This window comes from Comamonas sp. MYb396, from assembly GCF_037479555.1.
In the GTDB taxonomy this organism is placed as follows: domain Bacteria; phylum Pseudomonadota; class Gammaproteobacteria; order Burkholderiales; family Burkholderiaceae_C; genus Comamonas.
Window position 1 is genome coordinate 80,121 of sequence record NZ_JBBGYU010000005.1, and the last position, 55,000, is coordinate 135,120.

The 55,000-nt window shown below is 63.3% G+C and carries 55 protein-coding genes (2 of these 55 only partly in view); 26 read left to right on the forward strand and 29 right to left on the reverse strand.

The features are described from left to right. The 3 genes from WH265_RS12925 to WH265_RS12935 form a co-directional block, all read left to right on the forward strand. Positions 1-143, forward strand: partial view of a DUF3422 family protein gene (locus WH265_RS12925; protein WP_339558537.1) — the 3' portion only. It extends 1,165 nt beyond the left edge of the window; 143 of the gene's 1,308 nt are visible here — the last part of the coding sequence; its start codon lies beyond the left edge, outside the window; its stop codon occupies positions 141-143. Positions 144-220: 77 nt separating this feature from the next. After that, positions 221-1,093, forward strand: coding sequence for a DMT family transporter (locus WH265_RS12930; protein WP_312989649.1), 873 nt, complete (start codon positions 221-223; stop codon positions 1,091-1,093). Between the two features lie 72 nt (positions 1,094-1,165). Beyond that, the gene (locus WH265_RS12935; RefSeq protein ID WP_312989645.1) at positions 1,166-1,993 is read left to right on the forward strand and encodes an SDR family oxidoreductase; all 828 of its coding nucleotides are present in this window, start codon (positions 1,166-1,168) and stop codon (positions 1,991-1,993) included. A gap of 78 nt (positions 1,994-2,071) precedes the next feature. On the opposite strand, the gene WH265_RS12940 is transcribed toward WH265_RS12935, so the two are convergent. Further along, entirely contained in the window at positions 2,072-2,932 is an 861-nt protein-coding gene (locus tag WH265_RS12940) for a DUF2076 family protein (protein WP_339558538.1), read from the reverse strand. A 123-nt stretch (positions 2,933-3,055) separates the two neighbouring features. Then, positions 3,056-3,958 carry a DMT family transporter gene (locus tag WH265_RS12945; RefSeq protein WP_339558539.1) on the reverse strand — a complete coding sequence of 301 codons (903 nt, stop codon included), beginning with the start codon at positions 3,956-3,958 and terminating at the stop codon, positions 3,056-3,058. Between the two features lie 114 nt (positions 3,959-4,072). On the opposite strand from WH265_RS12945, the gene WH265_RS12950 reads away from it, so the two are divergent. The 3 genes from WH265_RS12950 (at position 4,073) to WH265_RS12960 (ending at position 7,280) form a co-directional block, all read left to right on the forward strand. Then, positions 4,073-5,053: a quinone oxidoreductase family protein gene (locus WH265_RS12950; protein ID WP_339558540.1), complete on the forward strand. Its 981-nt coding sequence runs from the start codon at positions 4,073-4,075 to the stop codon at positions 5,051-5,053. Between the two features lie 101 nt (positions 5,054-5,154). Then, a complete protein-coding gene (locus tag WH265_RS12955) occupies positions 5,155-6,006 on the forward strand; it encodes an NUDIX hydrolase (RefSeq protein ID WP_339558541.1) in 852 nt (283 codons plus the stop codon). Next, complete coding sequence (locus WH265_RS12960) at positions 6,003-7,280, forward strand: NAD(P)/FAD-dependent oxidoreductase (RefSeq protein ID WP_339558542.1); 1,278 nt, start codon at positions 6,003-6,005, stop codon at positions 7,278-7,280. Before WH265_RS12955 ends, WH265_RS12960 begins: the two co-directional genes overlap by 4 nt. A gap of 155 nt (positions 7,281-7,435) precedes the next feature. Here WH265_RS12960 and WH265_RS12965 read toward each other — a convergent pair whose 3' ends face one another. From WH265_RS12965 to WH265_RS13015, 11 genes are all read right to left on the reverse strand, one after another. After that, positions 7,436-8,083, reverse strand: a complete 648-nt coding sequence (locus tag WH265_RS12965) for an aspartate/glutamate racemase family protein (RefSeq protein WP_339558543.1) — start codon at positions 8,081-8,083, stop codon at positions 7,436-7,438. 9 nt (positions 8,084-8,092) lie between these two features. Next, entirely contained in the window at positions 8,093-9,520 is a 1,428-nt protein-coding gene (locus tag WH265_RS12970; protein WP_339558544.1) for an MFS transporter, read from the reverse strand. Between the two features lie 448 nt (positions 9,521-9,968). Then, the gene (locus WH265_RS12975; RefSeq protein WP_339558545.1) at positions 9,969-10,418 is read right to left on the reverse strand and encodes a hypothetical protein; all 450 of its coding nucleotides are present in this window, start codon (positions 10,416-10,418) and stop codon (positions 9,969-9,971) included. A 21-nt stretch (positions 10,419-10,439) separates the two neighbouring features. Further along, positions 10,440-10,751 carry a hypothetical protein gene (locus WH265_RS12980; protein ID WP_339558546.1) on the reverse strand — a complete coding sequence of 104 codons (312 nt, stop codon included), beginning with the start codon at positions 10,749-10,751 and terminating at the stop codon, positions 10,440-10,442. Between the two features lie 204 nt (positions 10,752-10,955). Continuing rightward, complete coding sequence (locus WH265_RS12985; RefSeq protein ID WP_339558547.1) at positions 10,956-11,171, reverse strand: hypothetical protein; 216 nt, start codon at positions 11,169-11,171, stop codon at positions 10,956-10,958. Between the two features lie 140 nt (positions 11,172-11,311). Further along, entirely contained in the window at positions 11,312-12,157 is an 846-nt protein-coding gene (locus tag WH265_RS12990) for a MurR/RpiR family transcriptional regulator (protein ID WP_339558548.1), read from the reverse strand. A gap of 89 nt (positions 12,158-12,246) precedes the next feature. Continuing rightward, positions 12,247-13,056: a 2-oxo-tetronate isomerase gene (gene otnI / locus WH265_RS12995; protein WP_339558549.1), complete on the reverse strand. Its 810-nt coding sequence runs from the start codon at positions 13,054-13,056 to the stop codon at positions 12,247-12,249. A 68-nt stretch (positions 13,057-13,124) separates the two neighbouring features. Beyond that, positions 13,125-13,811, reverse strand: coding sequence for a class II aldolase/adducin family protein (locus WH265_RS13000; RefSeq protein ID WP_339558738.1), 687 nt, complete (start codon positions 13,809-13,811; stop codon positions 13,125-13,127). Between the two features lie 14 nt (positions 13,812-13,825). After that, a complete protein-coding gene (gene otnK / locus WH265_RS13005; RefSeq protein ID WP_339558550.1) occupies positions 13,826-15,103 on the reverse strand; it encodes a 3-oxo-tetronate kinase in 1,278 nt (425 codons plus the stop codon). Beyond that, entirely contained in the window at positions 15,100-16,023 is a 924-nt protein-coding gene (gene ltnD / locus WH265_RS13010) for an L-threonate dehydrogenase (protein WP_339558551.1), read from the reverse strand. Before ltnD ends, otnK begins: the two co-directional genes overlap by 4 nt. 100 nt (positions 16,024-16,123) lie before the next feature. Then, complete coding sequence (locus WH265_RS13015; protein ID WP_339558552.1) at positions 16,124-17,488, reverse strand: GntP family transporter; 1,365 nt, start codon at positions 17,486-17,488, stop codon at positions 16,124-16,126. A gap of 66 nt (positions 17,489-17,554) precedes the next feature. Between WH265_RS13015 and WH265_RS13020 the strand changes: the two genes are divergently transcribed. Continuing rightward, positions 17,555-17,806 carry a hypothetical protein gene (locus tag WH265_RS13020; RefSeq protein ID WP_339558553.1) on the forward strand — a complete coding sequence of 84 codons (252 nt, stop codon included), beginning with the start codon at positions 17,555-17,557 and terminating at the stop codon, positions 17,804-17,806. Here WH265_RS13020 and WH265_RS13025 read toward each other — a convergent pair. The 8 genes from WH265_RS13025 to WH265_RS13060 form a co-directional block, all read right to left on the reverse strand. Further along, positions 17,784-19,862: a catalase gene (locus WH265_RS13025; RefSeq protein WP_339558554.1), complete on the reverse strand. Its 2,079-nt coding sequence runs from the start codon at positions 19,860-19,862 to the stop codon at positions 17,784-17,786. The genes WH265_RS13020 and WH265_RS13025 overlap by 23 nt on opposite strands. A gap of 341 nt (positions 19,863-20,203) precedes the next feature. Next, positions 20,204-21,241: a hypothetical protein gene (locus tag WH265_RS13030; RefSeq protein ID WP_339558555.1), complete on the reverse strand. Its 1,038-nt coding sequence runs from the start codon at positions 21,239-21,241 to the stop codon at positions 20,204-20,206. A gap of 213 nt (positions 21,242-21,454) precedes the next feature. Continuing rightward, positions 21,455-22,159: a ligase-associated DNA damage response endonuclease PdeM gene (gene pdeM, locus WH265_RS13035; RefSeq protein ID WP_339558556.1), complete on the reverse strand. Its 705-nt coding sequence runs from the start codon at positions 22,157-22,159 to the stop codon at positions 21,455-21,457. Further along, positions 22,159-24,900, reverse strand: a complete 2,742-nt coding sequence (locus WH265_RS13040; RefSeq protein ID WP_339558557.1) for a ligase-associated DNA damage response DEXH box helicase — start codon at positions 24,898-24,900, stop codon at positions 22,159-22,161. The genes pdeM and WH265_RS13040 overlap by 1 nt, the downstream gene beginning before the upstream one ends. Continuing rightward, positions 24,893-26,608 (reverse strand): ATP-dependent DNA ligase, encoded by a 1,716-nt coding sequence (locus tag WH265_RS13045; protein WP_339558558.1) that lies wholly within the window; start codon positions 26,606-26,608, stop codon positions 24,893-24,895. Before WH265_RS13045 ends, WH265_RS13040 begins: the two co-directional genes overlap by 8 nt. After that, positions 26,605-27,639 carry a ligase-associated DNA damage response exonuclease gene (locus WH265_RS13050; protein WP_339558559.1) on the reverse strand — a complete coding sequence of 345 codons (1,035 nt, stop codon included), beginning with the start codon at positions 27,637-27,639 and terminating at the stop codon, positions 26,605-26,607. The genes WH265_RS13045 and WH265_RS13050 overlap by 4 nt, the downstream gene beginning before the upstream one ends. Before the next feature lie 77 nt (positions 27,640-27,716). Continuing rightward, complete coding sequence (locus tag WH265_RS13055) at positions 27,717-28,418, reverse strand: DarT1-associated NADAR antitoxin family protein (RefSeq protein ID WP_339558560.1); 702 nt, start codon at positions 28,416-28,418, stop codon at positions 27,717-27,719. Positions 28,419-28,424: 6 nt separating this feature from the next. Then, positions 28,425-29,036 carry a DarT ssDNA thymidine ADP-ribosyltransferase family protein gene (locus WH265_RS13060; protein WP_339558561.1) on the reverse strand — a complete coding sequence of 204 codons (612 nt, stop codon included), beginning with the start codon at positions 29,034-29,036 and terminating at the stop codon, positions 28,425-28,427. 323 nt (positions 29,037-29,359) lie between these two features. Here WH265_RS13060 and WH265_RS13065 point away from each other — a divergent pair, with 323 nt between their 5' ends. Then, positions 29,360-30,064, forward strand: a complete 705-nt coding sequence (locus tag WH265_RS13065; RefSeq protein ID WP_339558562.1) for an HNH endonuclease — start codon at positions 29,360-29,362, stop codon at positions 30,062-30,064. Positions 30,065-30,092: 28 nt separating this feature from the next. On the opposite strand, the gene WH265_RS13070 is transcribed toward WH265_RS13065, so the two are convergent. Next, positions 30,093-30,860, reverse strand: a complete 768-nt coding sequence (locus tag WH265_RS13070; RefSeq protein WP_339558563.1) for a FadR/GntR family transcriptional regulator — start codon at positions 30,858-30,860, stop codon at positions 30,093-30,095. 325 nt (positions 30,861-31,185) lie between these two features. Then, the gene (locus tag WH265_RS13075) at positions 31,186-31,752 is read right to left on the reverse strand and encodes a fasciclin domain-containing protein (protein WP_339558564.1); all 567 of its coding nucleotides are present in this window, start codon (positions 31,750-31,752) and stop codon (positions 31,186-31,188) included. Positions 31,753-32,006: 254 nt separating this feature from the next. Here WH265_RS13075 and WH265_RS13080 point away from each other — a divergent pair, with 254 nt between their 5' ends. The 3 genes from WH265_RS13080 to WH265_RS13090 all read left to right on the forward strand — a co-directional run bounded on the left by WH265_RS13080 (position 32,007) and on the right by WH265_RS13090 (position 33,973). Then, complete coding sequence (locus WH265_RS13080) at positions 32,007-32,579, forward strand: DUF3455 domain-containing protein (protein WP_339520324.1); 573 nt, start codon at positions 32,007-32,009, stop codon at positions 32,577-32,579. A gap of 69 nt (positions 32,580-32,648) precedes the next feature. Beyond that, positions 32,649-33,227 (forward strand): sigma-70 family RNA polymerase sigma factor, encoded by a 579-nt coding sequence (locus tag WH265_RS13085; RefSeq protein WP_339558565.1) that lies wholly within the window; start codon positions 32,649-32,651, stop codon positions 33,225-33,227. Beyond that, positions 33,224-33,973: an anti-sigma factor gene (locus tag WH265_RS13090; RefSeq protein ID WP_339558566.1), complete on the forward strand. Its 750-nt coding sequence runs from the start codon at positions 33,224-33,226 to the stop codon at positions 33,971-33,973. Before WH265_RS13085 ends, WH265_RS13090 begins: the two co-directional genes overlap by 4 nt. A 113-nt stretch (positions 33,974-34,086) precedes the next feature. Here the strand turns inward: WH265_RS13090 and WH265_RS13095 are convergent, their stop codons facing one another. The 4 genes from WH265_RS13095 to WH265_RS13110 are packed head-to-tail and all read right to left on the reverse strand — an operon-like array spanning position 34,087 to position 37,884. After that, complete coding sequence (locus WH265_RS13095; protein ID WP_339558567.1) at positions 34,087-34,863, reverse strand: ABC transporter permease; 777 nt, start codon at positions 34,861-34,863, stop codon at positions 34,087-34,089. Positions 34,864-34,883: 20 nt separating this feature from the next. Continuing rightward, positions 34,884-35,714 (reverse strand): ABC transporter ATP-binding protein, encoded by an 831-nt coding sequence (locus WH265_RS13100; RefSeq protein WP_021027056.1) that lies wholly within the window; start codon positions 35,712-35,714, stop codon positions 34,884-34,886. A gap of 57 nt (positions 35,715-35,771) precedes the next feature. Further along, a complete protein-coding gene (locus tag WH265_RS13105) occupies positions 35,772-36,800 on the reverse strand; it encodes an ABC transporter substrate-binding protein (RefSeq protein WP_230771914.1) in 1,029 nt (342 codons plus the stop codon). 58 nt (positions 36,801-36,858) lie between these two features. Next, a complete protein-coding gene (locus WH265_RS13110) occupies positions 36,859-37,884 on the reverse strand; it encodes an ABC transporter substrate-binding protein (RefSeq protein ID WP_339558568.1) in 1,026 nt (341 codons plus the stop codon). 255 nt (positions 37,885-38,139) lie between these two features. Between WH265_RS13110 and WH265_RS13115 the strand changes: the two genes are divergently transcribed. Beyond that, positions 38,140-38,793, forward strand: coding sequence for a flavin reductase family protein (locus tag WH265_RS13115; RefSeq protein WP_339558569.1), 654 nt, complete (start codon positions 38,140-38,142; stop codon positions 38,791-38,793). Positions 38,794-38,844: 51 nt separating this feature from the next. Here the strand turns inward: WH265_RS13115 and WH265_RS13120 are convergent, their stop codons facing one another. Continuing rightward, positions 38,845-39,159 carry a hypothetical protein gene (locus WH265_RS13120; protein WP_339558570.1) on the reverse strand — a complete coding sequence of 105 codons (315 nt, stop codon included), beginning with the start codon at positions 39,157-39,159 and terminating at the stop codon, positions 38,845-38,847. A gap of 598 nt (positions 39,160-39,757) precedes the next feature. Between WH265_RS13120 and WH265_RS13125 the strand changes: the two genes are divergently transcribed. The 9 genes from WH265_RS13125 to WH265_RS13165 are packed head-to-tail and all read left to right on the forward strand — an operon-like array spanning position 39,758 to position 48,157. Continuing rightward, entirely contained in the window at positions 39,758-40,741 is a 984-nt protein-coding gene (locus WH265_RS13125; protein WP_339558571.1) for an NAD(P)H-dependent flavin oxidoreductase, read from the forward strand. Between the two features lie 6 nt (positions 40,742-40,747). Continuing rightward, positions 40,748-41,482: an enoyl-CoA hydratase/isomerase family protein gene (locus WH265_RS13130; RefSeq protein ID WP_339558572.1), complete on the forward strand. Its 735-nt coding sequence runs from the start codon at positions 40,748-40,750 to the stop codon at positions 41,480-41,482. 2 nt (positions 41,483-41,484) lie between these two features. After that, entirely contained in the window at positions 41,485-42,681 is a 1,197-nt protein-coding gene (locus WH265_RS13135) for a CaiB/BaiF CoA transferase family protein (protein ID WP_339558573.1), read from the forward strand. A gap of 47 nt (positions 42,682-42,728) precedes the next feature. After that, positions 42,729-43,712, forward strand: coding sequence for a Bug family tripartite tricarboxylate transporter substrate binding protein (locus WH265_RS13140; RefSeq protein WP_133854793.1), 984 nt, complete (start codon positions 42,729-42,731; stop codon positions 43,710-43,712). 17 nt (positions 43,713-43,729) lie between these two features. Further along, on the forward strand, positions 43,730-44,512 hold the full coding sequence (locus tag WH265_RS13145; protein ID WP_339558574.1) for an enoyl-CoA hydratase/isomerase family protein: 783 nt from the start codon (positions 43,730-43,732) through the stop codon (positions 44,510-44,512). Then, positions 44,496-46,151: an AMP-binding protein gene (locus WH265_RS13150; protein WP_339558575.1), complete on the forward strand. Its 1,656-nt coding sequence runs from the start codon at positions 44,496-44,498 to the stop codon at positions 46,149-46,151. Before WH265_RS13145 ends, WH265_RS13150 begins: the two co-directional genes overlap by 17 nt. Then, complete coding sequence (locus WH265_RS13155; protein ID WP_339558576.1) at positions 46,151-47,116, forward strand: hydroxymethylglutaryl-CoA lyase; 966 nt, start codon at positions 46,151-46,153, stop codon at positions 47,114-47,116. The genes WH265_RS13150 and WH265_RS13155 overlap by 1 nt, the downstream gene beginning before the upstream one ends. 46 nt (positions 47,117-47,162) lie before the next feature. Further along, complete coding sequence (locus WH265_RS13160) at positions 47,163-47,591, forward strand: PaaI family thioesterase (protein WP_339558577.1); 429 nt, start codon at positions 47,163-47,165, stop codon at positions 47,589-47,591. 35 nt (positions 47,592-47,626) lie between these two features. Further along, positions 47,627-48,157 (forward strand): MarR family winged helix-turn-helix transcriptional regulator, encoded by a 531-nt coding sequence (locus WH265_RS13165; RefSeq protein WP_133854790.1) that lies wholly within the window; start codon positions 47,627-47,629, stop codon positions 48,155-48,157. 18 nt (positions 48,158-48,175) lie between these two features. Here WH265_RS13165 and WH265_RS13170 read toward each other — a convergent pair whose 3' ends face one another. Then, positions 48,176-49,231, reverse strand: a complete 1,056-nt coding sequence (locus tag WH265_RS13170; protein WP_339558578.1) for a LacI family DNA-binding transcriptional regulator — start codon at positions 49,229-49,231, stop codon at positions 48,176-48,178. Positions 49,232-49,347: 116 nt separating this feature from the next. Here WH265_RS13170 and WH265_RS13175 point away from each other — a divergent pair, with 116 nt between their 5' ends. The 5 genes from WH265_RS13175 to WH265_RS13195 all read left to right on the forward strand — a co-directional run. Continuing rightward, positions 49,348-50,367: a TRAP transporter substrate-binding protein gene (locus tag WH265_RS13175; RefSeq protein WP_339558579.1), complete on the forward strand. Its 1,020-nt coding sequence runs from the start codon at positions 49,348-49,350 to the stop codon at positions 50,365-50,367. Between the two features lie 36 nt (positions 50,368-50,403). After that, on the forward strand, positions 50,404-52,290 hold the full coding sequence (locus WH265_RS13180; protein WP_339558580.1) for a TRAP transporter large permease: 1,887 nt from the start codon (positions 50,404-50,406) through the stop codon (positions 52,288-52,290). Between the two features lie 128 nt (positions 52,291-52,418). Next, on the forward strand, positions 52,419-52,958 hold the full coding sequence (locus tag WH265_RS13185) for a VOC family protein (protein WP_021027048.1): 540 nt from the start codon (positions 52,419-52,421) through the stop codon (positions 52,956-52,958). 30 nt (positions 52,959-52,988) lie between these two features. Next, positions 52,989-54,266: a ribulose-bisphosphate carboxylase large subunit family protein gene (locus tag WH265_RS13190; RefSeq protein ID WP_116925804.1), complete on the forward strand. Its 1,278-nt coding sequence runs from the start codon at positions 52,989-52,991 to the stop codon at positions 54,264-54,266. Between the two features lie 5 nt (positions 54,267-54,271). Further along, positions 54,272-55,000 carry the 5' portion of a four-carbon acid sugar kinase family protein gene (locus tag WH265_RS13195; protein ID WP_339558581.1) on the forward strand. The gene runs 627 nt beyond the window's last position, so 729 of the gene's 1,356 nt are visible here — the first part of the coding sequence; the start codon lies at positions 54,272-54,274; its stop codon lies off the right edge, out of view.

The window sequence follows — 55,000 nt, forward strand, 5'->3', positions numbered from 1 at the left end:
CCAAGGGCCTGCAGAAATGGGGTTGGCCTCTGTCGCCAGAAACGACGGCTGCGCTGGCCATCCCGGTGATAGGCTTGGGCGTCTGGTGGTCGATTCGCCGCATGCACCACCGTTTGTTCCATGGGTCGGCGCACCAGCACTGACTGGTTCTTGGAGAGTTATCTTGTCTGTTTCTGTTGCACCGGCTGCGGTGCTCACGCCCAGTGTGCGCCGCGCCGGCATGGTCTGCGCCGTGGTGGGCGCCATCGCGTTCAGCGGCAAGGCCATCATCGTCAAGCTGGCCTACCGCCATGGGGTCGATGCCATCACCTTGATCATGTACCGCATGCTGTTTGCGCTGCCGCTGTTTGTCATCATGGCCTGGTGGGCCGGGCGGGGCAAACCGGCGCTGTCGCTGCGCGACTGGCTGGCCGTCATCGCGCTGGGCTTTTGCGGCTACTACCTCTCCAGCTACTTGGATTTTGCCGGGCTGAGCTATATCAGCGCGGGCCTGGAGCGGCTCATCCTCTACCTCAACCCCACCTTGGTGCTGGCGCTGGGCTGGCTGCTCTACCGCAAGGTGGCCAGCGGCCGCCAGCTGCTGGGCCTGGCCATCAGCTATGCCGGCGTGATGCTGGTGTTTGGCATGGAGCTGTACACCCACGGCGCCGGCCAGCAGGTGGGCTGGGGCGCCAGCCTGGTGTTCCTGAGCGCCGTGAGCTATGCCATCTACTTGGTCTACAGCGCACAGTATGTGAAACGCCTGGGCGCCCTGCGCCTGGTGGGCCTGGCCACCAGCTTTGCCTGCCTGTTCTGCATTGCCCAGTTCTTGCTGACCCGGCCGCTGCAGGCCGCGCAGGTGGATGCGGCTGTCATCTGGCTGTCCGTCCTCAATGCCACCTTGTGCACCGCCGTGCCGGTTTTGCTGGTGATGCTGGCCGTTGAGCGCCTGGGCGCCGCCACCGTCGCGCAGACCGGCATGATCGGCCCGCTGTCGACCATCCTGATGGGCGTGTGGCTGCTGGGCGAGCCGCTGACGCCGGTGATGGTGGGCGGCACGGCCTTGGTGCTGACCGGCATCTATGTGTTCACCCACCAGGCCAAAAGACAATAAAGGGCATGTCCAGGCGCCCGAGCGCAACTGCCATTTGTGACATAGCATCGATACCCACAAGGAGATTTGAATATGGATTTTGGAATTGCCAACAAATGGGCTCTGGTCTGCGCGGCCAGCAAGGGCCTGGGCCGTGGTTGCGCGCAGGCGCTGGTCAATGAGGGCGTCAACGTGGTGATCAACGCCCGTGGCGAAGAAGCGCTGAAGGACACCGCGCGCCAGCTCAAGGTGATGGCCGCGATGTGGGCGGCAGCCGCACCCGGCCGCGTGGCACCCCAGGTGATCGCCGTGGCCGCAGACATCACCACCGAAGCCGGTCGTGCTGCGGTGCTGAATGCCCAAGGCGGCCCGGGCCAGCGCTTTGACATTCTGGTGAACAATGCCGGCGGCCCGCCACCTGGCGATTTCCGCGACTGGGACCGTGAGGCCTGGATCAAGGCACTGGACGCCAACATGCTCACCCCCATTGTGCTGATCCAGACCTTGATCGATGGCATGGCCGAGCGCGGTTTTGGCCGCATCGTCAACATCACCTCCAGCTCCGTCAAGGCCCCCATCGATATCCTGGGCCTGTCCAACGGCGCGCGCAGCGGCCTGACCGGCTTTGTCGCCGGCGTCGCACGCAGCCCCATTGCCGGCAAGGGGGTAACCATCAACAACATCCTGCCAGGCAAGTTCGACACCGACCGCATTGCCGCCACGATCTCGGCCACTGCCAGCAAGACCGGCAAGAGCGAAGCCGATATCCGCGAGGCACAGCAAAAGCAGATTCCTGCCGGCCGCTACGGCACCGCCGATGAGTTTGGTGCGATCTGCGCGTTCCTGTGCAGCCAGCAGGCGGCCTATATCACCGGCCAGAACATCCTGCCGGACGGCGGCTCCTACGCGGGCACGTTCTAAGCCGCCGCAAGCCCAAAGCAAAACCGCCCGAGCAATTGCCCGGGCGGTTTTTTTACCTCTGGTGTTTAGCGGCAGCTATCAGGCCTGGTCGTCGTCAAAGAAATCAAAGCCATCGTCGCCGCTGTCATAGCCGGCCACGTCCTGGCTGTCGCCGCTACTGCTGGTGTTGCTGCTGTCCGAATCGGGCATCCAGCGGTTGGCGGCCGAGTCCACATGGTCACGCCCGGCTTGCTGGGCGAGCTGGTCCAGGCCTGCGTTGTCGCCGCTGCTGCTACTGGTGTTGGCCGTGCTGGCGCTGTCTGCAGCCGGGCTGCTGCTGGCCGCATGGCTGGGGTTGGTTGCCGCCTGCACGGGGTTGCTCCAGAGGTGGCTCAGGCCATTGAACAGCAGCATGCCACCGGCCACACCGGCGGCAGAGGCAGCGGCCTGGCCCAAAAAGCCACCCGCTGCCGACCCCGCCGAGGGTTGTGCAGGCATGGGCGCTGGAGCCGGGCTGGCTGCTGCCGGGGCCGCGCCAAACCAGCGCCCCGTGCTGGCCGGGGCTGGCGTATCGCCATAGCCTGCGGGCGCAGCGCTGTTGGGCGGATAGCTGGGGGTATAGCCAGCGGGGCTGCGGCTGGCCAGGTTGGCATCCGGGCTGCGGCCAAAATGCGTGTCCAGCCCGGCACCCAAAAAGCTGGTGCCGCTGCCGCCAGCCGGTTTAGCGGCAGCAGCCCGGGCCTCGACCAGTTGCGCCTGCAACTGCGCCTCTTGCTGCTGGGCCTGTTGCAGCGCCTGCTCCAGCAGCAGGCCGCGCTGGGTCAGCCAATAGAGCGCATCCGGGGTTTGCTGGGCCTGCTGGCGTACCCAGGCTTCTGCCTGGCCGTCCTTGGGCTGGCCATCCAACTGGCGCAGTTGCTGGAAGAGGTTCTCAATCAGGGTCTGTTCTTGCGCGTTCATCTCGGCATCCTCGCAGGTGGTGGTGTCACCGCATATGGGATGCACTGTGCGCTTGCGCAAGGGCGCCAGTGTGAAGCGCGCGTTCTATCCGTAGCAGGTTGTAAACGCCTGGGCCGGCCCGCATCAGGCCCGGCGCGACGAAATCACAATCCCGGCCACCACCAGCACAAAGGCCGCCGCATGGTAGAGCCGGGGCGGCTCGCCCAAAAAGGCGGCCGACAGCACGGCAGCAAACAGCGGCGTGAGGTTGGTAAAAAAGCCCGCCACCGTGGGGCCCACGCGCTGCACGCCCACGCCCCAGCAGCGGTAGGCGACCAGGGCCGGGCCAATGACGATATAGGCAATGGCCCAGAGCAGGGTGCTGTTCATCTGCAGCTGGCTGGCGCCCACGGCCCATTCGCCAGCGGCGAACAGCCCGGACCAGAGCAGGCCAAAGGCCAGCTGGGCCATCAGCAGCAGCGCCCACTGGCTTTTGATGCCGGCCGGATCGGGGGTACGCACCAGCAGCCAGCTGTAGAGCGACCAGCAGGCGGTGGACAGCAGCATGAACAGATCGCCGGGCACCAGGCGCAGCTGGGTCAGCTGCTGCCAGCTGCCGTGGCTTAACACCAGCAGCACGCCGCTGACCGAGAACAGCGCGCCCAGCATCTGCGGGCGCGTGATGCGGGTCTGGAAGAACAGCGCGCCAAAGGCCATCATCCACAGCGGCATGCTGGACGCCACCAGGGTCACATTGATGGGCCCCGAGGTCTTGAGCGCCATGTACTGGAAGGCGTTGTAGCAGCCAATGCCCAGCAGGCCGATGATGGACCAGCGCTTCCACTGCGGCCACAGCGGGCTGCCCCGGCGCAGCAGCGGGTAGGCCAGCGGCAGCATGATCGCAAAGGCCAGCAGCCAGCGCACAAAGTTCAGCAGCATGGGGGAGACCAGCTCGTGCACCAGCCGGCCCACGACGGCATTGCCCGCCCACATCAGCGGGGCGGCGGTCAGCAGCGCCATGGTCGATGGTGTCAGTTTTTGTTGCATCGCGAGACTGTACATCCCCGTGACAGCAGCTGGTGTGAAAGCGTGGCAGCATGGTGACTGACGGCACCAAGCACCTACCCCCGAACCTATCTCAGTTCACACAGGAGAATTCCCATGTCTTTGGCAGTACAGATTGCGCGCAATGGCGGACCCGAGGAGATGAAGCTGGTCGACGTGGATGTCGGCGCGCCCGGCCCCGGCGAGGTGCGCATACGCCACCATGCGATCGGGCTCAATTTCATCGATGTCTACCAGCGCACGGGCCTCTATACCTTGCCGATGCCTTTGAACCTGGGCATGGAGGGCGCCGGCGTCGTCGAGGCCGTGGGGGACGGCGTGCAGCACCTGCAGGTGGGCGACCGCGTGGCCTATGCCAGCAACCCACCGGGCAGCTACAGCGAGGTGCGGGTGATGCCCGCCATCTATGTCTGCCAGCTGCCCGACAGCATTGATTTTGAAACCGGCGCGGCGATGATGCTCAAGGGCCTGACGGCCCAGTACCTGCTGCGCCAGGCCAAGCCGGCAGAAGGCCTGCATGCGGGCGACTTTGTGCTCTTCCACGCCGCAGCCGGTGGGGTAGGGCTGATCGCCTGCCAATGGGCCAAGGCGCTGGGCCTGCGCCTGATTGCGACGGCCGGCTCCGCAGAGAAATGCCAGCTGGCGCTGGCCAACGGCGCCGAGGTGGCCATCAACTACCGCACGGAAAACTTTGCCGAACGCGTCAAGGACATCACCGGCGGCAAGGGCGTCAAAGTGGTCTATGACTCGGTCGGCAAGGACACCTGGGATGGCTCGCTGCAATGCCTGCGCGCCTTTGGCCTGATGGTCTCGTTTGGCAATGCCTCCGGCCCGGTGCCGCCTTTTGCGCCGGCCATCCTGGCGGCCAAGAGCCTCTATGTCACGCGCCAGGGCCTGTTTACCCATCTGCGCTCGCGCGAGGCCTGCCAAGCCATGGCCAATGATTTGTTCGCCGTTGTCGGCTCGGGCCAGGTCAAGATCCATATCGCGCAGCGCTTTGCGCTGTCCGAGGTGCAGGCCGCGCACCGCGCGCTGGAGGCACGCCAAACCACGGGCAGCAGCATCCTGCTGCCCTGATGTTCCCGTAGCCGATGTCCGCATCGGGTTTTGGGCGGGGGCTCGCGGCCCCCAGGCGCAGATGGACTAACATCCATCTGCTTTTATTTTGATAGTGCCCCATGTCCCCTGTTTCTCCCCCGCTGTTCGCGCCCGAGCCGCCCACCTGGCTGGCTGCTGCGCGCAGGGCCATGCAGTCGCCGCCGCGCAAGCCCCGGCTGCCGCTCTGGGTCAACGGCCAGGCAGTTGGCTCCCTGGTCGAGCATTTTCTGATCGACACCGGCATCGCCGGGCGCCTGGGCGGGGATGCACTGCTGTCCAAGCGCGAGCGCTCGGGCACGGCGGTGTGGCTGCTCGAATCACCCACGCAAGACGCGACCGCGCTGATGGGCCGCCTGGCCGATGCGCTGCGCGATGCCGGCCGCAGCGGCCCCTGGCGCAATGAGCAGCTGGCCGTGCAGGCAGTGGATGGCAGCCGCATCGGCACCGTGGAGCGCGGCGCCGTGCGCGTGCTGGGCATCGCCACCTTGGCGGTGCACCTGGTGGGCATCGCACCCGATGGGCGCCTGTGGGTACAGCAGCGCGCGGCCAACAAGGCCAACTACCCGCTGCATTGGGACACCTTGATGGGCGGCATGGTCTCGGCCCAGGACAGTTTGGACCAAGCGCTGGCGCGCGAAACCTGGGAAGAGGCCGGCCTGCACGTCGCTGACTTGCAGGGCTTGCGCCATGGCGGCGTGCTGCGCTTTCGCCAGCCCGACAGCGATGGCGGCGACGACCTGGGCTATATGTACGAAGACATCCACTGGTATGCCGCCACCGTGCCCGAAGGCCAGGTGCCCCGCAACCAGGATGGCGAGGTGGCGCAGTTTGCGCTGTGGCAGGCTGCAGAGGTCCAGCAGCAGCTGGCGCAGGCACGATTCACGCCCGAGGCCGCCTTGGTCTGGGCCGGTTTTGCAGATTGGATGACATGACAGAGACAGTGAACAAGCAGGGCGCCCCGGTGCAGGCACCCAAGCAGGTGGTGGTCGTCGGCGCCGGTGTGGTCGGCGTGGCCACCGCCCTGGCGCTGCAAAGCTATGGCGTGGCCGTCACCTTGATCGACCGGGGCGAGCCCGGCATGGAATGCAGCTACGGCAACTCCGGCGCGATCAGCCCCGGCTCGGTCGCGCCGCTGGCCCTGCCTGGCATCTTGAAGACCGTGCCCGGCATGCTGATGGACCAGGACGGCCCGCTGTCGATTGGCTGGAAACACCTGCCCAAGGCGGCGTCGTGGCTGGTGGCCTTTGCGCAATCGGCCGAGCCCAAGCGCGTGGCCGCTGCGGCCGAGCGCCTCAACGACCTGTACCAGGGCGCCGTCGATGCACATGCCGCGCTGGCGCAAAACCTGGGCGTGTCCGAGCTGTTCATGCGGCGCGGCCATTTGCATCTCTACCCCGATGCCGACTATGCGCAAAAGGATGCCACCGGCTGGCAGCTGCGCGCCAAGTACGGCTACCAGGTCGAGGAGCTGGACCGCGCCGGCATCGAGGCGCTCGAACCCCATGCACCCCAGGGCTATGCCCATGGCCGCTACCTGGCGGACCACGGCACCATCCTGAACCCGCTGCGCTATGTGCAAAGCATGCTGCATGCCTTTGTGCAGCGCGGCGGCAAGCTGGTGCAGGCGGAGGTCAAGGCCATCCGCCCCGATGACAAGGGCTGGGCCGTGCGCACGGGCGATGCCGCGCTCGATGCGCAGCGCTGGCCGCATATTGTGGTGGCCGCTGGCGCCTGGGCGCCGGCACTGCTCAAGCCGCTGGGCATGCTGCTGCCGATCGAATCGCAACGCGGCTACCACGCCCAGTTTGCCGGTGCCCAGCACCTGGTGGAACGCACCGTGGTGCTGGCCGACAAAAAGGTGTTTATCGCACCGATGGAAGGCGGGCTGCGCGTGGGCGGCACGGTCGAGATCGGTGGCCTGACGGCGCCCCCCAACCCGCGCCGCGCAGCGGGCATAGAGCGCATTGCGCGCGAGGCCTTCCCGGCCCTGGCCGGCCTGGACGCCCAGCACTGGATGGGCCACCGCCCCTGCCTGCCGGGCTCCGTGCCGATCGTGGGCCATATCGATGGGATCCAGGGCCTGTGGCTGGCGGTGGGCCATGGCCACTTGGGCCTGACCGGCTCACTGCCGACCGCCCAGCGCATTGCGACTGGCATGTGCGGGCCGCAAGCGCTGCCTTTCTGGCAGCTGCGCACCGCTGGCTAAACCGAGTCGCTAACATAACCCTTGATACTTCGTTCTCAAGCCTTGCCGTACGTCTGTACTGTCTGCGGCTTGATGCCTCGTCTCAACCGCAAACCTTCGGTTTGCTGGATTATGTTAGCGCCTCTTAGCAGCCGCTTGGCTGATCGCAGGCGCGCTCAGCCCATCAGCTGCGCCAGCCTGCGCACCGCCGCCGGTATTGGCGCAATCACCGGCAGATGCAGGCGCTCGGCCAGCGCGATGGCGGCCTGGCCCAGCGGGCCGCCGCCAATGATCACGGCCTGCGCGCCATCCTCGTCCACACAGCGTTGCACGGCCCGCGCCAGTGCTTCCTCCAAGGCCTGGGCATCACCAGCCAGCGCACGTGGGTCGCCTTCTGTCAGGCGGATGCCGGTGTAGAGATGGGTCAAACCCACGGCAGCCACGCGCCCGGCAATCGGCTCCACCAAATCGGGGGTGACGGTGGCCACGCCAAAGCGCCGCCCGCCGCTGGCTGCCTCCAGCATCGAGGCCTCGGCAATGCCGACGACGGGCACGGCGCTCAAGGCCCGCAGCCGCTCCAGCCCCGGGTCACCAAAGGCGCTGATGATGGTGCCGGCGCAATCGCTGGGCGCCTCGCGCCAGCAGTCTTCCACCTCCAGCGCAGCTTGCGCCAGCTCGGTCGCGTTGACGATCATCGACGGGCCCTTGCCGGCGGTGCGGGGCAGAATCTGCCACTGCGCGGGTGCCGAGCGCTGGGCAATAGCGGCCATCATCGTGGTGGTGGCCTCGGAAGCATTGGGGTTGATCAGCAGGATTTTGGGCATGCAGCAAAACTAGGATTGGGCCGTGGCAGGCGTGCCAGCCAGCGGCTCGGCATCGGGGGAGCGGCCATAGGTCTCGGGCACACATTGCACACTGATGATGAAAATCAGGTACATCGCAGCGGCCAGGCCAAACACGCCGCCCAGGCCAAAACCATCAAACAGGCGGCCTGCTACCAGCGGCATCAGCGCACCGGCGGCCGTGCCGGTGGCCAGGATGAAGGCGGTGCCAAAGGCGCGCACACGGGTGGGATACAGCTCGGGCGCATAGATCCAGATGGTGGTGTTGAGCAGCAGCACAAAGAACTGGAAGGTGGCGCCGGCAATCAGCAGCACCACAATGCTCTTGGCGGCAAAGCCAATCGTCAGCGCCGCCAGGCAGGCGCAAATGGCACCGGCCGTCAGCACCCGTTTGCGCGGAAAGTGAAAGCCCAGCGCCGAGGCCGCAATCGCGCCCAACAGGCTGCCGCTTTGCATCACCATCGTGAACAGCAGGCTCTTGGACATGCTGTAACCCAGGCCCACCAGAATCGTCGGCATCAAGGTGAGTACAGAAATCTGCGCGCCATAGGTCATCCAGATGGTGATGCACAGCGGCACGGTGCGGCGGCCCAGCGCACCCCGGAAAATCTCGGTGATGCGCACCTTGATCTTGGTCGCCGTGGTGCTGGCGCCGTCATCGCTGATATAGGGATGGCTGGCTTGCGCGGCGCCCGCCAGCTTGCCTGAGGCCAGGCGCGTCAGCACCGCGTTGGTCTCGGCAATGCGGCCTTGCGACAGCAGAAAGCGCGGTGTCTCGGGGATATAGCGGCGGTAGAACGCGGCCAGCAGCGCCGGCACCATCAGGCAGACAAAGAGCCAGCGCCAGCCGTTGTCGCCGGGGAAGATCCAGAACACCAGCAAACCAAAGGCCGGCGCCAGAAAATTGCCCAGCCCGCCCGCGCCCACATTCACCAGGCCCACTGCTGTGCCCCGGAACTTGGACGAGCAGAACTCCGACAGCATGGTGACCGCAATCGCGATTTCGCCCCCCAGGCCAAAGCCCACCACCGCGCGGCCCAGCGCCATCACCGCCAGATTGGGTGCCATCGCGCAGATGCCCGCACCAATCGTGAACAGCAAGAGGTCCACCGTCAGCATCACGCGGCGGCCATAGCGGTCTGCGATATAGCCCGACACGATCCGGCCAATCGCCGCGCAGGCAAAGGTCACCGAGTTGAGCATGCCGATGTCCGATGCCGTCAGCCCCCATTGCTCCTTGAGCATGGGCCCGATGATGCCGACCGCGTTCTGCTCGAAGCTGTCAAACAGGCAGCCAATCAGGATCAAAAAGATGATCGTGTGGTGCGAGCGGGTCACCCCTATCTTGTCCAGGGCTTGGTCGAGTTCGGCCACCTTGGGAGAGTCGGGTGCAGAGGAAAGTGCAGGTCCACCAGCCATTGAAAGCTCCTTGAGAAGAGTCGTACTTGCTCGAATCGGATCGCTGCGCCAGTGTTGGGCAGTTCATCGAAGTTTGGTATAGGTATTTCACTAATATGGTGCATATGAAATTGAAATTTCATGCGCTGGGCAGGGTTAAGCAAGCAACGTGCCATTCAGGGTGGCATTGGGGGGCAGGGTGGTGGGGGACGTTGAAGCTAGGCCACGGCAGCTGATGCGGCTGCGTAGGTAGCTGTGGCGATAGGGGCTGAGACCAATAGGGAGAGGGCTGAGGGCGCCAGGGCACAAATACTCCATGCGCCAGCGTTGCAGCGGCCGATCTACAAAGTGGAAGTGTTGATGGGACTGGGACGATGTCGCTTGTGGCTGGGCCTAAACGCTCCAAAGCCGAAGTTCAGTTCGTTCAAAAGCAGACATCTGGCCTCGGGCGGGATCGTCTCAATCACTCCTAACCTATAAGGAGGTGTAGGTATGGCACCTTGCGCTGCCAAAATTGAAAATAGTGGATGGCCGCCATTGAAGCAGCGCCGGCTTCATACTGCAGCCTCATCTCCTCTGAGTCACCCGTGCTCAGGGTCATTACTCCGACCGAGTCTTCCTTAAAGGCGCCGAAATCGACAGACTGTATATCCCTTGTTGCGACCTTAATGGTCTGGGTTAAATACTTCCCGGCCACCATGCGTGACGTCAAAATGGACCAGCTCGTTGACGAAATATAGGACGACACGATCGGCAATTCGCCGGGTTCGAGTTGATATTGGTGGGGAATACGAGGGTCAACTCTGGATAGTATTGTGTGGGCCCAAATATCCTGCTTCATGGAGGCCCGCTCGATATAAGCGAGGCAGAGGCGGGCGATCTTGGCATCATCGAAAGTTTGTTTATTGTTGTCTATCATGACCAGTTGAATCCACAGCCGTCAGGCATCTGCAGTCAGTTTCACATCGCTCTCGTTCCTCCCCAGCAGCCAAATTTCACTGCCAATCGGGACACTCTGCTTGGTAGCTGCAGGTAGCGTGCAAAAGAAACTGAGCACTTTCGCTGGTGGCGTCTGGAATGGAATTTGGAAGACAGCGCTGCATTCAAGGTTCTCGCTGTCCGGTCGGACAACGCGAACCTGCTGGTTGGCATCGAATCGATAGGCGGAGGCGGGAAAGCTGGGAGCAATGATGAGGCCGCGCCCAGACACAAGAAACGTATCTTCAACACGGCAGAGCAAGAACTCGGGCATGGATATTCCGGTTTGAAGTGGCAGTCCGATTTGAATCAGATTGTGATCCAAATCCGGTTAGCGATTCCTGGCCCATCTATCATGGTCGCCGACCGACCATTGCAGGCGTTGCCCAACTTTAATCAAGACCCTTGGTTAGTCCTCTGCGTCTCGAACGGGGCGACCCAGGGCAGTCGAGAGTTGAGCACAAAGCTGAGCGACCCATTACTCCCATTCGCGGCTCTCCATTTCTCCCTCAAAAACGATCCCACTGGGCTCGACGGACGCCGTCACATACTTCGCATCACTTTCAGATCCGAAACAATGCGGAAAATCGTCTGATTCAATCCATCCCGGCATGGCTCTGTAGGCGGCCAATACAGCGGCCCACATCTCTTGCGGCTGGTCATATCGGACGTCGAGTGTGATCTGTTGATGCATACGTTTCTTTGGCTTGCGGCCTGCCAGTCGAATGTCGAGTAGGCGGTCGCGAGGGTCCGATAGTGGCTGTCGTCGCCCGACCTTCATCGATCACTGGTTGGGCAGTGGGCCTGCACCGCGCCAGTGCAGCCCAGCCAGCATCAAAACTCCTGGTGCTGCTCATGCTGCTGCTCAATCGCAGCCAGGCGCTTGCGCCCCGGCGCTCCCGCAGCCTCCAGCACCATGGTGGCCAGCAGGTCGCAAACGGCCATCACGGCCACATGGTTGTCCAAGAGGCCTGGGCCATGGCAGTCGCACTGGATGGACCAGGTGGCAGCGGCATAGTCGGGGGAGGCCTGGTCGCTGACCAGCAGCACAGCGGCACCCGCCTTGCTGGCGCTGGCCAGCAGTGCGGCCATCTGGCGGGTCTGGCGGCGCATGCCAAAGACGATGACGCAGTCGTTTTGGCTGAGGCTGGCGGTGTACTCGGCAAGTGTTTCGCCCGGGCCGGGCAGGCTGATGACCTGGGGCACCACCTGGATGATCTGCCAGCGCAGGTACTGCGCAAAGGCATGGCTGCTGCGGCTGCCAAAGATGAGCACCTGGCGCGCGGCGATGATGGCCTGCACGATCTCGCTCAGCTGTGGCTCGCTCAGCTGGTCCAGGGTGTTGATCAGGTTGGCGAGCGACCGCTCGCGGTGCGTGGCCAGCATCTGCCCGCGCTGAAAAGCCTCGGCCGCCGACTGGAACAGCGGTGAGCCGCTTTGCTTGTCCTCGCGCACCTGGCGGCGCGCTTCTTCGTAGTTCTCATAGCCCAGGCGGCGGATAAAGCGGCTTACCGTCGAGGGCGACACCTTCGCCAGCTGGGCCAGCTCATTGCCGGCGTAGCTGGCCAGCTCGCCGGGGAACTCCAGCACAAAGTCGGCCAGTTGCCGCTCGGTGGCGGGCAGTGCCTGCAGGTGCTGGCGCACCCGCTGCAAAAAGGATTCGGTCGCTGGTGGTCGCATCGCAGGGCGGCGGGCCGGGGGGCCTGCGGCTAAAGGGGGATGAGGGGATTCTAGGCCACCCCATCCACCACGGGGGTGCGTCGAGCCGCTTACTCAGCCTTTGCCAGATAGGGCTTGAGCCAGCCCAGGCCATCGCTGGTGGCATGGGGCGCTGCGCCGCGTGCGGGCTTGTACTCGCAGCCAATCCAGCCGTCCCAGCCCAGGCGGTCAAGCAGCGCAAACAGATAGGGGTAGTGCAGCTCACCCACATCGGGCTCGTGGCGCTCGGGCACGCCGGCAATCTGGATATGGCCGACCTGGCCCGTGGGCAGGTACTGGCGGATCTTCATCGCCAGGTCGCCCTCAACGATCTGGCAGTGGTAGAGGTCCATCTGCACCTGCACATTGGCCGCGCCCATCTCTGCGACCAAGGCATGGGCCTGGTCCTGGCGGCTCAGGAAGAAGCCAGGCATATCGCGGCCATTGATGGGTTCCAGCAGAATGCGCACACCCTGCGCCGCTGCCTGCTCGGCCGCATGGCGGATATTGGCAATATAGGTGGCACGCACGGTAGCGGTATCCACGCCCGCAGGCACCAGGCCGGCCATCACATGCAGGCGTGGGCATTGCAGCGCTTGGGCGTAGCGCAGCGCCTGTGCAATGCCGTCGCGGAACTCGGCCTCACGCCCGGGGATGCAGGCGATGCCGCGCTCGCCACGGTCCCAATCGCCCGGCGGCGCATTGAACAACACCTGCTGCAGGCCATGCTGGTGCAGCAAGGCGGCCAGCTGCTCGGGCGCATAGGCGTAGGGGAAGAGGTACTCGACGGCAGTAAAACCATCGCGGGCGGCGGCGGCAAAGCGGTCCAGAAAGTCCAGGTCGTTGTAGAGCATGGACAGGTTGGCGGCAAAACGGGGCATGGGTGATTTCCAAAAAAGGGGGCGGCCGGCAGGCAGAGGGCCAGTGCACAGCAGGCCGTGAGGTGGTTTTACCAGTGGGCGCCAAAGCTCTGGCGCAGCTCGTCAATCTGGGCCTCGCTCAGCGGCGCGGGTGCTTGCTGGCGGCACTGGTTCCAGAGCAGGGCCGTTTCTTCCAGCTCTTCCAGCGCGGCCATGGCGGCAGCCGGGCTCTCATGCCAGACATTGGGGCCCAGGCGCGCCAGCATCACTGCGCGGATCGGCTTGCCGGCGGCTGCGTACTGCGCAATCGCCTCGGCCACGGCCTGCGCCGCATCGGGCGAGCCGGGGCGGTGGTAGGGGATATGCGGCACACGGCCCACCTTCATCACAAAGTAGGGCGTCAACGCCGGCAGCAGCTCGGCGGCGGGCGCCACCCCGGGCACCGCAGTGGCTTGCAGCGAGCAGGCGACCAGCTGGCGGCTGTGGGTGTGGATCACGCAGCCGGCGGGTGTGGGCGTGTTGGCGCTGGCCTCGTAAATGCGCCGGTGCAGCACGATGGTCTTGCTGGCGCGGTCACCGCTCAGTTGCTGGCCTTGCAGATCGAGCTTGGCCAGGCGCTCGGGCTGCAACTGGCCCAGGCTGGCATCGGTGGGCGTGATTAGGTAGCCATCGGCCAGGCGCACGCTGATATTGCCTGCGCTGGCATGCACATAGCCGCGCTGGTACAGCGATGCGCCTACCCGGCAGATCTCGGCGCGGGCGCTGGATTCATCCATAAAGACCATGGTTGTCAGCCTTGCAAGGAGGTGAATGCTTTGGTGAAGAAATCGGTGCTGCCAAAGTTGCCCGATTTGAGCGCGATGTGCAAGCCCTCCGGTGCTGCCGGGCTGGCCGCATGGCACCAGGGCACACCCGGGTCAATCTGGCCACCAATGCGCATCTGTGCAATGCCCAGCGCCTGCACGCAGGCGCCTGATGTTTCGCCACCGGCCACCACCAGCTGGCGCACGCCCAGCTCCACCAGGCCGCGCGCAATCGCGGCCAGGGTTTGCTCGACCAAGGCCCCCGCCTGCTCCACGCCCAGCTGGGCCTGGATGCTGCGCACCGCATCGGGCTCGGCGGTGGAGTAGACCAGCACCGGGCCGCTCGCCAGATGCGGCCGGGCCCAGTCCAGCGCCTCGCGCACGACCGCATCACCAGCGGCCATGCGCAGCGGCGCAATCGCAAGCGCCGGGCGGCCGCTGGCGATAAAGTGCGCCACCTGGGCATTGGTCGCCACCGAGCAGCTGCCCGACACCACTGCTTGCAGCCCACTGGCCGCAGGCAAGGCGGCAGCCTGGTTGCTGGGCTGCAGGCCAAAGTTGGCGGGCAGCGCAATGGCGACGCCCGAGCCGGCGGTCACCAGCGGCAGATCCGCCAGCGCCGGGCCCATGCGCAGCAGGTCATCGTTCGATACCGCATCGACAATCGCAATGCCCACGCCGTCGGCTTTGAGCGCCGCAATGCGGCTGCGGATGGCGTCTGCGCCCTGGGCCACCACGCTGTGGTCGATCAAGCCCACCTTGCGCCGGGTCTGCGACTGCAGCACGCGCACCAGGTTGGGGTCGGTCATGGGGGTCAGCGGGTGGTTCTGCATGCCGCATTCGTTCAGCAGCACATCGCCGGCAAACAGATAGCCCTTGAAGACGGTGCGCTTGTTGTCGGGGAACGCAGGGGTGGCGATGCTGAAGTCGCTGCCCAGCGCATCCATCAAGGCCTCGGTCACCGGGCCGATATTGCCGGTGGGCGTGCTGTCAAAGGTGGAGCAGTACTTGAAATAGATCTGCTGCGCGCCCTGGCCCTGCAGCCAGCGCAGGGCATCGAGCGACTGGGCAATGGCCTGGTCAGCGGGGATGGTGCGCGACTTGAGGGCCACCACCACGGCATCCACCTCGGTATCGAGCGGGCCCGTAGGCACGCCAATGGTCTGCACCACGCGCATGCCGGCGCGCACCAGGTTGTTGGCCAGGTCAGTGGCGCCGGTAAAGTCATCGGCAATGCAGCCCAGCTTCAACGCGGCGCCGCTCATCGCTGGCCTCCGTCATTGGCAGCCTGGGGCAGGGTGATGCCGGGGAAGATCTTGATCACCGCGCTGTCGTCTTCCTTGGCATAGCCGGCTGTGGATGCCTGCATGAACATCTGGTGCGCGGTGGCTGCCAGCGGCAGCGGAAACTTGCTGGCGCGTGCCGTATCCAGCACCAGACCCAGGTCCTTCACAAAGATATCGACGGCCGACAGTGGTGTGTAGTCGCCCGCCAGCACATGGGCCATGCGGTTTTCAAACATCCAGCTGTTGCCGGCGCTGTGGGTGATGACCTCGTAGATAGCAGCAGCGTCCACGCCTTCACGCAGGCCCAAGGCCATGGCCTCGGCCGCTGCGGCAATGTGGACCCCTGCCAGCAGCTGGTTGATGATCTTGACCTTGCTGCCCGCGCCGGCCTTGTCGCCCAGGCGGTAGACCTTGCCGGCCATCGCATCGAGCACATCGCCCGCGGCCGCATACGCCGCTGGCGTGGCCGAGGTCATCATCGTCATCTGGCCGGCCGCTGCCTTGGCCGCGCCACCGGAGATCGGGCCATCGACATACAGCACACCGCTCTGGGCCAGGCGCGCCTCCAGCGCGATAGACCAGTTCGGGTCCACGGTGGAGCACATCACAAAGGTGCTGCCGGGGCGCATCGCTGCAGCGGCGCCATGCTCGCCAAACAGCACGGCCTCGGTCTGCGCAGCGTTGACGACGACCGACACCACCACCTCTACCTGGGCCGCGAGCTCGGCCGGGTGGGCACAGGCCACACCGCCAGCGCTGGCAAAGTCGGCCGCCGCCCCCGGGCGCACATCACAGACATGGACCTGGTAGCCCCGGTTGCGCAAGGTTTGGGCAATGCCCAGGCCCATGGCGCCCAGGCCGATGACGCCTACCTTGGCGCCTTGCTGTTGTGTAGTCATTGGAGATGCTCCCGTGAATCAGAGATAGAGAATGCCCGGCCGGGGGCCGGCGCACAAGAATGCAAGTGACAAATTGGTTCGCGACAAATCAGGCAGCGGATCAGGCCACCAGCGCCCAGACCAGGCAGGTCAGCGCAAAGCCAGCGACGCCCAGCACGGTGGTCAGCACCGTCCAGCTGCGCAGGCCATCGGCCACGCTCAGGCCCAGGTAGCGGGTCACAATCCAGAAGCCCGAGTCATTGACATGCGACAGCCCCAGGCCGCCAAAGCCGATGGCGACGGTCAGCACGGCGACCTGCACGGCGCTGTAGCCGCCGCTGTGGATGCTTTCGGCCAGCAGGCCGCAGGTGGTGAGAATGGCCACCGTGGCCGAGCCCTGCGCGGCGCGCAGCGCCAGCGAGATGATGAAACCCAGCAAAATCAATGGCAGCCCCGTGCCCGCCAGCGCCTGCGACAGCGCCGTGCCAATGCCGCTCACCGTCAGCACCTTGGCAAACACGCCACCGGCGCCCGTCACCAAAATCACCGTGGCCGCTGCTGGCAGTGCCGATTCCATCACGTCATTGGTGCGCTTGCGCGTCCAGCCCAGCGGGCGCACCAGCAGTACAAAGGCCAGGCCAATCGCTACCATCAGCGCAAACACCGGGGCGCCGGTAAAGGCCAGAAAATCACGCAGCGCGTCGCCCTTGGGCAGCATGGTCGCGGCAGTCGTGCCCAGCATGATGAGGGCCAGCGGCGCCAGGATCAGGGTCAATACCGCGCCCACGCCGGGCAGCTTGGCGGCAGGCGCATCGGCTGCATCACCGCTGCCAAAGTTGCGGAACTGCGCCTCGGCTTCCGGCTGCATCGCGTAGTGGCGGCGGTTCAGCAGGCGGCCCACCCACTGGGCGACAAAGGCCAGCGGAATGCAGATGCCCAAGCCAATCAGTGTGATCCAGCCGACATCGGCCGACAGTACCGCAGCGCCGCCCACAATGCCCGGGTGCGGTGGCACCACCACATGGGTGGCCAGCATGATGCCAGCCACCGGCAGCCCGTACTTGATGGGGCTGACGCCACCCGCCTTGCAAAAGCCATAGATGATGGGGATCAGGATGATGAAGCCCACATCAAAGAACACCGGGATCGACAGCACCAGCGCGGCGGCCGTCAGTGCCGCTGGCACCCGCTTGGGGCCCAGCAGTTGGCTAAAGCGCTGTGCCAAGGTATTGGCTCCGCCGGATACCTCAATCATGCGGCCCAGCATCGCCCCCAGTGCCACCAGGATCGCGACTGATCCCAAGGTGCCACCCATGCCTGCTATCAAGGTCGGAATGATCTCAGCGAGCGGTATGCCGGTTGCCAGCGCCACCAGCAGGCTCACCAGCATCAGCGCCACAAAGGCATGGACTTCAAATCGGATGATGAGCAGCAACAGCGCAGCAATGCTGGCGCCCGCAATGCTCAGAAGGGCAATGGTCGTCATAGGAAGGACTTGTCTCGTTGACTCGTTAGAAGAACTCCTGAGACCCTAAAACCTCGGGAGACTGGTATGGTTATCATACAAATTTTGCCGGATCATAGCATTGCCTTGCTGCGGCTTTGCGCGGTACTTTCCCGAGGCGGTGCAGGGTTTTTTATTGGCCCGGGCAAGACCAGTGGACGGGCGCGAATCGGCCAGTGCTTGCTGGATATGGATGCAAAAAAGGCGCTGCAGCTTTCACTACAGCGCCTGGTGGCGGGACATCAAGGGGCCGCCAGCGGCCCCCTAAAACTGGCCATCAAGCCAAGGTCCGCACCTTAGGCTCGCGGTCCCAAAAGCGCGTCTTCGCGCCCTTGATAAAGCCGGCCACATCCTTGGGCTCAAACACGCCTTCATCGGGCTTTACCCCAGCGGCATCCAGGATCAAATGCGTGGCCTTGCAAGCAGCAATCGCCTTCAGGTGCCCAAAGGCATCGCGGAACCAGTCTTGCGCCGCGCCATCCTTGGACAGCATCTCGCCCGATGCCATCGGGATCACAGAGGCAACCGCATCAAACTGTGCCGATGGCGCGCCGGCCAGTTGGGCATCTGCGGCGATGTGCTTGCCATCGCTCAAGGTCGCGCCGCCAATCTTGGGGGCGATGATCTTGACCATGGCCTTCTCGGCCAGGATGGCTTTTTGCAGCGCGGCCACGTTCTCGGCGTTGGAGCCGTCGTCCACCAGGATGGCGACGCAGCGGCCTTCCAGGGTCGGCTTCATGCGGTCGATGATGCGCAGCGCAGGGCTGGGTGGCAGGTCTTGCACAGGCACCGCTGGCTTGGCAGGCTTGGGCAGGGTCGCCAGGCCCAGGCCCTTGGCCACGCGCTTGCCCAGGTCGTTGTCAATCACCAGCAGGTGGGCAACCACGGCTTCACGCACATGGGGGGTCTGCACCTTGGACAGCTCAAACACCAGGGCGCTGGCGATATGGGCTTGCTCCAGCGCGCTCTGGCTGGTGTAGAACAGGCGCGCCTGGCTGTAGTGGTCGGCAAAGCTTTCAGGGCGGATGCGGCTCTTGGCATCGGCCTCCGAAGGCTGCGCAAACGAGCGGAAGCCCTGGGCGCGCGATTCGCGGGGTGAGTTCGGGTCCAGGCTCGATGGCTCATACGCCACACGCCCCTTGGACACCTGGGTTTGCATATGGCCATCGCGCTGGGTATGCGCAAACGGGCACTTGGGCGCATTCACGGGGATCTGCGTAAAGTTGGGCCCGCCCAGGCGCGACAGCTGCGTGTCCAGGTACGAGAACAAGCGGCCTTGCAGCAGCGGATCGTTGGAGAAATCAATGCCTGGCGGCACATTGGCCGGGCAGAAGGCGACCTGCTCGGTCTCGGCAAAGAAGTTGTCCGGCCAGCGGTCCAAGGTGAAGCTGCCAATCTTCTTGAGCGGAATCACCTCTTCCGGAATGATCTTGGTTGGGTCCAGATGGTCATAGGGCAGGGCATCGGCCTCTTCCTGCGTGAACAGCTGCACCAACAGATCCCAGGCAGGCGCATGGCCGGCTTCAATCGCCTCGAACAGGTCACGGCGGTGGTAGTCGTTGTCGGCAGACTGCAGCTTGGCGGCCTCGTCCCAGACGGTGGACTGGATGCCCAGCTGGGGCCGCCAGTGGAATTTCACAAAGGTGCTCTCGCCCTTGTCGTTGATGAGGCGAAAGCTGTGCACGCCAAAGCCTTCAATGGTGCGCAGGCTGCGCGGGATGGCGCGGTCGCTCATCGCCCACATGATCATGTGCATCGACTCGGGCATCAGCGAGATGAAATCCCAGAAGGTGTCATGCGCAGAAGCTGCCTGCGGAAAGCCCCGGTCCGGCTCCATCTTGACGGCATGCACCAGGTCGGGGAACTTCATCGCATCCTGGATAAAGAACACCGGAATATTGTTGCCCACCAGGTCCCAGTTGCCTTCGTCGGTATAGAGCTTGATCGCAAAGCCGCGTACATCACGCGGCGTATCGACTGAGCCTGCGCCGCCCGCCACGGTGGACATGCGCACAAAGATCGGCACCTTCTTGCCCACTTCGGTCAGCACCTTCGCCGTTGTGTACTTCTTCAGCGAATCGCTCAGCTCAAAGTAGCCATGCGCTGCCGTGCCGCGTGCATGCACGATGCGCTCTGGAATGCGCTCATGGTCAAAGTGCGTGATCTTCTCACGCAGCACAAAGTCTTCGAGCAGGGTGGGGCCCCGGTTGAAGGCGCGCAGCGAGTTCTGGTTGTCCGATACCGGAATGCCTTGCTGCGTCGTCATCACTGGGTGGCCGTCACCGGCCTGCTCATGGAGCTCGCCTGCGTTGCCTTGGGTCTTTGCTGCGGACGAGGTCGATTTGCGAGTGGTCATCGTGGATCTCCGTGGGTTTGGCGTTGTGGTCAGCCGGTGGGCTGGAACCACCAAGGATGACAGTTGCACCACGCCGCGCTTGTAGGCGTTTGGAGGGCTTGGCTGTATGCGTAGGCTGAGGTGGCGGCCTGTTTTCTCCGATGCCGCAGGCGAGCGCAAAAAGGCCGCTCATCGAGCGGCCTGGGTGCTTGGGGCGCTATCTTCTTAATGGAAGAAGATGGCAATCAAAATGATGATCGGGATTGGCACGCCAATCAGCCAAAGCAGGATGGATCGCATGGTGTTTCCTTTCTAGGTCTGCCCACAGGCAAAGGTGGTGTTCAGGTGGAATCGATGGTCAGTTAAGCGTCGCGCTGGCGGCCGCCAAAGGTGGCAGACAGGCTGCCCACAAAGGCACCAATCAGCAGCACCACAAACATCCACAGCAGCGAGTAGGCGGTAGCCTTGCGGGCTTGCTCGGCCGTTTGCTTGGCCTTGGCTTCGGCGTCTTGCGCAGCTTGCTTGGCCTTGTCGATCTGTTGCTTGACCTGGTCGTAGGTGGCTTGCACCTTCTTCTCGGACTCTTCCTGGCCCATGTCGGTGCGCTGTGCCACCAGGCGGCCCAGGTACTGGCGGTCGTCGTTGGACAGCGAGCCAGCTTGCAGCGAATGCACAAACACGGTGCTCATCTCGCTGGCATCCTCGGCGGCGGAGCGGGCCTTTTGGGCAACGTTCTGCGCGCCGTCCTTCATGTCCTGCTTTTGCTGCTCAGTCGGGCCACCTTGGCGCAGCAGGCTGTTGATCCAGTAGTTCAGGTCCGAACCTGGCTCATTGGCCTTGCCAGCGGTCACGCCAGCAGCACCGGTCAGTGCGGCAGAGGCGGCACCACCGATCACACCGGTGGCACCACTGGCTGCACCGCCCACCACTTGGGCGGCGCCGCTCACCACCGCACCGGCGGCCTTGGCCGTGCCGGAGATCGCAGCTCCTGCCACCGAGCCGGCTACTGCCACCATCAGCATCGTCGCCAGCGCCCAGGACAGAAAGCCATGGGCGGTGTCGCGGAAGTACACCTCATCGGTGTGCACGCCCTGCCACTTGGTGCGCAGGCGGCCAGCGATATAGCCACCCACACCGGCAGAGGCCAGCTGCGTAAATGCCAGCCAGGCGACCGCGCCCCAGCCAATGGTTTCGCCATCGGCCCCACGGCCCGACCAGACCGAGACCGACGACAGGCCCAGGCCAATGCCCAGCATGAACAGCAGTAGCGACAGCACCGCTGCTGCCAATGCGCCCGCAAAAATGGCGGCCCAGGAGACCGCACTTTCGCTGCTGCCCGCTAATGCGCGCGGTACTGCGCCGGTGACGACGCGCTCTTCCTCTATGTAGGTGGTGACCATGGCTATTCCTTGTTAGATGACGCCTTTATTCTGCTTTTGGCCCCCAAAAAGTTTGTAGTCCAAACGCGGGCCAGACCGTGCGCGCTTCGCTGTTAGCGCCATCAGCCAATCTGCGCAAAGGCACGCCAGGCTTGGTTTTTGGCGTTGTGGCAGCAGGAATGCAGTGACCGTCTGAGACAGGGAGAGCGCAAGCTGGCGATCAGCAAAGTGCCATCAATACACCGCAATCGGCGCCGTGCCTTCGCCGGCAAACAGCCAGGCATGCAGCGGCTGCACCGCCATCGGCCCCGAGCCGGTGAACTCCGAGAACGCCGGCAGGTTCAGGTAGGGGGCCGAGTAGGCCAGGCAAGGCAGGCGCTGGCGCAGCTGCGGCACGCGCATGGCTGGGTGCACATGGCCGTGGATATTGAGCGCAAAGTGGTGTACGCCCGGGCCCATGGGCTCGTGGCTCATCAGCACCTGGTTGCGTGCCAGGTGGGTGTGCACGTCATCGAGCAGCAAGGCCTCGGTCTGCAGGTAGCGGTCATGGTTGCCGCGCGTCAGGCTAAAGCGGGTCTTGAGGTTGGCGCGGCGCAGGTTTTGCCACAGCTGGAAAGTGTCTTCACCAATAAAGCGGCCATGCACAAAGTCGCCCAGAATCACCAGCTCCTGGGGCTGCCACTTTTGCAGAATCTGGTGCAGGCGCAGCAGGTCTTGGCGCTGCACTTCCAGCGGCACGGCCACGCCCCGGCGCCTAAAGATATCGCTCTTGCCCAGGTGCAAATCCGCGATGATCAGCATGCTCTCCTGGGGCCAGAACAATGCGCGCTCGGTCAGCACCAAAAACTCCATGCCGGCAATGCTGGCCGCGACATGGTCCTGGGGCGATGGCGACAGTTGGATGGGGGAGAAAAGCGGTGCCGATTGCGTACCTGCCATTAGTGGGTGTCCTGTGTTTGGGGCGCACGCTGCGGGGTGCTGCGTATGCCCTTGCGGGGGGCGGCCTGCTTGGGCGCCGCCTTGGTTGCGGCCTGGTTAAGGCTGCCGGGGTGGGGCGCGCGCTGCGGTGGCGTGCCCTTACGCGGGTCGCCCGGTCGTGGTGTTTTTGGTGCGCGTGCGGAGCGTAGTGCGCCTGGTGTGGGCTCGCCCCTGGCCTGGCGCTCTTGCTGTGCGGCCATGCGCCGCACCTTGTCCTGCCAGGTCTCATTGCTGAGCTGGCCACGAAAGCTCTCCGCCCACAGCCCAAACGAGAACGGCGTGTGTTTGGCCGGAAAGCGCAATGCGATCTGCCGGCCTGCAATGCTGGCCAGCAGCCTTTGCATCGTTGGCAGGTGCAGCTCCTGGTCCAGCGCCTCTTGCCGTGCCTGGCGCAGCAGCAGGTGCTCGGGGTCGTACTTGCTCAGCACATCAAACAGCAGGCTGGCCGAGACCTGCAATTGCCTATCGCTGGCCCGGCTTTTCTTGCCCGGCACCTTGGACTGCACCAGGCCCGCAATCTGCGCAATCTCCTTGAAGCGCTTGCGTGCCAATTCGCTGAAGTTCACGGCCGAGCGCAGATCGGTGTCAAGCCCGTCGAGTTGAAATATCTCTGCCCAGTCCACCGCATTCGCATCGATGGGCAAGGTGGGCTGGACCATCAGCCCGATCTCATTGCAGGCCCAGGCAAAGGTATTGGCTTGCCGATGCGCCAGGCGCGTGGCAATCAGCACCGCCAGCCCCTCATGCGCCACCCGGCCGGCAAAGGGGTAGACAAACAGCGGTGCGGCCTTGGGCGCCTGGGCGGCTTGGGTGTTGCCGACCTGCTCAATCAGCAGCTGGTCAGCATCCGGCACCAGCGAGCGCTGGCTTTGCAGCTGCAGCAAGGGCTGCAGCCATTGCAGCTCGCGGGCGTGCGGCGCGTCATCGGCGGCAGGGCTGGCAGCAGCTTGGCTCAGCAGCTGCTGCATGCGCTCGCCCAGGGATGAGGACATGGGCATCAGCGATCCGGCCCAGGCGGGGGTCAGCAGGCCCACCTGGGCACTGCGGCGCACCCAGGCGGTGTTGTTCTCCAGCCGCACCAGCACCAGGCTGCGGCCGGCAAAGTTAAACACATCGCCAGCGTTCAGGCGCGCGATAAACGCCTCTTCGACCGAGCCCAGCCGCGCGCCGCGCAGGTACTGCACATTGACTGCGCCATGCGCGGTGATCGTGCCAATCGACATGCGGTGCATGCGCACCACGCCGGTGTTGGCCGGCTGGCACAGGCCATCTTCGCAACGCAGGCGCTCGTACTGCGGGTACTGCACGAGCGAATCGCTGCCATGCTGCAAAAACGCCAGCACCGCCTGCCACTGCGCATCGCTCAGATCACAAAAAGCCGCTGTGCGCCGGACCTCGGCCAGCAGCTCCGGCGGCCTGAATCCCCCCGCCAGCGCCGCGCTCATCGCATGCTGGCTCAGCACATCAAAGCACAGGCGCAAGGGCTCGCGCCGCTCATACACCTGGGCCTCGGCCAGCTCGCGCACGGCGGCAAACTCGGCCAGGTCCATCGCCTGGGTGGCAACGGCCTCCACATGCACGGCAGCGCCGGGCCGGTGTTTAGCGCGGCCGGCGCGTTGCACCATGCGGGCCACAGACCGTGCGCCGCCAATCTGAATCACGCGCTCGACGGCGGGGAAGTCCACGCCCAAATCCAGGCTGCTGGTCGCCACCACGCAGCGCAGGGTGCCTGCGCGCAGGCGCTGTTCTACCGACTGCCGCACGCCCTGGTCCAGCGAGCCATGGTGGATGGCCAAGGTGTCAGCGTCTTCCGGCCATATGCTCGCCAGTGCCGTGTGCCACAGCTCGGCCTGGGCGCGGGTGTTGGTAAACACAATCGTGCTGGGCGCGCTGAACACCAGCTTGGCCACCTCGCCCAGATTGGCCAGGCCCAAATGCCCCGCCCAGGGCATGCGCGTGCCCAGCGGCGGCGTGATGCTGTGCAGATGAAAAGGCTTGGGCCGCCTATCCTGGATCAGCGCCGGCTCCTTCACCTGCCAGGCGCTCAGCAGCACGTCGCTGGCCTCTGCCAGGTTGCCAATCGTCGCCGACAAACCCCAGACCTGCGCGCCCGGTGCCAGCGCCTGGATGCGCGCCAGGTTCAGCTGCAGCAGCACCCCGCGCTTGCTGGGCAAGAGCTCATGCCACTCATCCACCACAATGCAGCGCAGCTGGCTGAACTGCTCGCGGCTGCGCTCATGGCTCAGCAGCAGCGCAAGCGACTCAGGCGTTATCACCACCAGTTGCGCCTTGCCGGTGTCGGTCAGGCGCTTGTCGCGCGATGTGGCGTCGCCCGTGCGCATCGCCACTTGCCAGTGGGGCAGTACGGCGGCTACCGGGCCGGTGATGCGTTCGCGGGTATCGCTGGCCAGGGCACGCAGGGGCGTTACCCAGAGCATGCGCGGGCCATGCGCTGCGCGGCCCTCGGGCGTCTCGGCTTCGGCCATCGCCTGCATCAACGGGCCCCCCAGCGCCGCCAAGGTCTTGCCCCGGCCGGTGGGGGCCGATACCAAACCGCTGTGCCCATCCGCATACGCGCGCCAGGCCTGCTGCTGGAAGATCGCCGCACCTATGTCCTGCTCCTTCAACCAGTCGCGCCAGCGCTTGGCCGCGCGCTGCATCGCGCGGTCGCTGGGGGCTGTGGTGGTGTCCAACTCAGCCATCGGCCAACTCCAGCAAGGCGCCCAGCTGGTCGGCATCCTGCGCGGTCTTGTCCTCGCGCCAGCGCAAGATGCGCGGAAAGCGCACCGCCACGCCGGATTTGTGGCGGGTGGAACGGTTCACGCCTTCAAAGGCAATCTCAAACACGAGGCTGGGCGTGACTGACCGCACCGGCCCAAAGCGCTCCACCGTGTGGCTGCGTATCCATTTGTCCAGCCGCAAAATCTCCACATCGGTCAGGCCCGAGTAGGCCTTGGCGACAGGCACCAGCGCATCGCCGCTCCACACCGCAAAGGTGTAGTCGGTGTGCAAGGTGCTGCGGCGGCCGCTGCCGCTTTGCGCATAAATCAGTACCGCATCAATGCTGAACGGGTCCACCTTCCACTTCCACCAGTCGCCCCGGCGCCGGCCTTCCTTGTAGGGGGAGGCCAGCGCCTTGAGCATCAGCCCTTCGGCGTTGCGCTCGGCGGCGGTATTGCGCAGCGGGGCCAGTGCCTCCCAGTCATCAAACGGCAATTGGGGCGACAGGCCCAGTGCGGGCAGCTGGGCCTGGTTGATCACCTCTTCCAGCCTGGCACGGCGCTGCTCCAGCGGCTGGGCGCGCAGGTCTTCGCCGTCACACTCCAGCAGGTCATAAAACAGAATGCGCGCCGGCACGGTCTGCATCAGCTTGGCAGAAGGCTTGCGCTTTTGAATGCGGCTTTGCAGCGCGACAAAGCCCAGCGGCTTGTTCTGCTCGTAATCCCAGGCGAGCAATTCGCCATCCAGCACCATATCGCCCGGTAGCAGCGCGGCGGCGGCCTCCAGCTCCGGAAAGCGGCCATCCAGCCGTTCCTCGCCGCGCGACCACAGATAGGGCGCATGGCCTTGGCGCCGCACCAGCTGCACCCGTATGCCATCCCATTTCCATTCAGCCAGCCAGTCCTTGGGGTCGCCCAAGGCTTCCGGCTCTTGCGGCAGCGGGGAGGCGAGGTAGAAGGGGTAGGGCTTATCCAGCAGCTGCGCGCTGGTGTCCGGGTCCATCAAGGCCTCATAGGCCTGGGCGCTGGGCCGCCATTCGCCCACCATGCGGTGCGCCATATCGGCGGCAGATATCCCCACCAGCGGCGCCAGGCTGTTTTGCAGGCTGCGCTTGTTAACGCCTGCGCGCAGCGATCCGGTCAGCAGCTTGTTAAAGACCAGGCGCGAAGGCGTATCCAGCTGCTGCCAGGCCTGTTGGATCGCGCGCTTGCGCTGCTCGGTATGGGCGGCCACCAGCGGCAGTAAAAATTGCTCAGTCCATTCGTCCAGACGGCTGTCGTTGTCGGGAGGCTTGAAGGTTGCGCCCAGCAAGGAGGCATGCCAGGGCGCATCGGCATCGGGGGCCACGGCTGTGCCGGGCGCATTAGCCAGCTCAGGGTGTTTGATACCCTGCTTTTGCCATGCCGCCACCAACAACGACAAGGTCTCCGCCAAATCGCCCACCTGGCGGTAGCTCTCTTCCACCAGCCACAGCGGCAGGGCGGTCAGCTCGCTCACCCAGCTGCGCAGCTCGGTGGTGGTGGCCAGCCGGTTCTTGCCGGTGTTCACCTTGCCGCCGCTCAGCACATAGACGGCCCAGGTCGCCTCGGCCGCAGTGGCACCGGCAAAGTACTGCTGCAGGGCCTGCTCCCGGTCGCGCGTGCCGGAGGCTTCGTCCAGCAACTGGTACAGCGCCACAAAGCGGTTCATTCGGCGGCCTCCTCTTCATCGCCGTAGGCGGTACGCAGGCGCTCCGCCTGTATGCCCAGGCTCTGCAAGTAGGGGATCAGCGCATCGGTATTGCCATGGGTAGCGAGCACGCGCTGGGCGCCGCTCTCGGTAATGGTGTCGACCAGTTCCTGCCAATCGGCATGGTCCGATATGACAAAGCCACGCTGCATATTGCGCCGCCGCCGATTGCCGCGCAGCAGCATCCAGCCCGAGGCAAAGCCTTGCTCCACCTGTTTAAAGCGCTTGAGCCACGCGGAATCTTGCGCAGAGGGCGGTGCCAGCACCATGCGGCCAGCAAAGTCCGTATCGGTGGGCACATCGGCCACCATCTCGGTAGCGGCCAGCGCAATGCCCGCCTGCCGGTAAATATCGGTGCCGCGTGCCATCGCACCATGCAGCAAGACGGGCGCATCCAGCTTGCCGGCCAAGCCTGCCAGTACCCGCTGGGCCTTGCCCAGGCTGTAGGCATACAGCACTGCCGCCTTGCCCTGAGCCTTGCAATGCGCCACCCAGCGCTCAATGCGCTCCACCTCATGGGCCATCGTGGGCCAGGCGTACACCGGGTAGGCAAAGGTCGCCTCGCAAATCAGGGTGTCGCAGCGCAGCAGCTCAAACGCCTCGCAGGTTGGGTCTGGCTCGCGCTTGAAGTCACCGGTAAACACCCACACCGCATCGCCGTGCTGCACCCGCACCTGGGCGGAACCAAGAGTGTGCCCCGCCGGGTGCAGCGATACCTGCACCTCCCCCATCGTGATCGTCTGCCCAAACGGCAGCGCATGGATGTTCTGCTCCCCCAGCCGCCAGTGCAATATCGGCTCGCTGGTCGAGCTGCAGTAGTACTCGCCCATCCCCACATGGGCATGGTCCGAGTGGCCGTGGGTGACAAAAGTGCGGTGTACCGGCTTCCAGGCATCAATAAAAAAATCCCCAGCCGCGCAGTACAGACCTTTGTCGGTCAGGGTGATGACGTCAGCGGGTGGGGCGTTGGCAGATGCAGAAGCAGCGAGCATGGGCAAATTCTGCGGCTGCGTGGGCGGGGGTGGGCGTCAGAGTTTGCCTTGTTGGGATGCGGGAGAAGGATTGTATTCTAGATTAATCTATTTTGAATAGTAGAGTCTTCGTGTGCGTTACTGATCTCGCCTGTTGCAATTACTTCAAGATAACTCTCTTTATTTTTCAAAAAATCTGATGTTATTAATCCTCTTCTGTGCAGGGATACGTAAAGAGCGGCAGCGTAGGCTTGACAATTTATGGATTTTTCGGGATTGAATGCGATGTCTGAGAAGGCTTGGTAGTCGAGTACTTGCTCGGCAAGAGCAGGCTGCCTGTGTAGTGCATTGATATATAGCCAATCATAGAAGGCAGTTCTCGGAAGAAGATCCCAGTCCCTTCCATAAAAACTGAATTTCAAAAGGTTTCCACTGGTTTTTAGGCGTGAATCCTTTTTCGCTTCTATAGAGCTCATTTCAAGCATGTCTGGAAATGGTCCTGCGTATTCGAAAACCTTGCTTGCCTGATACGCGCACTCCAAGCTGTATTCTCGACCTTTGGGCGTTATTACCATTAAATTAAATGCGCTAAGATTTACACCTATATCATCTGGTGATTTACTGGATATTTCTAAAATCCGTTGTATGGAAATTTCTTTCTTAGCATTTTCGTGTAATGATGCTATTGATTTTTGAGACTGAACTTTCGCCATTCCCGGGAACCACTGGAAATTTATAGAATGCGTCTGTACTAAAAGTGGTCCACTTAGTGACGGGGAGAAGATTGGGCGAGAAGCCATACCGTATTACCTCCAATGTTCATAATCACTGCGTGGCGAAAAATAGCCCCAATTATACCAGACATCACATCCGAGACGCGCTTCTAAAAGGCGATCTCTTTCAGCCGAATACTTTACATTAATATTTTTAATATATTCGCGGGGGATGCCATTTAAAAATAAAACTTCGGCTTGTGGGTTGGTAGTATATTCATTTGGAATTCCTAAATTCTCACGTACTACCCCGGGTACATCGTTGAACATGGCTGTAAACGCATTCAGTGATTTTCTTTCGTTGATTGGTATAGCGCTTATTTCTGCAGATGCAGCATTGGCAAAACAGAATGCACATTCTAATTCCCATAATGCTCTGGGATGGATTTCAAGCACGGCCCATTCGGTATTTGGATTCGCTCGCTGAAGAGAGAAAAACATCTTATAATTTGGGAAGCTAATGGTAGCGCAAATTGCTGACGTGCGATCAACTCTTATCTGATCATTATAATTAACGAACCCATTTTCAATAAGGATATCACGTCTAACTAATCCATTTTGTAATATTGAAGAAATATTCTCTTTTCTCGTGAAATGAATTAGACTTCTGATTCCTCGAGATTGCGCATAAGACTGAATGTTCATAATATCACCGAAAAATATTAATTTCTCAATGTAACACAAAGTGTCAATTGTTCGAAGATATTTTTGAAGATTTCTTCAATATACTTAAGCTTCTTGTTTGAAATTTTCTATTTTTAAATTGTTGCCGCCTGATTTGAAAATTATTTCGTTCGAAATTTATGGGCTGCTGGGAGCCTACAAGAAGATCTTTAGATAAATAAACTTGTAGAAATGCGGCCTTTGTTGATGACTAGTATTGGAATTGCATCTTATAGAATAGTGTGATGGGATCTTGCTGCACTGGGTAAGTCTCTCTATGTTGAATACTTAGTAATTCGAGGTCTATGGCTATTCACTTCTCCAAGATGTTTAGCGCAACTAAGCGAGCTAGCAGTGGTGATTGGTCCGATGAAGAGCTACAAGCAACCGTTGCCAGCTATGCAGAAATGATGCAGTTCGATGCAGAGGGAACCCCATACGTGAAAGCTCACTACTACCGCGATCTTTCAACGCGGTTTGGTCGAGTCGAGGGTGCATTCGAACGCCGCATGCAGAACATCTCGTATTTGCTGGAGTCGCAGGGTTTGGAACGACTCCGTGGCCTCAAGCCTCAACGGAATGTTGGGGCAAACGTTCAGCCGCGGCTGAAGGGGTTCCTCGATGGGGTTTTTGGCGAGTTGTCCACTCCGCTTAGATTTGCGGAAGAACTGGTGGATACCGCTGGCGTCATCGAAGGTGTCAAGAAGCAGGTGACGGTCAACGCGTATGAGCGTGACTCAACGGCAAAGCGACGATGTATCAAGCGATGGGGCTGCACTTGCGCTGCTTGCGGCTTTGATTTTCATAAGGTGTATGGGGATCTCGGCAAAGGATTCATTCATGTGCATCACCTCAAACCGATTCATACCCTTGGTGGGTCTTATTTACTAGATCCAGAGAATGATCTACGGCCTGTTTGCCCCAACTGTCATTCCATGTTGCATCGTAAGACGGAGGTTTTGTCGATTGAGGACCTCAGAAACATCCTTGCACGTGAACGACAAAACTAGGTCAGTCCAACAATAAGTTGGAGATGGACTACTCCTTGCCTCCCAACAACACCCGAACCAACCTCTCCCCATCCTGCAGCCAAAACCCCGGATCCGCCTGCCGGATCCGGTCAATCGCGTTATTCATATGCGCGGTCGCTGCCGCCCGCGCAGCGGCCGGGTCGCCCGCCTCAATCGCCTCCACAATCCGCGCATGCTCCTGGGTCACCGCAGCGGCAAAATCTTGCCGCCGCGCCTCATTAGCACGCGTGATGCGCGTGGCGCCAGCTAGCACTTGCGACAGGTAATCCAAGGTACTGAGCAAAAAAGGATTGCCAGAGGCCTGAGCTATGACGCGGTGCAGGGCGACGTCTTCGGCTACACCGTCTTGGCCATTGGCTACCGCCTTGGCCAATGCCTTGACGCCAGCGCGGATGTGGCGCAGATCGGCGGTGCTGCGGCGGGCGGCTGCTAGTTCGGCCACTTCGGCCTCTAGCGCGCGGCGCACTTCTACGATCTGGATAACGGCCTCTTGCGAGGCGGCATGGCCTTTTTCCAGGTCCAGAGGTTCGGCCCTAGGCGCTTGTACAAAGACGCCGCTGCCTTGGCGGGAGGCGACCAGGCCGCTGGATTTGAGGCGGGACAGCGCCTCTCGCACCACTGTTCGGCTAACGCCAAATTGCGCCACCAGCAGCAGCTCGGTGGGCAGGCGGTCTCCCGGTTGCATGTGTCCTTGCCGAATGCTGGCCTCCAGCGCCTGGGCCACTTGGTCGGCGAGGGAGTTGGCGGCCTTGACGGGCGTGAAGGAGATCGGCATGCGTGGGCAGGAGCTGGTTGCTGGGAGTGGGCGCTGGCTGCTGCCAGGCCGCAAGATGGGGCTTACTGTACTCCAGCCCAGGGGCGCTGCCTGCGCCCTAGGCGCAATGGATCGCTATGCCTTGTGTTTGGCCAAGGGGCAGGCTGCTGTGGATGCGGTGGCTGCATCTGCCGCAACGGGGCGATCTGCTTGCCGCCAGCCTGCATAGTCAAGGCACGCCAACGCCAAAGCCGCAGGCCCTTATTGGCGGCCTGCGGCGGGGTGCGTGGTGGCCGCTGCCCTGCATGCACTGCAGCGGCTACGACCCCATCAGCAGATGCCAGCCTTATTTAGGCAGCAGCACCTTGTCGATCACATGGATCACGCCATTGGATTGGTAGACATCGGGGATGGTGACGGTGGCGGTGCCGCCTTTCTCGTCCGTCAGCATGACCTTGGAGCCTTGGGCTTTGGCGACCAGGGTGCCACCGCTGACAGTCTTGATGCTGGCCATGCCTCCGCCGTCCTTGATCATCTTGCTGATCGCTGCGGCATCCCACTTGCCTGCCACCACGTGGTAGGTCAGCACGGTGGTCAACATGGCCTTGTTCTCGGGCTTGAGCAGGTTGTCTACGGTGCCGGCGGGCAGGGCCGCAAAGGCGGCATTGGTGGGGGCAAACACGGTGAAGGGGCCTGGGCCCTTAAGGGTCTCTACCAGGCCTGCAGCCTTGACTGCTGCCACCAGGGTGGTGTGGTCCTTGGAGTTGACGGCGTTGTCGATGATGTCCTTGGTGGGCAGCATGGGCGCGCCGCCCACCATCACGTCTTTGGCGATCGCTGCCATGGAGGTGCTAGCGACCATGAATGCCATGCCATAAGAGACCAGTTTGCGGGTACTTTGAATCGAGGCCATGAGTTGCTCCTTGCGTGTGGATGTTCAGCCGAAAAAACGTTGCGGCTGTTTGGAATACGCAGCGGATGGCGCACTGGATTCAACAAATGTGGAAACGCTTGTAAAGAGGGGAGCAAGGGAGCCGATGCAGCCAACGCAAAATTTTTTTGCATCCACTGCATCCATACGAGCATCTGGCGACTAGTAACACTAACAGCACATCAATGAGCGCTGTTTTCACTCTCGTCCTGTCCCCCTAACTTAGGAGAACTCGTATGTTGACCTCTCGCACAGCACCCCGTATCGCCGCCATCGCCACCGCAGTGGCCTCCATCGGCCTGCTCACCGCTTGCGGCTCGATGCAGAAAAAGGAGATGGCTTTCTCGCAGGCTTCGCTGCCAGCAACCATCCAGGTGCCAGCCGGCCACAAGGTGGCTTGGGAGACGGTGGGTTCGGGTGACATCACCTACGAATGCCGCGACAAGGCCAATGCAGCCGGCCAGACCGAATGGGTGTTTGTGGGCCCAGACGCAGTGCTGAAGGACCGCGCTGGCAAGTCGGTTGGCCGCTACTACGGCCCACCAGCTACTTGGGAAGCGAACGACGGCTCCAAGCTGACGGCAACCCAGCTGGCCGTGGCGCCAGCAGGTGCCGGCAATCTGCCGTACCAATTGGTGAAGGCCAACCCCGCAACGGGCAGCGGTGCTTTGGTGGGTGTGAGTCATATCCAGCGCGTGGCCTTGAAGGGCGGTGTGGCACCGGCTGACAAGCCTTGCACGCCAGCACAGAAGGGCCAAAAGACGGTGGTGCAGTACCAAGCTGACTACATCTTCTGGAAGCCAATGTAAACTTTTGTTTTCTAGCGGCTACACTCGAAGAAGGATTTCCTCCCCTTTCCTTCTTCGTGGATTGCCTTCATGCCGCCTGCCGCTTCTGTGACCGACGACAATTTTGACCATGCTTTGGCGCTAGAAGCTTGCGCGCGTGGCGACCGCCATGCGCTGCAGCGTATCTATGAGCAAGAGTCGCGCTATCTGCTGGGGGTGGCCATGCGCATTGTGCGCAGCCGCGCAGCGGCCGAAGATGTGCTGCACGATGCCTTTGTGTCGATCTGGAGCAAGGCGCACAGTTTTGATGCGGCGCGGGGTGCGGCTAGAGGCTGGATCTATAGCATTGTTCGGCATGCCGCATTGAACCGGGTGCGCAGCAGCGCCCGCGAAAGCACACTGGATGAGCCGACCGCCGCTGCCTATGAAGCCAGCGCCGCAATGGCTGCCTGGCAGGAAGAGGGCGATGCCCTGGACCGCCAGGCCCAGCTGGGCCGCCTGGGCCAGTGCCTGGATGGCCTGGAGCCACAGCGCCGCGAATGCCTGCTGCATGCCTATGTAGATGGTTGCAGCCACAGTGAGATTGCAGCGCGGGTGCAGGCCCCGCTGGGAACCGTCAAAGCGTGGATACAAAGGGGCCTGCGCGCCCTGCGGGAATGCATGCAATGAGCGCCGATACCAACAACCATTTGCCGCCCGATGGCGACAGCCCGGACGACCTGCAGACGCTGGCCGGCCAGTATGTGCTGGGCACGCAGGATGCCGCACAGCGCCGCGCAATCGAAGAGCGCCTGCCGCAGGATGCTGCGCTGCGCGCCGCCGTGGATGCCTGGGAGCAGCGCCTGCAACCCTTGACAACTCTGGCCCCGCCGCAAGAGCCGAGCACGGGCCTGTGGCCACGCATTACGGCCAGCCTGTGGCCCGCAGCCGAGCTGCAGCGAGCCGCCGCCGCAGTGCCGCGCCGCTGGTGGGATTGGGACAGCCTGGCGCTATGGCGTGGCCTGGCCGGCAGCGGTTTTGCAGCCGCTGCGGTGCTGGCCGGTGTGCTGGTGCTGGGCCCCGCGCCCGCACCAGGGCCCGCTCGCTACTTTGTGGTGCTGGCCGCGCCGCAAAGCCAGGCCCCTGGCTGGCTGGTGCAGGCCCAGGCGGCAGACCGGCTGCGCTTGGTGCCGCTAGGCACCGATGTGGTGCCGGCCGAGAAATCCTTGCAGTTCTGGACCAAGGCCGATGGCTGGAGCGCCCCGGTGTCGCTGGGCCTCGTCAAACCGGGTGAGGCGATTGAGGTGCCCGTGGACAAGCTGCCACCGCTGCAGCCCAACCAGCTGTTTGAGCTGACCTTGGAGCCGGCAGGCGGATCGCCGATTGGCAAGCCGACAGGGCCGATCCAGTTCATCGGCCGGGCGGTGCAAATCTAGCGCGAGTCTTTTTGCAAAGCACAAAGGGGCCAGTTCAATCACTTGGCCCCTTTGCTTTGGTCTGCCTAATGTCGGCAGATATCGGCTGGAATCGGCAGGTCAACGAAGCCGCATTAGCGGTTATCTCCACCTCGGTGCGCCCATGCGGTCGTCCGCTTCTCGACAAAGCTGAACAGCTCATACATCACCATCGCCATGGCGCCCACCACCAACAGGCCCGCAAAGGCCAGGCCCATTTGCATCGATGAGCCGGCGGAGATCAGCAGGTAGCCAATGCCTTCGTTGGCGGCGGTCATCTCGGACACGGTGGTGCCGACAAAGGCCAGGGTGATGGCAACCTTGAGCGAGCCGTAGAAATAGGGCAGCGAGCGGGGCAGGCCGACCTTGATCAACACATCCCAGCGCTTGGCGCCCAGCACGCGCAGGACGTCTTCCAGCTCCGGCTCCAAGGTGGCCAGGCCGGTGGCGATATTGACCATGATGGGGAAGAAGCTGATCAGAAACGCGGTGAGGATGGCCGGGCCAATGCCGATGCCAAACCAGACCACGAGGATGGGCACAAAGGCGGCCTTGGGCAGTGCGTTGAAGGCGGTCATCAGTGGGTAGACGGCGGCATAGGCCAGGCGCGAGCTGCCAATCAAAAAGCCCAGCAAAACACCGACGACGATGGCCACGCCAAAGCCGGCCATCGTCACCCAGAAGGTGCGCCAGGCGTGCGCAGCGATGACGGCGTGGAACTCCAGAAACTGCTGCCAGATCAGCAAGGGGCTGGGGAAGATGAACTCCGACACCTGGAAGGCCGAGCAGATGATTTGCCAGACGATGACGACGGCGGCCAGCAGCAGCCAGGGCGACCAGCGTTCGAGCTTGGGGTTGTTGAGCTTGTACATAAGTGAATGGGCCTGGGCGCTTACTGGTTGATCACGGTGCCGGTCTTGCGCATCGCGCCGATGTGGCCGCGCAGCTCATGCACGATGTCGCTGAACTCTTTGGTGTAGGTCAGCTCCAAGTCGCGCGGGCGGGGGATGTCGATATCGCGGCGCACCACAAAGCGGCCGGGGCTCTTGCTCATCACATAGATGGAGTCGGCCAGGAACACGGATTCGCGCAGGTCATGCGTGACGAGGATGACGTTGAACTGCTGCTCGGCATGCAGATCGCGCAGGATGCACCAGAGCTCTTCGCGGGTGAAGGCATCGAGGGCGCCAAAGGGCTCGTCCAGCAGCAGCATCTTGGGCTCATGGATCAGCGCGCGGCAGATGCTGGCGCGCTGCTGCATGCCGCCTGACAGCTCCCAGGGGAACTTGTCCTCATAGCCCGCGAGGCCCACCTTTTGCAGCAGGCGGCGGGCGCGCTCTTCGTACTCTTGGCGCCGGGCTTTGAACTGGCTGCGGTGCGGCTCCACAATCTCCAGCGGTAGCAGCACATTGTCGACCGTGGTGCGCCAGGGCAAGAGCGATGGCGACTGGAAGGCCATGCCCGATATCTTGAGCGGGCCGGTGACCGGCTGGCCATCGATGCGGATCTTGCCAATGCTGGGCATGCGCAGGCCGGTGGCCAGCTTCATGAAGGTGGATTTGCCGCAGCCCGAGGGGCCGACGATGGCGATGAACTCGCCACGGCGCACTTGCAGGTCAATGGCTTCGACGGCGAACTGGTTCTTGGCCTGCAACTCGTCGTTGTAAGCCAGCCAGACATCGCGAAACTCAACAAAGGCAGGGTCTTGGAGGGAGGCCGTCATAGGGTGCAATCGTCTTCAAAAGGGCAGGGCGCAAGCTGCGCCCTGCAGGCGGCAAGATCAGCGCTTGGGGAGGATGTCCAGCTCGGCAGCGCTGGGCAGAAAGCTGCCGTTCCACACCGCCTGGGCGGGCACGGGGTTCTTGGTTTCGTAGGCCTTGGCAACCTGCTCGGCCATCAGGCCCAGACGCTCGGTACGCAGCTGGCCAAAGCCTTCCTCGCGCGCGCCCTTGCTGTCGATGGCGGTGTCGATGGTGAGCTTGAGGCGCTTCACCTCAAGCGGCACATTGACCAGGCCATCCTTGGCCTTGAGCGAGGCAATGGCGGCCTGCGGATCGGCAATCGCCTCCTTGGCGCCTTTCGCAAACGCCTTGAGGAAGGCGCGCACGGCTTCGGGCTTCTCGGCAATCAGCTTGGGGCTGGCGATGATGACGTTGCCGTAGAGCTGCACGCCATGGGTGGCATAGGGCAGCACGACCACGTCTTCGGCCTTGATGCCACGCGCCTCCAGGTTGAGCAGGCTGGTGAAGGTGTAGCCCGTGACGGCATCCAGATCGCCGCGCACCAGCATGGTTTCGCGCAGCGGTGGGTCCATCGTCGTCCACTGCACGGCGCCCACGCCATTGGCCTGCGCAAAGATCGGGAAGGTGCGGCGGCCCGCATCAAAAATCGGCGCGCCCATCTTCTTGCCGGTCAGGTCGCTGGCCTTGGTGATGCCGGATTTCTTCAGCGCCATCACCGATGCCGGCGTGGTGTTGTAGATCACCATGATGGCCACCGGCTTGATTGGCGCATCGGGGTTGTTGGCATGGAACTCCATCAGCGCGGCCAGGTCGGCAAAGCCCAGGTCATGCGTGCCCGAGGCCACGCGCTGGATGGCGCCCGCGCCGCTGGCCGCTTCCACCGTCACATCCAGACCTGCCTGCTTGAAGTAGCCCTTTTGCTCGGGGTGCACAAAGAGCGCGGCCGGGCCTTCAAAGCGCCAGTCGAGCTGGAACTTGAGCGGCGTCAGCGGCTGGGCCAGTGCGTTGCAGGTGCTGGCGGCGGCCAGCAAGGCCAGGGATGCGTGGAGGAAGCTGCGTTTTTTCACGGGATGGTCTCGTCGGGTGGTGGTGGGAGGCAATGGGGTGGAGAAGGCTTGGGACGGCTTACTTTTTGGGGAGCACATCCAGCACGGCGGCGGGCGGCAGAAAGCTGCCGTTCCAGACGTCTTCGGCCTTGACGCGGGTCTTGGTGCCATAGGCATCGGAGACCTGGGCGGCCATCAGGCTCAGGCGGCTGCTGTCCAGGCGGCCAAAGCCTTCCTTGCGCGCATCGGCGCTGTTGATAACGGTGTCGATTGCCAGCTGCAGGCGGCGCGTCTCCAGCGCCACATTGGCGATGCCATCACGCGCCTTGACGGACTGGATCGCCTGGGCCGGGTTGGCGATCACGCCCTTGGCGCCCTGGGCAAAGGCGGTCAGGAACTTCTTGATCGCCTCGGGCCGCTCCTGGATCATCTTGGGGCTGGCAATGATCACGTTGCCGTAGAGCTTGACGCCATAGTCGGCGTACTGCATCACCACCACATCGCTGGCCTTGGCGCCGCGCGCCTCCAGGTTCAGCAGGCTGGTAAAGGTAAAGCCGGTGATGGCATCGACATCGCCGCGCACCAGCATGGTTTCGCGCAGGGGCGGGTCCATGGCGGTCCAGGCCACGTTGCTCACACCATTGGCCTTTTCAAAAATGGGGAAGGCCTTGCGGCCGGCATCGAACACCGGCGCGCCCAGCTTTTTGCCAGCCAGATCGGCGGGGGTTTTGATGCCCGACTTTTTGAGCGCCATCACCGAGGCCGGCGTGTTGTTGTAGACCACCATGACCGCGACGGGCTTGTTGGGCGCATCGGGGTTGTTGGCATGGAACTCCATCACCGAGGCCAGGTCGGCAAAACCCATGTCATAGGTGCCTGAGGCCACGCGCTGCACCGCCCCGCCCGAGCCATTGCCCGCGTCCACCGTCACATCCAGCCCCTGCGCTTTGAACAGGCCTTGCGCGACCGGCTGCAAGAAGAAGGCGGCTGGCCCCTCAAAGCGCCAATCGAGCTGAAACTTGATGGGCGTATCTGCCGCCTGGGCCGCACCCCAGGACAGCGCCAGAGCGGCGACGGTGGTCTTCAGAAAACTGCGCTTGTGCATGGGGGTCCTCCGATGTTGCATACAAGGTCGTTTGCAAGATCGGTGCCAGTTTGTAAGCCCCTGTACTGGCAGGCGCTGTTGCACCAGGCTGGTGCAAATGCAAGGTGTTGGATGCGGGTATATGCACGCACTGATGCAGGGCTGCGCATCTGCTTGGTGCAGCTTGTATACATGCTTGGTCGGCTACTGGGGCGCTGGCGGCCCGGCATGGCAATTGCAAGCAAAATGCGCCATTCAGACGATGAGAAAGCGCCCATGACCGAGATCGACTTTGCCCAGTTGGGCACCTACGAACGCTACAAGCTGATGGCCAGCCTGATCGTGCCGCGCCCGATAGCCTTGGTGACGACCCTGGGGGCCGACGGCACCGTCAACGCCGCGCCTTTCAGCATGTTCAACATGATGGGCGAGGACCCCCCGGTGGTGATGCTGAGCGTGAACAAGCTGCAGGACAAGGCGCAAAAGGACACCGCCACCAACATCCTGCGCGACAAGGAGTTTGTGGTGCATATCGCCGACGAAGCCATGGCTGCCGCGATGCACCGCTGCGGTGATCGCCTGGCCCCGCATGAGAGCGAACTGGACCACACGGGCCTGACAGCCACCCCTTCCCAAAGCGTGCGCCCCCCGCGAATCGTGCAAGCCCCGGTCGCCTTCGAATGCGTGCTGCACGAAACCCTGGAAACCGCGAGCCGCTATGTCTTTATCGGCCGGGTGCAATGGCTGGCCGTACGCGACGGCTTGGTCGACACCGAAAAATGGCGGGTACGCCTGCAGGAGTTCTTCCCCGTCGGGCGCTTTGGCGCGAGCTTTTATATCAACTGCCGCGAGCGCTTTGCGATTGAGGCGGGGGAAGGCCTGGCGGCGGCGCAGAGTGGGGTGGGGAGTACGGCGATTGATGAGATGTGAGGGGAGCTACCGGCGCGGGGGGATTGCTAGGGTGCGGGAGTTGCTAGATCTCTAGAACTCTTGCACAAACAGAACCTCGCGCTGGATGCGGGACACCTCAGCCTCATGAAAGGGGAAGACATGGTAGCCGCAGTGTTCCGTGAACACCGCAATCGCGAACTTCTGTGCATTGACAACATGGAATGCGTATTCGAACTGAACAAACGAGCCGTCCATCAGCTTGATGTGCAGGCTTTCGTTGGATGGAAAGTCTGCTGCCCCCAGACCTTTTTTCCGGATTTCATCAGCAGGCCGTCCAAGGACTAGGGCCAGGTCTTCCGCCCATTCAGCCACCAGCTGTTGGGCCAAGCGCGGTACAGGATGCATGTCATTCCTCGGGTTGGGGAGGCGGGGGATTCCGCTGAAGCGCATTGGGGCGTGGATCCTAGCTACAGGAAGTGTCGGAGCCAAGTCTGTGCTTGGCACCTGTGCCGTCCAATGGGAACCCAACCCCTCAAGGCAGATTCTCCCTGAAACTATTTGGCATCGCACGATGTCCGGCACCGTCGTTGGTCCATCCTCAAACTTGGCGGGTTCTACCCATCCAACGCATGGGATGCGCAGACCGGCTGCATAGAGGCAGCTTTTTCCAAAGACTATCAATGTGACGCAACGCCGAGCCTGCGGTGTGCCGTGCAGAACATTTGCGGGGGGAGATGTACGCATCGGCATGGCGGCGCTGGCATGGTCTTTTGCGTCGAACGCGCAGATCTTTCCGGGCTCCGATTGAAGGCAACTTCCCCCTGCTTTGTGCACGCAGGAAAAGTTGAATATATCAAGCATCTGGTTTTATTTGTCAACTTGTTTGAGAATTTTCATTGGGGAATGACAAGATATTTTTTCATCATGATTGATGAGTAGGCTCTTGCCGCTGGAATAAAAGTAGTTTAAAGTTTCAACTACTTTTGGATTTCAGGGAGTTCTCATGGCGAATCGGATCACCCGCTTGCTGGGTATACGGCACCCCATCGTGCAGGCGGGTATGAGCTGGGCTTCATCGAATGCGGCACTGCCAGCGGCGGTCTCCAATGCGGGGGGCTTGGGGGTGCTGGCGGCAGGCCCGCTGCGCCTGGATGACTTCATCCGCACTCTCGACGCACTGGCTGAAGCGACCGACAAGCCCTATGCCGTGAACATCCCCTTGTACCGACCCCAGGTGGCAGAGATTCTGGACGCGATGGTGGCGCGCAAGGTGCCGGTGGTGATTGCGTCGCAAGGGGGCCCCAAGGCGCACCTGCCGCGTTTTCGGGACTATGGCGCTGTGTGGATTCAGGTGGTATCGACCTTGGCGCATGCCAAGAAGGCCGAGGCGGCAGGCGTGGACGCGCTGGTGGTGGTGGGCGGTGAAGCCGGTGGCCATCCGCCTGCCAATGAGGTGAGCACGCTGGTGACGGTACGCCGTGTGCTGCAGGAGGTTTCGATTCCGGTGATCGCCGGTGGCGGTGTGGCCGATGGCTGGGGTATTGCGGCCTTGCTGGCGCTAGGTGCCGATGCTGTGCAGTTGGGCACACGCTTCTTGTTGACGGATGAAGCGGCCGTGCATGACAACTACAAGGCTGCGGTGCTGGCGGCCGATGTGCACGACACGGCCTTGATCGGGCGCAGAAGCCTTCCTGTGCGGGGTTTGCGCAATGCCTTTGCCCAGGCCATTTTTGATGCCGAACGTGACCAGCTGGCGCAGGACGACTACGACGCCTTGTTCAAAAAAAGCTCGCTCAAGCAAGCGGCGCTGGACGGGGATATTGAATGGGGCAAGGTCGAGCTGGGCCAGTCGGCCGGCCTGGTCTCGCAGATCCAACCCGCAGCGCAAGTGATGGCGCAACTGGTACAGGAATTGGCGCAGGCCAGCGCCCGCCTGGCGGGCATGGAACTGGCCACCGACAACCACTTTGACAACCAACCGCTCTGATTCGCTATGCAACATCTCCTGATTGAAGACCGTGGTGCCGTCCGCATCCTTACCTTGAACCGCCCCGAAAAGCACAATGCGCTCAACACCGTGTTGACCCAAGAACTGCTCGATAGCCTGCGCGCGGCAGACCGTGATCCTGCTATCCATGCCGTTGTGCTGACGGGGGCGGGTAAGTCGTTTTGCGCCGGTGCCGACACCACCGAGTTTTCTGCACTCACCCCCGAAGACCCGCAGGCGGTGACCGCACGGGCTGATCTGACGACGGCCTTGCATCTGGTGTTCTCGCAGATGAACAAGCCGGTGATCTCGGCCGTGCGAGGCAATGCGCTGGGCGGCGGGGCGGGCCTGGCGATTGCCTGCGATCTGGCGGTGATGTCGGAGACGGTGCGCTTTGGGTATCCGGAGCTCAAGCACGGCATCGTCGCTGCGGTGGTCATGGCCAATTTGGTGCGCCAGGTGGGGCGCAAGCAGGCTTTTGAGCTGGTGGCGCTGGCCGAGCCGCTGGATGGCCCGGGAGCCAAGGCCATGGGCTTGTGCAACCGCGTGGTGCCTGATGCGCAGGTGCTGGAGACCGCCTTGCAAATGGCGCACACCATTGCAGGCTGGAGCCCGGTGGCCATGGCCACGACCAAGCGCAGCTTTCACCGGGTAGCCGATCTGGCCCTGGGGCCCGCGTTGGAAGTGGGGCGCGACGCCAATGTGATGATGCGCGGTTTTCGCAAAGCGAAGGAGGCCTGAGTATGCGTCCTCTTGAAGGCATCACCATTCTGGATTTGTCGCGGGTGCTCGCCTGTCCCTTCGCCTCGATGATTCTTGCGGAGCTGGGGGCGAAGGTCATCAAGGTTGAACAGCCCGTCGCCGGGGACGAGACGCGCTCCTTCGAGCCCAAGATGCAAGGCGAGGGCGGCGATGTATCTGCCTACTACCTGGCATTCAACCGCAGCAAGCAGTCGGTGACGGTGAACCTGCGCTCCGAGCAAGGGCAGGCGGTGGTGCGCCAACTGGCTGCGCAGGCCGATGTGGTGCTGGAGAACTTTCCCGTCGGCAATTTGCGCAAATATGGTCTGGACTACCCCTCGCTGCGTGCCGTCAACGACCAGCTGGTGTATGTGAGCTGCACCGGCTTTGGCATGACCGGGCCCTACGCCCAGCGCAAGGGCTATGACACGGTGTTCCAGGCCATGGCCGGCATCATGAGCCTGACGGGGGAGCGCGGTGGCGGTCCGGTCAAGCCCGGCTTGCCGGTGGCCGACCTGAGCTCCGGGCTGTGGGTGGCGATTGCAGTGCTGACGGCGCTGACGGGGCGCGCCAAGTCTGGCAAGGGCTGCCATGTGGACTTTTCGATGTTTGACGGCCAGGTGGGCTTGCTGTCGCTGGCCGCTGCACGCTGGTTTGCGCTGGGCGAGGTGCCTGAGCGGCTGGGCACGGAGCATCCCGGGCGTATCCCCTCTGCGGCCTTTGTCTGCGGCGATGGCAAGTGGGTGCAGATCACCGGCAGCGACCAGCACTGGGCGCCGCTGTGCAACCTGCTGGGCCTGGAAGCATGGGCGGCCGATGCCGCACTTGCCAAGAATGCGGAGCGCCTGGCGCGCCGCGAGGAGGTGATGGCGGGATTGCAGGCGGCCATTGCGCGGCTGGACCGCGATGAGCTGTGCCGCCGCTGCGATGCGGTGGGCGTGCCCGCCGGCCCCATCTTGCAAGTCGATGAGGTGCTGAGCAATGCGCATGTCGCCGCGCGCGGCATGGTGGTGGAGTACCCGCACCCGCAGATCGGCAGCTTTCGTGGCCTGCGCATTCCCTTCCGTTTTGACGGGTTTGACGACCCCGAGGTGCAGCGCCCTCCGCTGCTTGGCGAGCACACCGACGAGGTGCTGCGCGAGCGCTTGGCGATGAGTGTGGACGAGATACAGCGATTGCGGGCAGAAGGCGCGATCTGAGTCTCAGCCTGGTAACTATGTGACATCAAAAAATCAAGGAGACAAGCATGTTGAAATTTCGTCGTGCGCTGATCGGTGTTGCGGTACTTGCCGCTGCCAGCCTGGCTGCACCGGGGGCCATGGCCCAGGGCGACTACCCGTCGCGCCCCATCGTCCTGGTCAACCCCTATGCGGTCGGCGGCTCTGCGGATCTGCTGGGGCGGGCGCTGGCCAAGGAGCTGGGCGACTTGCTGGGCCAGTCGGTGATTGTGGAGAACAAGGCGGGCGGAGGTGCATCGATTGGGGCAGCCTTTGTGGCCAAGGCGGCGCCGGATGGCTACACCTTGCTGCTGGGCACGGCGGCTGCGCATACCGTCACCCCGCTCGCCACCAAGGTGGCCTACCACGGCGTGGACGACTTTGAGTTTATCGGCATGGTGGCCAATGTGCCCAATGTGCTGACGGTGCATCCTTCGGTGCCGGCCAAGACGCTCAAGGAGTTCATTGCGCTGGCCAAGTCCGAGCCGGGCAAGCTGAGCTATGCCTCGGCAGGCATGGGCTCATCGCCCCACATCGGTGCGGAAACCTTCAAACATGCGGCCGGGGTGGAACTGCTGCATGTGCCCTACAAGGGTGCAGCACCGGCGGTGAATGACATGGTGGCGGGCGTGGCCCAGGTGGGCTTTCTGAACATCTCCGCCGTGCTCCCCTTCATCAAATCCAACCGTTTGCGGGCTTTGGCCTATGGCGGCAGCAAGCGCTCCCCGGACATGCCTGATGTCCCCACCTTTGCAGAGGCCGGTGTCGCCAACAGCGAAATGGGCAGCTGGTATTCGCTCGCCGCGCCGGCCAAAACGCCAGCGGCCGTGGTGGACAAGCTGGCAGCGGCTTTGCAGACCGTGCAGTCCAAGCCAGAGTTCAAGAAGCTGCTGCTGGCCCAGAATGCGGAGCCCATGCCACAAATGAAGGCGCAGGCGACCGAGTTCATCAAGGTGGATGGAAAGCGGCTGGCCGAGCTGGTGCAGGCCACGGGCATGAAATTGCAAAACTGAGACAGAGGTTTTTGAGTATGCAGACATTTCCTGAGTTCAGCACCCTGCGTATTGACGTGGATGCTGCGGTCGCCACCCTCTGGTTGGCCAGGCCTGAAAGCCGCAATGCCTTGAATGTGGCGATGTGCCAAGAGTTGGTTGAGGCCTGCGATGCTTTGGAGCAGGCCGACACAGTGCGCGTCATCGTGGTGCGCGGTGAAGGCGTCGCCTTCTGCGCGGGGGCGGACCTCAAAGAGCGTCAGGGCATGAGCCCCGCAGAGATCATCGCGCGCCGGGTCAATGGCTTCACCGCCTATGCAGCGATCGAAGCGCTGTCCAAACCCGTCATTGCTGCGATCCAGGGCCCAGCCTATGGCTCGGGCTGCGAGATTGCGGCAGCCTGCGACTTTGTGCTGGCGGATACCTCTGCTGCCTTCAAGTACCCCGAAGTGGGCTGGGGCACGGTGGGCGCAACCCAGCGCCTGCCGCGCATGGTGGGGCGGCGCATGGCCAAGGAGTTGCTGTTCACCGGCCGCGTTGTCGATGCCCAGGAGGCCCTGCAGCTGGGCATGGTGAACCATGTGTTCAGCAGCGATGCTTTTGAGGCGCAGGTCAAGGCGATGGCGCTGCAGATCGCGGCCGCCAATCCGCTCACCGTGGCGCTGACCAAGCACAGTATTGATGCCGGCCTGGACACCACGCGGGAAGGGGCGATGGCGGTTGAGCTGCTCGCCATCCAGGAGAATCTGCGCCGCAGCGACTGGAAGAAGGCCATCGCAGGCTTTGGCAAGAAGGGAGATGGCGATGCAGCTGCTCAATGATGCGCTGGTGCCTGTGCCTGTCACCCTGGCGCAGGTGTTGAATACGGTGTGCCAGCAGCGGGGCCAGGCCTATGTGGGGCCGGGCGAAAGCTGGAGCTGGGCGCAGATTACCGCACAGAGCCGGCGCATTGCGGCCGCCTTGCATGCGGCCGGCATTGGCAAGGGCGACCATGTGGGCCTGATGCTGGGAAACTCCGGCGAGTGGATCGCCGCCTTTTTTGCCTGTGCCACGGTGGGCGCGGTGACAGTGCCGGTCAATACCCGCTTCAAGGCAGATGAGCTGCTGTTCTGCCTGAAGCAGGCCGATGTGCGGCTGTTGATCCATGCCGACAGTTTTCTGGGCATTGACTTCACAGGCATGCTGCGCCAGGTGGAGCCCGCCATCGATACGCAGTTGCCCGGTGCGGCACTGCCCCAGCTACGCCAGGTGGTGTGCATCGGTGGCCAGGGCCTTGCTGCGGGTGCGACCTCGTACGCGGCATTTCTGGCAAACGGCGCACAGGTGGGCGATGCGGCGCTGGACGCGCTGGCAGCGCAGGTGCGCCCGGACGACATTCTGTTGATCCAGTACACCTCAGGAACCACCTCGTTCCCCAAGGGAGTGATGCTGACCCATGCCAACATGCTGGGTGATGCGGCCTGCGTGGCCAGGCGCATGGGGGTGACGGCCGATGACCGCTACTTCAGCATTCGGCCGTTTTTCCATGTGGCGGGCAGTACCTTGTCGGTGCTGGTGTCGCTGGTGTCGGGTTGCTGCCTGCTCAGCTTGCCCAAATTTGATGTGGCCCAGGCGCTGGAGGTGCTGGAACGCGAGCGTTGCACGCTGACTTCGGGCAACGACACGATCTTTCTGATGCTGATGGGCCATGAGAGCTTTGATGCCTCACGCCTGCATCTGAAAGGCGGCTGGGCGGCCGCAGGGCCGGAGGTGATGCAGAAGATCCGCGATGTCATGGGGGTGCCGCATGTCTGCAATGCCTACGGCCAGTCGGAGGCTTCGCCCAATGTGCTGCTGAGTGACCACGATGATGCGTTTGAGCTGCGCCGGGATGGCCTCATGCGGCCCCATCCGGGGGTGGAGGTTCGGATTGCCGATGCCCAAACGGGGGCGCTGGTAGCGTCTGGCCAGGGGCAGGGCGAGATCCAGGTGCGCGGCTGGAACGTGATGCGTGGCTACTACAACATGCCCGAGGCCACCGCCAAGGCCATGACCGAGGATGGCTGGCTGCGCACCGGCGACATGGGGGAGCAAAGTGCCGATGGCCGCTTTCGCATGGTCGGGCGGCTCAAGGACATGTACCGCGTGGGCGGAGAGAACGTGGCACCGGCCGAGGTCGAGGAGGTGCTGCATGCCCACCCTGCCGTGCAGCAAGCGCAGGTCATTGGGGTGCCCGATGCCCGCCTGGGAGAAGTGACCGGCGCATTTGTGCTGCTCAAGCCCGGCCAGCAGGCCAGTGGTGATGAGCTTATTGCCTGGTGCAAGGCGCGCTGCGCGAATTTCAAGGTGCCTCGTTACCTGGAGCTGGTGAACAGCTTCGAGAACATCGGCATGACGGGCAGCAGCAAGGTGCAGAAGAACAAGCTGCGCGCGCATGCGCTGCAGTTGTGGAACATCCAAGCTGACACGGTGGCCGTATGATGCTGAACGCTTCTCTCTCCCGCGAAGACGATGGGCGCGATGTGGTCCTGTGCGAATGCTTTGCACGCGATGGTTTGCAGCATGAGTCGGTGATGCTGCCCACCGCCACCAAGGTGGACCTGATCCGGCGCTTTGCCGACATGGGGTTTGCGCGCATCGAGGCGACCTCGTATTCCAACCCCAAGGTGATTCCCCAATTTGCCGATGCCAGCGAGTTGCTGCAGGCGCTGCCACGTGCAGCGGGTGCGTTCTACAAGGCGACTTGCGCCAATCTCCGCGCGGTGGAGCGGGCACTGGCGGACCGCAAGGCCGGCTATGGCGCCAACGAGATCAGTCTGCTGGTGTCGGCAACCGACACCCATTCCCTGAAGAACCTGGCCCGCAGCCGGGCCGACCAATGGCAGAACATTGCGCAGATGGCCGCAGCCGCTGCTGACCAGTTCCGGCTGATCGGAACGATATCGATGGCCTTTGGCTGCCCTTTCGAAGGGTGGGTCGACCCAGACAGTGTGCTGGCGGATGTGGGGCGCTTTCGGGATGCCGGGGTGCGCTATGTGACCCTGGGCGACACGACGGGCACCGCAACGCCGCGTGTGGCGGCAGAGTTGTTCAGGCGCATGCGCGTGGCCTACCCCGATGTGACGCCGATTGCGCACTTTCATGACACGCGGGGCACCGGCTTGGTGAACTACGTGGCTGCGCTGGATGCCGGTGTGCGGCACTTTGACTGCGCGATGGGTGGCGTGGGTGGCCACCCTGCCAAGGTGAAATACGGCGGCGGCCATACAGGCAATGTCAGCAGTGAGGACCTGATCGACCTGTTCGAAAACATGGGCGTCAAGACCGGTATCGACATGCAGGCCTTGCTGGAAACCGCAGAGCTGTGCGAAGCGGTACTGGGGCGTGAGCTGCATGCCCGCGTGGTGCGCAGCGGCTTGAACCCCTTGCGCAGTGCAGCGCGATGAGTGCTGCAAGCGCTATGGAGAACCTATGCCGCCACCGACCACTGGTATGAACGCAGCCCACCCTGAACCAGCGCTTTCCGCCTACCCGGAGGTGGCGCCGTTTGCTGAATGGTTGGGCCTGGTAACCGAGACGGCCGCCGAAGGGCATGCCGTGCTACGGCTTGCGCCGCGCAAAGAGCTGCTCAACCGGCGGGGCGCCATCCATGGCGGGGTGCTTGCCAGCATGCTTGACAGCGCCATGGCCCGTGCCAGCCGGACGTTGGCGGGGGTGGAGGAGCTGGGTGGCACCACCGACCTGCATGTGCAGTACATGCAGCCAGCGGAGGGCGACCTGCAGGTCAGGGCCTGGGTGGAGCATGCGGCCCAGACCTTGGTGTTTTGCCGCGCCGAGATCCGCGATGCGGCCGACCGCCTGGTGGCTTCAGGCACCGCGTCATTGAGAATTCGCCGAAAACGGAGCCAATGGTCTCCGTGATTTTCTATACTTCATGAATGCCTAAAACAGACCTCATGCCTTCCGCAGATGCTCAGGAGCCCAAGACCGCCAGCCATTTCAAGGAGCTGGTGTCGTTTCGCCTGAACATGCTTGCAAGCCATTGGAGCCGCCTGGCTGCAGAGTCGAACCAACGTGATTTCGAGCTGGACCCCCGGGAATGGCGGATCCTGGGGATGTTGGGGGCGAATGCGCCCATGTCCCTGCAAGGCCTGGCACGTGAGGTGAATATCGACAAGAGTCTGGCCAGCCGTGCGGTGTCTTTGATGATTGACCGTGGCCTGCTGCAGCGCGGCGCGGACCAGTCCGATGGTCGGGGCGTGCAATTGAGCCTCACGGCCAAGGGCAAGCAGCTCTACCGCAAGGTGTTCCCCAAGGCCGTCAAGCGCAATGAGGAACTGCTCTCGGTGCTCAGCAGCCAGGAGCGCGAGGTCTTCGACCGGGCGCTGGACCTGCTGACGGCGCATGCGCATGAGACCTTGGCCCGCGAGCGCGCAAAGGCGGCCAAGCCCAAGCGCAAACCGGGCGCGGTCATCGCCGCCGATTGAGGGGCTGGGCCAGGCCCCTCAAGGCAAATTCTCCCGAAAAATAATCTGACTGCGCACGATGTCCACCGCCGTCATCGTGTCGAGCTGGTCGCGCAGATTGCTGAACATGCGGATGCAGCTCATGATGATGCCCAGGTGGCTTTGGGTGATGACGGCGTCCATGGTGCCGTTGATCAGCAGGGCGCGGGTGTCGGGGGTGAGGCCGTGGCCGATGAGGACGACCTGGTGCTCGCGGCCGGCTTCCTGCAATGCGCGACCTACGCCATCGGATGAACCGCCGATGTTGTAGATGCCGGCGATATGCGGGTGGCGCTGCAGCAGCTCCTTGGTCTGCTGGTAGTTGCGGGAGGAGTCGTCATAGCTCTCGCGCAGGCCCAGGATCTGCATGTCGGGGAACTGCTCGGCATGCAGTTGCAGAAAACCGCCCTCGCGCTCCTCATGCGCCAGGTAGCTGCGCGATCCTGCGATCAACGCGATTTGCGCATCGCGGCGCTGGCTGCCGATAAAGCGGGCCAGCAGGTAGGCGGCGGTGCGGCCGGCGGCCCGGTTGTCCAGCCCCACATAGGCAATGCGGGCGCTGTTGTCCAGGTCCGAGATGACGGTCAAGGTCGGCACACCCCGGTCGGCGAGTTGCTGCACCGCTTCGCGCACCGCTGGGTGCTCGATGGCCATAAAGGCGATGCCCTGCACCCTTTTGCCCAGGCGCAGCAAGCTGGCGGCCAGCGCTTCGGGGTTGAAGCTCTCGACATATTCCACCTGGCATTTGACGTTGAAGGGCGCCTGGTGGCTTTCTGAAAAACCAATGGTGTCGCCCAGCATGCGCAGGTAGGGGTTCTGCCCTTGGGGCAGCACAAAGGCCAGCTTCCAGGGCGCAGATTGGGGCGCGGCATCGGCCAGGGCATCGGGCAGGTAGCCCAGCGCCTGCGCGGCCTGGCGCACCTTCTGCACGGTGATGGGTCGCACGCCGGGGCGCTGGTTCAGCACCCGGTCGGCGGTGGCGGTAGACACGCCCGCCAGGGCGGCCACGGTCTTGAGCGTGAGGCGCTGGCTAGGCACTGCGGGCTTATGGGGCATCAGAAAACATCAGATTCAATCATTTTGTGCGTTTGACTATAGCAAGTCGTTTGCATATCTTCCAGTATGAGATCTGTGCCATTACATCAATTCAAATCAAATATTAGGAGACAAGCATGACCGAACTCAGCCGCCGTTCCCTCATCAAGGGACTGACTGCCTTGCCTGCCGCAGGCATGGTGTCGGGCTTTCCCCGGATCGCGCGGGCGGCCGAGTTCTCGCTGAAGTACGGCAACAACCTGCCGCTCAGCCACCCGCTCAATATCCGCGCCCAAGAGGCGGCCGACCGCATCCGCAAGGAAAGCAATGGCCGAGTGGAGCTGGCCATCTACCCCAACAACCAATTGGGTGGTGACACCGACATGCTGTCGCAGGTGCGCTCGGGCGGGATTGATTTCTTCACGCCGTCGGCGCTGGTGATTGCCACCTTGGTGCCGGCAGCGGCCATCAACGCGGTGGGCTTTGCGTTTACCAACTACGACCAGGTCTGGAAGGCGATGGATGGCCCGCTGGGCGCGATGGTGCGGGCCGAGATTGCCAAGCGCAAGCTCTATGCATTCGACAAGATGTGGGACAACGGTTTCCGCCAGACCACCAGCAGCAAGGGCGCGGTGCAAAGTGCCAAGGACATGGACGGCCTCAAGATCCGCGTGCCGGTGAGCCCGATGCCGATTGCGATGTTCAAGGGCCTGGGCGCGGCGCCGGCCAGCCTGCAGTTCTCTGAGGTGTATTCGTCGCTGCAGACGCGGATTGTGGATGCGCAGGAGAACCCGCTGCCCATCATCCAGGTGGCCAAGCTGTACGAGGTGCAGAAGTTCTGCTCGCTGACCAACCATATCTGGGACGGCTACTGGTTCATTGCCAATGGCCGCATGTGGGAGAGCCTGCCAGCCGATCTGAAGAAGATCGTGGCCACGGCGATCAACGATGCCGGCATGGCGCAGCGTGCGGATATCAGCCAGCTCAATGCCTCGGTGCAGGCCGATCTGGCCAGCAAGGGCCTGCAGTTCAACCAGCCCGATGCGGAGAGCTTTCGCGCGGCGCTGCGCAGCTCGGGCTTTTACAAGGATTGGCAAGGCCGCTTTGGCAAGGACGTGTGGAGCCTGCTCGAAGGCGCCGTTGGCAAGCTCGCTTGAGCGCTGCTCTGTTTTACGCCCTGAAAGAGCATTGCCATGTCCCACCCTGCAACCCCCGCGCTGGCGGGGCACTCTGCTGCGCCGCCCGACAACGCCTTGGCCTCGCTCGCGCGTGGCGTTGACCGAGGACTGGGCGCCATTGTCGAGACGGCGGCCGCTGCCTTGGTGCTGGCCGAAATCATCGTGCTGTTTGCCGGCGTGGTGGCACGCTATGTGTTCCACCAGCCGCTGGTCTGGTCCGATGAGCTGGCCTCGCTGATGTTTCTGTGGCTGTCCATGCTGGGCGCCGTGGTGGCGCTGCGCCGGGGTGAGCACATGCGCATGACGGCCTTTATCAACAATGTGCGGCCAGGCCTGCGCGCGGCGCTGGAGGCCTTTGCGCTCGCCGCGTCGCTGGCCTTTTTGCTGATGGTGCTGGGCCCCGCCTACGAGTATGCGGAGGAAGAAGCCTTTATCACCACGCCGGCGATGGAGCTGAGCAATGCCTGGCGGGCCGCTGCGCTGCCGGTGGGCATGGGCCTGATGGCCGTGGTGGCCTTGCTGCGCCTCATGACGCAGACGAGCTGGCAAAAGGCGCTGGCGGCGGTGGCCATGGTGGCGGGGATGGTGCTGCTGTTCTGGCTGTGCCAGCCGTTGTTCAAGAGCCTGGGCAAGTTCAACCTGGTGATCTTTTCTGTGCTGGTGGTGGCGGGCACGGTGTTTGCCGGTGTGCCGATTGCGTTCTCGTTTGCGCTGGCCACCTTTGGCTATCTGGCGCTGACCACGCGCACACCGCTGGTGGTGATGGTGGGCCGGCTGGATGAGGGCATGTCGCACCTGATCATGCTGGCGGTGCCGATGTTCATTTTTCTGGGCTCGCTGATCGAGATGACCGGCATGGCCAAGGCGATGATCCAGTTTCTGGCCAGTCTGCTGGGGCGCGTGCGCGGGGGCCTTTCCTATGTGCTGATTGGCGCGATGTACCTGGTCTCGGGCATCTCGGGATCGAAGGTGGCCGACATGGCGGCGATTGCGCCGGTGCTCTTCCCCGAGATGAAAAAGCGCGGCGCCAAGGAGGGCGATCTGGTCGCGCTGTTGTCAGCGACGGGCGCGCAGACCGAGACCATTCCGCCGTCCATCGTGCTGATCACGATTGGCTCGGTCACCGGCATATCGATTGCCGCGCTGTTTACCGGCGGCATGCTGCCCGCCGTGGTGCTGGGCGCTGCGCTGTGCTGCGTCGTGTGGTGGCGTTACCGCAAAGAGGATCTGAGCGGTGTGGAGCGCTTCAGCGGCAAGCAGATTGGCCGCCTGCTGGTGATTGCCTTGCCGGCGCTGGCCTTGCCCTTTGTGATCCGCGCCGCCGTGGTGGAGGGGATTGCGACGGCGACCGAGGTGTCCACCATCGGCGTGGTCTATTCGGTGCTGGTGGGCTTGTTCATCTACCGCTGTTTTGACTGGCGGCGCCTCAAGCCCATGCTGGTCGAGACCGCTTCGCTGTCGGGCGCGATCATGCTGATTGTCGGCTGCGCCACCGGCATGGCCTGGGGACTGACGCAGTCGGGCTTCTCATCCGACCTAGCCAAGGCGATGACCAGCATGCCGGGCGGCAGCTGGGGGTTCCTCGCCATCTCCATCGTCTGCTTCATCGTGCTGGGCAGTGTGCTCGAAGGCATCCCCGCCATCGTGCTGTTTGGCCCGCTTCTCTTCCCCATCGCCAAGGAGGTGGGCGTGCACGAGGTGCATTACGCGATGGTCGTGATCTTTGCGATGGGCATTGGCCTGTTTGCGCCGCCCTTTGGTGTGGGCTACTACGGCGCCTGCGCGATCAGCAAGGTCAACCCCAACGAGGGCATTCGGCCCATCGGCGGCTACATGCTGGCGCTGTTCGTCGGGCTGCTCTTTGTGGCAGCCATTCCCTGGATTTCTACCGGATTTTTATAAGCGGACTGCTGCCCCAGGGCCCACCCGACCAGCTTCCCGGCCTTGGTCTGCATCGCGTGCGCGCCACGTGAGGCAGCGCCCATGCAACCAACGCAACAACCAACCCTACAACAAACGAAAGACAAGCTATGAGTCGCTTTTTGGGAGAGATCCGCCAGCTGGGCTATGTGGTCGACGACATCGAGGCCGCGATGAAATACTGGAGCGAGACCTTGGGCGTGGGCCCCTGGTTCTACAACCCGCAGGTGCCCATCGAGAACTACCAGTACGCGGGCGAGCGCTACCAGCCGCACAACTCGGTGGCGCTGGCCAACTCCGGCTTTGTGCAGGTGGAGCTGATCCAGGTGCGCAACGATGTGCCGTCGATGTACCGCGACTTTCTGCGCGCGGGCCGCACGGGCCTGCAGCATGTGGCGTACTGGACCACCGACTACGACGCCGATCTGCAGCGCTTGCTGGCGCAGGGCTTCAAGCCGCAGATGAGTGGCGAGGTGGGCAAGAACGGCCGCTTTATCTACTTTGACACCGAGTACCACCCGGGCACGGTGATCGAGCTGTCCGAAGTGATGGGCCCCAAGGGAAAGATGTTTGATCTGATCCGCGCGGCCTCCCAGGACTGGGATGGTCAGAACCCCGTGCGCCCTTTCCCTGACCTCAACACCCTGTGATGGCCGGCCCGCCCTGGGCCTGGAAATGCGATGAAATCTACCCATTTTGAAGCCAGCTACCTGATCGAGACGCCGCTGGCGCCCGAGGCCGTGGCCGAGGTGATGGCCGGTGAGCAATCCTGCGGCACCTTCACCCGCGTGGCCGGCGAGACCGATGACCTGCGGGCACGCGCACGCGCCCAGGTGCTACAGGTGCAGCCGCTGGGCACGGTGGAGCGGCCCAGCCTGCCCAATGCCTGGTTGGAGCGTCAAGGCTATGGCGCAGGCGCCAACTGGCAGCGTGCGCGCGTGCGTATTGCCTTCCCCATCGCCAATGTCGGCGCCAACCTGCCCACCTTGGCCGCTACCGTCAGCGGCAATCTGTATGACCTGGGAGAGGTATCGGGCCTGCGGCTGGAGCGCCTGGATCTGCCGCCGGACTACCGTGACCAGTTCGATCTGCCGACGATGGGAGTGGCCGGCACGCGGCGCAGTATTGGCGCCAGCGCAGGCGCGATGGTGGGCACCATCATCAAACCGAATGTGGGGCTATCGGCCCAGCAGACGGCCGACCTGGTGCGGCAGCTGTGCGACGCGGGTGTGGACTTTATCAAGGACGACGAGGTATCGGCCAACCCAGCGCATGCGCCGCTTGAGGAGCGCATTCCGGCGGTGATGCGCGTGATCCGCGAGCACCGCGAGCGCACCGGCAAATGGGTGATGGTGGCCTTCAACATCACTGACGAGACCAGCGCCATGCTGCGCCATGCCGATCTGGTGCAGCAGGAGGGCGGCAGCTGCGTGATGGCCAGCATCAACTGGTGCGGGCTGTCGGGCATTCAGAGCCTGCGGCGCCACACGCCCTTGGCGCTGCATGCCCACCGCAATGGCTATGGCGCGCTGTCGCGCGATCCGATGCTGGGTATGGGCTACCAGGCCTACCAGACGCTGTGGCGCCTGGCCGGGGTGGACCATGTGCATGTGCATGGTTTGCAGGGCAAGTTTGCGCAGCCCGATGCCGAGGTGGTGGAATCCGCACAGGACTGCCAGCGGCGCCTGTCGGCCGCGCAGGATGACTGCGTGCTGCCAGCGTTCTCATCGGGCCAGTGGGCGGGCACGGTACCGGCCACCTGGGCGGCGCTGCAGAGCGATGACCTGCTGTTTATGTCCGGCGGCGGCATTTTGGCGCACCCCGATGGGCCTGCGGCTGGCGTGGTGAGCATTCGCCAGGCCTGGGCTGCCGTGCGCGAAGGCAGCAGCCTGGACGACTATGCCTGGCATGCGCCGGAGCTGGCGCGCGCGCTGCAGTTTTTTGGCAAGCGCGGATAGGCGACATGCTGGATACCTTGCTGCGCGGCCAGCCCGCCGTCGTCTGGTATGGCGATGACTTTACCGGTGCGACCGACACCCTGGCCACGGTGGCGCAGGCGGGCCTGCGCTCTCTGCTTTTTCTGGATGTGCCTACCGAGGCGCAACGGGCCCAGGCCGGGCCCTTGCAGGCCATTGGCATCGCCGGTGCGGCCCGCAGCCTGCCGCCTGCCGCAATGGCCGAGGTGCTGGCGCCGGTGGCGCAGTTTATGGCCGCCAGCGGCGCGCCACTGCTGCACTACAAATGCTGCTCCACCTTTGACAGCGCCCCGCATGTGGGTAGCATTGGTGCGGCCGTGGCGGCCTTGCGCAAGGTCGCACCCGCATCGCCAGCGGTGATCGTTGGCGGCCAGCCCAATATTGGGCGCTTTTGCGCCTTTGGCAACCTGTTTGCGCAGGCGGGGCCGGGTGGCGCGGTGCAGCGCGTTGACCGCCACCCCACCATGCGGCAGCACCCCGTTACCCCCATGGATGAGGCCGATTTGCGCCTGCACCTGGCCAAACAGGGGCTGGCGGATATTCGGCTGCTGAGCACCCGGCAGCTGGAGCTGGCGGGGGCCGATGCCGACGTGCTGCTGCACTGGATGCAGGCGCAAGAAGGCGCAAGCCCTGTGCCGGATGCCTTGCTGATCGACCTGGTGCACGAAGCCCAGCTGCCGCAGATTGGCGCGTTGCTGTGGGCGCGCGCGCAGCAG

What these genes read in the sequence shown, in the direction of transcription:
- WH265_RS13050 (WP_339558559.1), bottom strand. Translation starts at nt 27,639, where the DNA reads ATGCTCGCTGCTTCTGCATCTGCCAACGCCCCACCCGCTGACGTCATC.
- WH265_RS13155 (WP_339558576.1), top strand. Translation starts at nt 46,151, where the DNA reads ATGCTGAACGCTTCTCTCTCCCGCGAAGACGATGGGCGCGATGTGGTC.
- WH265_RS12980 (WP_339558546.1), bottom strand. Translation starts at nt 10,751, where the DNA reads ATGCCCGAGTTCTTGCTCTGCCGTGTTGAAGATACGTTTCTTGTGTCT.
- WH265_RS13000 (WP_339558738.1), bottom strand. Translation starts at nt 13,811, where the DNA reads ATGGATGAATCCAGCGCCCGCGCCGAGATCTGCCGGGTAGGCGCATCG.
- WH265_RS13045 (WP_339558558.1), bottom strand. Translation starts at nt 26,608, where the DNA reads ATGAACCGCTTTGTGGCGCTGTACCAGTTGCTGGACGAAGCCTCCGGC.
- WH265_RS13095 (WP_339558567.1), bottom strand. Translation starts at nt 34,863, where the DNA reads ATGTACAAGCTCAACAACCCCAAGCTCGAACGCTGGTCGCCCTGGCTG.
- WH265_RS13040 (WP_339558557.1), bottom strand. Translation starts at nt 24,900, where the DNA reads ATGGCTGAGTTGGACACCACCACAGCCCCCAGCGACCGCGCGATGCAG.
- WH265_RS13125 (WP_339558571.1), top strand. Translation starts at nt 39,758, where the DNA reads ATGGCGAATCGGATCACCCGCTTGCTGGGTATACGGCACCCCATCGTG.
- WH265_RS13030 (WP_339558555.1), bottom strand. Translation starts at nt 21,241, where the DNA reads ATGGTCACCACCTACATAGAGGAAGAGCGCGTCGTCACCGGCGCAGTA.
- pdeM (WP_339558556.1), bottom strand. Translation starts at nt 22,159, where the DNA reads ATGGCAGGTACGCAATCGGCACCGCTTTTCTCCCCCATCCAACTGTCG.
- WH265_RS12985 (WP_339558547.1), bottom strand. Translation starts at nt 11,171, where the DNA reads ATGCATCAACAGATCACACTCGACGTCCGATATGACCAGCCGCAAGAG.
- WH265_RS12945 (WP_339558539.1), bottom strand. Translation starts at nt 3,958, where the DNA reads ATGCAACAAAAACTGACACCATCGACCATGGCGCTGCTGACCGCCGCC.
- WH265_RS12930 (WP_312989649.1), top strand. Translation starts at nt 221, where the DNA reads ATGGTCTGCGCCGTGGTGGGCGCCATCGCGTTCAGCGGCAAGGCCATC.
- WH265_RS13055 (WP_339558560.1), bottom strand. Translation starts at nt 28,418, where the DNA reads ATGGCTTCTCGCCCAATCTTCTCCCCGTCACTAAGTGGACCACTTTTA.
- WH265_RS13020 (WP_339558553.1), top strand. Translation starts at nt 17,555, where the DNA reads ATGGTTATCATACAAATTTTGCCGGATCATAGCATTGCCTTGCTGCGG.
- WH265_RS13015 (WP_339558552.1), bottom strand. Translation starts at nt 17,488, where the DNA reads ATGACGACCATTGCCCTTCTGAGCATTGCGGGCGCCAGCATTGCTGCG.
- WH265_RS12935 (WP_312989645.1), top strand. Translation starts at nt 1,166, where the DNA reads ATGGATTTTGGAATTGCCAACAAATGGGCTCTGGTCTGCGCGGCCAGC.
- WH265_RS13165 (WP_133854790.1), top strand. Translation starts at nt 47,627, where the DNA reads ATGCCTTCCGCAGATGCTCAGGAGCCCAAGACCGCCAGCCATTTCAAG.
- WH265_RS13140 (WP_133854793.1), top strand. Translation starts at nt 42,729, where the DNA reads ATGTTGAAATTTCGTCGTGCGCTGATCGGTGTTGCGGTACTTGCCGCT.
- WH265_RS13160 (WP_339558577.1), top strand. Translation starts at nt 47,163, where the DNA reads ATGAACGCAGCCCACCCTGAACCAGCGCTTTCCGCCTACCCGGAGGTG.
- WH265_RS13060 (WP_339558561.1), bottom strand. Translation starts at nt 29,036, where the DNA reads ATGAACATTCAGTCTTATGCGCAATCTCGAGGAATCAGAAGTCTAATT.
- WH265_RS13080 (WP_339520324.1), top strand. Translation starts at nt 32,007, where the DNA reads ATGTTGACCTCTCGCACAGCACCCCGTATCGCCGCCATCGCCACCGCA.
- WH265_RS13145 (WP_339558574.1), top strand. Translation starts at nt 43,730, where the DNA reads ATGCAGACATTTCCTGAGTTCAGCACCCTGCGTATTGACGTGGATGCT.
- WH265_RS13070 (WP_339558563.1), bottom strand. Translation starts at nt 30,860, where the DNA reads ATGCCGATCTCCTTCACGCCCGTCAAGGCCGCCAACTCCCTCGCCGAC.
- WH265_RS13180 (WP_339558580.1), top strand. Translation starts at nt 50,404, where the DNA reads ATGTCCCACCCTGCAACCCCCGCGCTGGCGGGGCACTCTGCTGCGCCG.
- WH265_RS13025 (WP_339558554.1), bottom strand. Translation starts at nt 19,862, where the DNA reads ATGACCACTCGCAAATCGACCTCGTCCGCAGCAAAGACCCAAGGCAAC.
- WH265_RS13175 (WP_339558579.1), top strand. Translation starts at nt 49,348, where the DNA reads ATGACCGAACTCAGCCGCCGTTCCCTCATCAAGGGACTGACTGCCTTG.
- WH265_RS12960 (WP_339558542.1), top strand. Translation starts at nt 6,003, where the DNA reads ATGACAGAGACAGTGAACAAGCAGGGCGCCCCGGTGCAGGCACCCAAG.
- WH265_RS13065 (WP_339558562.1), top strand. Translation starts at nt 29,360, where the DNA reads ATGGCTATTCACTTCTCCAAGATGTTTAGCGCAACTAAGCGAGCTAGC.
- WH265_RS13085 (WP_339558565.1), top strand. Translation starts at nt 32,649, where the DNA reads ATGCCGCCTGCCGCTTCTGTGACCGACGACAATTTTGACCATGCTTTG.
- WH265_RS13075 (WP_339558564.1), bottom strand. Translation starts at nt 31,752, where the DNA reads ATGGCCTCGATTCAAAGTACCCGCAAACTGGTCTCTTATGGCATGGCA.
- WH265_RS13110 (WP_339558568.1), bottom strand. Translation starts at nt 37,884, where the DNA reads ATGCACAAGCGCAGTTTTCTGAAGACCACCGTCGCCGCTCTGGCGCTG.
- otnI (WP_339558549.1), bottom strand. Translation starts at nt 13,056, where the DNA reads ATGCCCCGTTTTGCCGCCAACCTGTCCATGCTCTACAACGACCTGGAC.
- WH265_RS12990 (WP_339558548.1), bottom strand. Translation starts at nt 12,157, where the DNA reads ATGCGACCACCAGCGACCGAATCCTTTTTGCAGCGGGTGCGCCAGCAC.
- WH265_RS12940 (WP_339558538.1), bottom strand. Translation starts at nt 2,932, where the DNA reads ATGAACGCGCAAGAACAGACCCTGATTGAGAACCTCTTCCAGCAACTG.
- WH265_RS13135 (WP_339558573.1), top strand. Translation starts at nt 41,485, where the DNA reads ATGCGTCCTCTTGAAGGCATCACCATTCTGGATTTGTCGCGGGTGCTC.
- WH265_RS13090 (WP_339558566.1), top strand. Translation starts at nt 33,224, where the DNA reads ATGAGCGCCGATACCAACAACCATTTGCCGCCCGATGGCGACAGCCCG.
- WH265_RS13120 (WP_339558570.1), bottom strand. Translation starts at nt 39,159, where the DNA reads ATGCATCCTGTACCGCGCTTGGCCCAACAGCTGGTGGCTGAATGGGCG.
- ltnD (WP_339558551.1), bottom strand. Translation starts at nt 16,023, where the DNA reads ATGACTACACAACAGCAAGGCGCCAAGGTAGGCGTCATCGGCCTGGGC.
- WH265_RS13100 (WP_021027056.1), bottom strand. Translation starts at nt 35,714, where the DNA reads ATGACGGCCTCCCTCCAAGACCCTGCCTTTGTTGAGTTTCGCGATGTC.
- WH265_RS12950 (WP_339558540.1), top strand. Translation starts at nt 4,073, where the DNA reads ATGTCTTTGGCAGTACAGATTGCGCGCAATGGCGGACCCGAGGAGATG.
- WH265_RS12955 (WP_339558541.1), top strand. Translation starts at nt 5,155, where the DNA reads ATGTCCCCTGTTTCTCCCCCGCTGTTCGCGCCCGAGCCGCCCACCTGG.
- WH265_RS13115 (WP_339558569.1), top strand. Translation starts at nt 38,140, where the DNA reads ATGACCGAGATCGACTTTGCCCAGTTGGGCACCTACGAACGCTACAAG.
- WH265_RS13150 (WP_339558575.1), top strand. Translation starts at nt 44,496, where the DNA reads ATGCAGCTGCTCAATGATGCGCTGGTGCCTGTGCCTGTCACCCTGGCG.
- WH265_RS13190 (WP_116925804.1), top strand. Translation starts at nt 52,989, where the DNA reads ATGAAATCTACCCATTTTGAAGCCAGCTACCTGATCGAGACGCCGCTG.
- WH265_RS12975 (WP_339558545.1), bottom strand. Translation starts at nt 10,418, where the DNA reads ATGATAGACAACAATAAACAAACTTTCGATGATGCCAAGATCGCCCGC.
- WH265_RS13185 (WP_021027048.1), top strand. Translation starts at nt 52,419, where the DNA reads ATGAGTCGCTTTTTGGGAGAGATCCGCCAGCTGGGCTATGTGGTCGAC.
- WH265_RS12965 (WP_339558543.1), bottom strand. Translation starts at nt 8,083, where the DNA reads ATGCCCAAAATCCTGCTGATCAACCCCAATGCTTCCGAGGCCACCACC.
- WH265_RS12970 (WP_339558544.1), bottom strand. Translation starts at nt 9,520, where the DNA reads ATGGCTGGTGGACCTGCACTTTCCTCTGCACCCGACTCTCCCAAGGTG.
- WH265_RS13170 (WP_339558578.1), bottom strand. Translation starts at nt 49,231, where the DNA reads ATGCCCCATAAGCCCGCAGTGCCTAGCCAGCGCCTCACGCTCAAGACC.
- WH265_RS13130 (WP_339558572.1), top strand. Translation starts at nt 40,748, where the DNA reads ATGCAACATCTCCTGATTGAAGACCGTGGTGCCGTCCGCATCCTTACC.
- otnK (WP_339558550.1), bottom strand. Translation starts at nt 15,103, where the DNA reads ATGAGCGGCGCCGCGTTGAAGCTGGGCTGCATTGCCGATGACTTTACC.